At 43.8% G+C, this 57671-nt stretch carries 47 protein-coding genes and 1 riboswitch; of the genes, 39 read left to right on the forward strand and 8 right to left on the reverse strand.

The window, feature by feature from the left end:
- Positions 1 to 161: 161 nt before the first annotated feature.
- Positions 162 to 1832 carry a glutamine--tRNA ligase/YqeY domain fusion protein gene (locus CVD23_RS13820; RefSeq protein ID WP_101666344.1) on the reverse strand — a complete coding sequence of 557 codons (1671 nt, stop codon included), beginning with the start codon at positions 1830 to 1832 and terminating at the stop codon, positions 162 to 164.
- A gap of 705 nt (positions 1833 to 2537) precedes the next feature.
- On the opposite strand from CVD23_RS13820, the gene CVD23_RS13825 reads away from it, so the two are divergent.
- The 7 genes from CVD23_RS13825 to CVD23_RS13855 all read left to right on the forward strand — a co-directional run bounded on the left by CVD23_RS13825 (position 2538) and on the right by CVD23_RS13855 (position 13136).
- Positions 2538 to 3509 (forward strand): ABC transporter ATP-binding protein, encoded by a 972-nt coding sequence (locus CVD23_RS13825; RefSeq protein WP_101666345.1) that lies wholly within the window; start codon positions 2538 to 2540, stop codon positions 3507 to 3509.
- A gap of 15 nt (positions 3510 to 3524) precedes the next feature.
- Complete coding sequence (locus CVD23_RS13830) at positions 3525 to 4532, forward strand: ABC transporter ATP-binding protein (RefSeq protein WP_101666346.1); 1008 nt, start codon at positions 3525 to 3527, stop codon at positions 4530 to 4532.
- A gap of 82 nt (positions 4533 to 4614) precedes the next feature.
- Positions 4615 to 6390: a peptide-binding protein gene (locus CVD23_RS13835; protein ID WP_308314942.1), complete on the forward strand. Its 1776-nt coding sequence runs from the start codon at positions 4615 to 4617 to the stop codon at positions 6388 to 6390.
- 205 nt (positions 6391 to 6595) lie between these two features.
- Positions 6596 to 7561 (forward strand): ABC transporter permease, encoded by a 966-nt coding sequence (locus tag CVD23_RS13840; protein ID WP_101575245.1) that lies wholly within the window; start codon positions 6596 to 6598, stop codon positions 7559 to 7561.
- Between the two features lie 10 nt (positions 7562 to 7571).
- Positions 7572 to 8495: an oligopeptide ABC transporter permease gene (gene opp4C / locus CVD23_RS13845; RefSeq protein ID WP_101575246.1), complete on the forward strand. Its 924-nt coding sequence runs from the start codon at positions 7572 to 7574 to the stop codon at positions 8493 to 8495.
- A gap of 366 nt (positions 8496 to 8861) precedes the next feature.
- Positions 8862 to 10019, forward strand: coding sequence for an MFS transporter (locus CVD23_RS13850; RefSeq protein WP_245917237.1), 1158 nt, complete (start codon positions 8862 to 8864; stop codon positions 10017 to 10019).
- A gap of 396 nt (positions 10020 to 10415) precedes the next feature.
- Entirely contained in the window at positions 10416 to 13136 is a 2721-nt protein-coding gene (locus CVD23_RS13855) for a GTP-binding protein (RefSeq protein ID WP_257988478.1), read from the forward strand.
- Positions 13137 to 13180: 44 nt separating this feature from the next.
- Here CVD23_RS13855 and CVD23_RS13860 read toward each other — a convergent pair whose 3' ends face one another.
- Both CVD23_RS13860 and CVD23_RS13865 read right to left on the reverse strand, forming a co-directional pair.
- Positions 13181 to 14224, reverse strand: a complete 1044-nt coding sequence (locus CVD23_RS13860) for a ribonucleotide-diphosphate reductase subunit beta (RefSeq protein WP_101666348.1) — start codon at positions 14222 to 14224, stop codon at positions 13181 to 13183.
- Between the two features lie 18 nt (positions 14225 to 14242).
- Entirely contained in the window at positions 14243 to 16507 is a 2265-nt protein-coding gene (locus tag CVD23_RS13865) for a ribonucleoside-diphosphate reductase subunit alpha (RefSeq protein ID WP_101666349.1), read from the reverse strand.
- A gap of 129 nt (positions 16508 to 16636) precedes the next feature.
- A riboswitch (cobalamin riboswitch) is annotated at positions 16637 to 16822 on the reverse strand.
- 595 nt (positions 16823 to 17417) lie between these two features.
- Between CVD23_RS13865 and CVD23_RS13870 the strand changes: the two genes are divergently transcribed.
- From CVD23_RS13870 to CVD23_RS13885, 4 genes are all read left to right on the forward strand, one after another.
- On the forward strand, positions 17418 to 19730 hold the full coding sequence (locus CVD23_RS13870) for a glycoside hydrolase family 65 protein (RefSeq protein WP_101666350.1): 2313 nt from the start codon (positions 17418 to 17420) through the stop codon (positions 19728 to 19730).
- Positions 19723 to 20397: a beta-phosphoglucomutase gene (gene pgmB, locus CVD23_RS13875; protein WP_101666351.1), complete on the forward strand. Its 675-nt coding sequence runs from the start codon at positions 19723 to 19725 to the stop codon at positions 20395 to 20397. Before CVD23_RS13870 ends, pgmB begins: the two co-directional genes overlap by 8 nt.
- A gap of 1448 nt (positions 20398 to 21845) precedes the next feature.
- The gene (locus CVD23_RS13880) at positions 21846 to 22613 is read left to right on the forward strand and encodes a 3-hydroxyacyl-CoA dehydrogenase (RefSeq protein WP_101575252.1); all 768 of its coding nucleotides are present in this window, start codon (positions 21846 to 21848) and stop codon (positions 22611 to 22613) included.
- A 95-nt stretch (positions 22614 to 22708) separates the two neighbouring features.
- Positions 22709 to 23188, forward strand: coding sequence for a DinB family protein (locus tag CVD23_RS13885; RefSeq protein ID WP_101666352.1), 480 nt, complete (start codon positions 22709 to 22711; stop codon positions 23186 to 23188).
- Between the two features lie 38 nt (positions 23189 to 23226).
- On the opposite strand, the gene CVD23_RS22555 is transcribed toward CVD23_RS13885, so the two are convergent.
- On the reverse strand, positions 23227 to 23337 hold the full coding sequence (locus CVD23_RS22555; protein ID WP_245917230.1) for a hypothetical protein: 111 nt from the start codon (positions 23335 to 23337) through the stop codon (positions 23227 to 23229).
- 345 nt (positions 23338 to 23682) lie between these two features.
- Between CVD23_RS22555 and fdhF the strand changes: the two genes are divergently transcribed.
- The 5 genes from fdhF (at position 23683) to CVD23_RS13910 (ending at position 29688) form a co-directional block, all read left to right on the forward strand.
- Positions 23683 to 26640, forward strand: a complete 2958-nt coding sequence (gene fdhF, locus CVD23_RS13890) for a formate dehydrogenase subunit alpha (RefSeq protein WP_101666353.1) — start codon at positions 23683 to 23685, stop codon at positions 26638 to 26640.
- The gene (locus CVD23_RS13895; RefSeq protein WP_101666354.1) at positions 26633 to 27175 is read left to right on the forward strand and encodes a DUF1641 domain-containing protein; all 543 of its coding nucleotides are present in this window, start codon (positions 26633 to 26635) and stop codon (positions 27173 to 27175) included. The genes fdhF and CVD23_RS13895 overlap by 8 nt, the downstream gene beginning before the upstream one ends.
- 69 nt (positions 27176 to 27244) lie before the next feature.
- Positions 27245 to 28507: an L-lactate MFS transporter gene (locus CVD23_RS13900; RefSeq protein WP_101666355.1), complete on the forward strand. Its 1263-nt coding sequence runs from the start codon at positions 27245 to 27247 to the stop codon at positions 28505 to 28507.
- 459 nt (positions 28508 to 28966) lie between these two features.
- Entirely contained in the window at positions 28967 to 29413 is a 447-nt protein-coding gene (locus tag CVD23_RS13905; protein WP_101575257.1) for a hypothetical protein, read from the forward strand.
- Complete coding sequence (locus CVD23_RS13910) at positions 29401 to 29688, forward strand: YxcD family protein (RefSeq protein ID WP_101575258.1); 288 nt, start codon at positions 29401 to 29403, stop codon at positions 29686 to 29688. Before CVD23_RS13905 ends, CVD23_RS13910 begins: the two co-directional genes overlap by 13 nt.
- Before the next feature lie 180 nt (positions 29689 to 29868).
- Here CVD23_RS13910 and CVD23_RS13915 read toward each other — a convergent pair whose 3' ends face one another.
- Positions 29869 to 30123 carry a hypothetical protein gene (locus tag CVD23_RS13915; protein ID WP_101575259.1) on the reverse strand — a complete coding sequence of 85 codons (255 nt, stop codon included), beginning with the start codon at positions 30121 to 30123 and terminating at the stop codon, positions 29869 to 29871.
- A 406-nt stretch (positions 30124 to 30529) separates the two neighbouring features.
- Here CVD23_RS13915 and CVD23_RS13920 point away from each other — a divergent pair, with 406 nt between their 5' ends.
- The 3 genes from CVD23_RS13920 to CVD23_RS13930 are packed head-to-tail and all read left to right on the forward strand — an operon-like array spanning position 30530 to position 34446.
- Positions 30530 to 31675 (forward strand): acyl-CoA dehydrogenase family protein, encoded by a 1146-nt coding sequence (locus tag CVD23_RS13920; RefSeq protein WP_101666356.1) that lies wholly within the window; start codon positions 30530 to 30532, stop codon positions 31673 to 31675.
- Between the two features lie 34 nt (positions 31676 to 31709).
- Complete coding sequence (locus tag CVD23_RS13925) at positions 31710 to 32861, forward strand: thiolase family protein (RefSeq protein ID WP_101666357.1); 1152 nt, start codon at positions 31710 to 31712, stop codon at positions 32859 to 32861.
- Between the two features lie 16 nt (positions 32862 to 32877).
- Positions 32878 to 34446 carry a fatty acid--CoA ligase gene (locus tag CVD23_RS13930; protein WP_101666358.1) on the forward strand — a complete coding sequence of 523 codons (1569 nt, stop codon included), beginning with the start codon at positions 32878 to 32880 and terminating at the stop codon, positions 34444 to 34446.
- Positions 34447 to 34681: 235 nt separating this feature from the next.
- On the opposite strand, the gene CVD23_RS13935 is transcribed toward CVD23_RS13930, so the two are convergent.
- The gene (locus CVD23_RS13935) at positions 34682 to 35053 is read right to left on the reverse strand and encodes a DUF948 domain-containing protein (protein WP_101666359.1); all 372 of its coding nucleotides are present in this window, start codon (positions 35051 to 35053) and stop codon (positions 34682 to 34684) included.
- A 202-nt stretch (positions 35054 to 35255) separates the two neighbouring features.
- On the opposite strand from CVD23_RS13935, the gene CVD23_RS13940 reads away from it, so the two are divergent.
- From CVD23_RS13940 to cstA, 7 genes are all read left to right on the forward strand, one after another.
- A complete protein-coding gene (locus CVD23_RS13940) occupies positions 35256 to 36998 on the forward strand; it encodes an ABC transporter ATP-binding protein (protein ID WP_101666360.1) in 1743 nt (580 codons plus the stop codon).
- Positions 36979 to 38808 carry an ABC transporter ATP-binding protein gene (locus CVD23_RS13945; protein ID WP_101666361.1) on the forward strand — a complete coding sequence of 610 codons (1830 nt, stop codon included), beginning with the start codon at positions 36979 to 36981 and terminating at the stop codon, positions 38806 to 38808. The genes CVD23_RS13940 and CVD23_RS13945 overlap by 20 nt, the downstream gene beginning before the upstream one ends.
- A 289-nt stretch (positions 38809 to 39097) precedes the next feature.
- Complete coding sequence (gene modA / locus CVD23_RS13950; RefSeq protein ID WP_101666362.1) at positions 39098 to 39889, forward strand: molybdate ABC transporter substrate-binding protein; 792 nt, start codon at positions 39098 to 39100, stop codon at positions 39887 to 39889.
- Between the two features lie 138 nt (positions 39890 to 40027).
- Positions 40028 to 40378, forward strand: coding sequence for a hydrolase (locus tag CVD23_RS13955; RefSeq protein WP_101575268.1), 351 nt, complete (start codon positions 40028 to 40030; stop codon positions 40376 to 40378).
- A gap of 108 nt (positions 40379 to 40486) precedes the next feature.
- On the forward strand, positions 40487 to 42265 hold the full coding sequence (locus tag CVD23_RS13960) for a sensor histidine kinase (protein ID WP_101666363.1): 1779 nt from the start codon (positions 40487 to 40489) through the stop codon (positions 42263 to 42265).
- Positions 42240 to 42986: a LytR/AlgR family response regulator transcription factor gene (locus tag CVD23_RS13965; protein ID WP_101666364.1), complete on the forward strand. Its 747-nt coding sequence runs from the start codon at positions 42240 to 42242 to the stop codon at positions 42984 to 42986. The genes CVD23_RS13960 and CVD23_RS13965 overlap by 26 nt, the downstream gene beginning before the upstream one ends.
- 125 nt (positions 42987 to 43111) lie before the next feature.
- Positions 43112 to 44905: a carbon starvation protein CstA gene (cstA, locus tag CVD23_RS13970; protein WP_101575271.1), complete on the forward strand. Its 1794-nt coding sequence runs from the start codon at positions 43112 to 43114 to the stop codon at positions 44903 to 44905.
- Positions 44906 to 44969: 64 nt separating this feature from the next.
- Here the strand turns inward: cstA and CVD23_RS13975 are convergent, their stop codons facing one another.
- On the reverse strand, positions 44970 to 45260 hold the full coding sequence (locus CVD23_RS13975; protein ID WP_142382902.1) for a hypothetical protein: 291 nt from the start codon (positions 45258 to 45260) through the stop codon (positions 44970 to 44972).
- 26 nt (positions 45261 to 45286) lie between these two features.
- On the reverse strand, positions 45287 to 45544 hold the full coding sequence (locus CVD23_RS13980) for an alpha/beta-type small acid-soluble spore protein (RefSeq protein WP_101666365.1): 258 nt from the start codon (positions 45542 to 45544) through the stop codon (positions 45287 to 45289).
- Positions 45545 to 45755: 211 nt separating this feature from the next.
- Between CVD23_RS13980 and CVD23_RS13985 the strand changes: the two genes are divergently transcribed.
- From CVD23_RS13985 to CVD23_RS14045, 13 genes are all read left to right on the forward strand, one after another.
- The gene (locus CVD23_RS13985) at positions 45756 to 47171 is read left to right on the forward strand and encodes an alanine/glycine:cation symporter family protein (protein WP_374702643.1); all 1416 of its coding nucleotides are present in this window, start codon (positions 45756 to 45758) and stop codon (positions 47169 to 47171) included.
- Positions 47172 to 47582: 411 nt separating this feature from the next.
- Complete coding sequence (locus tag CVD23_RS13990) at positions 47583 to 48665, forward strand: hypothetical protein (protein WP_101666367.1); 1083 nt, start codon at positions 47583 to 47585, stop codon at positions 48663 to 48665.
- On the forward strand, positions 48652 to 50820 hold the full coding sequence (locus CVD23_RS13995) for a molybdopterin oxidoreductase family protein (RefSeq protein WP_101666368.1): 2169 nt from the start codon (positions 48652 to 48654) through the stop codon (positions 50818 to 50820). Before CVD23_RS13990 ends, CVD23_RS13995 begins: the two co-directional genes overlap by 14 nt.
- Positions 50821 to 51381, forward strand: a complete 561-nt coding sequence (locus CVD23_RS14000; RefSeq protein WP_101575277.1) for a 4Fe-4S dicluster domain-containing protein — start codon at positions 50821 to 50823, stop codon at positions 51379 to 51381.
- An 11-nt stretch (positions 51382 to 51392) separates the two neighbouring features.
- Positions 51393 to 51917 carry a Rieske (2Fe-2S) protein gene (locus CVD23_RS14005; RefSeq protein ID WP_101575278.1) on the forward strand — a complete coding sequence of 175 codons (525 nt, stop codon included), beginning with the start codon at positions 51393 to 51395 and terminating at the stop codon, positions 51915 to 51917.
- A complete protein-coding gene (locus CVD23_RS14010; protein ID WP_101575279.1) occupies positions 51907 to 52107 on the forward strand; it encodes a hypothetical protein in 201 nt (66 codons plus the stop codon). Before CVD23_RS14005 ends, CVD23_RS14010 begins: the two co-directional genes overlap by 11 nt.
- Positions 52107 to 52421, forward strand: a complete 315-nt coding sequence (locus CVD23_RS14015) for a hypothetical protein (RefSeq protein WP_101575280.1) — start codon at positions 52107 to 52109, stop codon at positions 52419 to 52421. Before CVD23_RS14010 ends, CVD23_RS14015 begins: the two co-directional genes overlap by 1 nt.
- Positions 52408 to 52683 (forward strand): hypothetical protein, encoded by a 276-nt coding sequence (locus CVD23_RS14020; RefSeq protein WP_101575281.1) that lies wholly within the window; start codon positions 52408 to 52410, stop codon positions 52681 to 52683. Before CVD23_RS14015 ends, CVD23_RS14020 begins: the two co-directional genes overlap by 14 nt.
- A gap of 5 nt (positions 52684 to 52688) precedes the next feature.
- Complete coding sequence (locus CVD23_RS14025) at positions 52689 to 53999, forward strand: NarK family nitrate/nitrite MFS transporter (protein WP_101575282.1); 1311 nt, start codon at positions 52689 to 52691, stop codon at positions 53997 to 53999.
- A gap of 90 nt (positions 54000 to 54089) precedes the next feature.
- Complete coding sequence (locus tag CVD23_RS14030; protein WP_101575283.1) at positions 54090 to 54737, forward strand: sensor histidine kinase; 648 nt, start codon at positions 54090 to 54092, stop codon at positions 54735 to 54737.
- Between the two features lie 173 nt (positions 54738 to 54910).
- Positions 54911 to 55564, forward strand: coding sequence for a response regulator (locus CVD23_RS14035; RefSeq protein WP_101575284.1), 654 nt, complete (start codon positions 54911 to 54913; stop codon positions 55562 to 55564).
- A 15-nt stretch (positions 55565 to 55579) separates the two neighbouring features.
- Positions 55580 to 56032, forward strand: a complete 453-nt coding sequence (locus CVD23_RS14040; RefSeq protein ID WP_101575285.1) for a GAF domain-containing protein — start codon at positions 55580 to 55582, stop codon at positions 56030 to 56032.
- Between the two features lie 18 nt (positions 56033 to 56050).
- Positions 56051 to 57394, forward strand: a complete 1344-nt coding sequence (locus CVD23_RS14045; RefSeq protein ID WP_101666369.1) for a PAS domain-containing sensor histidine kinase — start codon at positions 56051 to 56053, stop codon at positions 57392 to 57394.
- Positions 57395 to 57671: the final 277 nt, after the last annotated feature.

The following is a 57671-nucleotide window of genomic DNA, read 5'->3' on the forward strand; positions in this document are numbered from 1 at the left end:
GGAACACCCTGAAACCCGAGGACAAGAAGACAATATCTAATTCCTGTTTTCTACTCTACAAAAGATATCAATCGATTCGTTTATGCATATCAAACCACCGTATAGCGAACAGTACGACGGTGTTGTGAGAGTTAGGAGAAATTGTCACCTTCACCCAGTGATCATAGTTTAAACGAACTTTTCAACGATACGATCAAGTTGAAAACTGCTTTTGCCTCTGTTGCAAGCTTTGGATCGACATTAAAGTACCCGTGCCTGAAAAATTGGAATTTATCATGCGGCTTGACATCTTTCATGTTTGGTTCGATAAAGCCCTGCACGATCTGCAAGGAATTATCGTTCACATAATCAAGGAACGTTTTCTCTTCCATGCTATCAACATCTTCATTTTCGTTTGTATCCGCATCGAGAATCAATGGCTCATACAGCCGGAACTCCGCGGGAATGGCTTGAGTTGCGTCAACCCAGTGCAGCGTTCCTTTCACTTTTCGGCCGGTAAAGCCTGTCCCGCTTTTTGTTTCGGGATCGTACGTGCAGCGCAGCTCAATCACTTCGCCGTTCTCGTCCTTGATAACTTCCTCACATTTGATGAAGTAGGCATGCTTTAAGCGTACTTCATTGCCGGGGAAAAGACGGAAATACTTTTTCGGAGGATTTTCCATGAAGTCATCCTGCTCGATATAGATTTCTCGTGAAAAAGGGATTTGGCGCATTCCCATGTCCGGATTCTCCGGATTGATTTCGGCATCAAGCATTTCGACCTGGCCCTCAGGATAATTGGTAATGACGACTTTTAAAGGCCGTAAAATTCCCATCGTTCTTGGCGCTTTCAGTTTTAAATCTTCTCTAATAAAATGTTCAAGCATCGCAGAATCAACTATTCCAAACCCTTTTGAAACACCTGTTGCTTGAATAAACTCGCGAATCGCTTCCGGGGTATAGCCTCTTCGTCTTAAGCCGGAGAGCGTCGGCATTCTTGGATCATCCCAGCCGTCGACAAATTCTTCCTCAACGAGCTGCTTTAGCTTTCGTTTGCTCATCACCGTGTTTGTCAGGTTTAGCCGGCCGAATTCAATTTGCTGTGGCTTGTTTTCCATTTCGCACTCTTCAACGACCCAATTATAAAGCGGGCGTTGATCCTCAAATTCGGTTGTACAAAGAGAATGCGTGACGCCTTCAATAGCATCCTCAAGCGGGTGGGCAAACCCGTACATCGGATAGATACACCATTTGTCACCAGTGTTGTGGTGTGTCGCATGGGAAACCCGGTATATGACGGGATCGCGCAAATTAACGTTCGGTGAAGACATATCAATTTTTGCGCGCAGCACCTTTTTACCGTTTTCAAACTCGCCGTTGCGCATTCTTTCGAATAAATCCAAGTTCTCTTCAATCGAACGATTTCGATAAGGACTCTCTTTTCCAGGCTCTGTTAATGTGCCGCGGTATTGACGGATTTCATCGGGCGTTAAGTCATCCACATATGCTTTTCCCTTGTTAATTAACAGGACAGCCCGGTTGTACATTTCTTCGAAATAGTCTGAGGCAAAGCGCAGTTCATCCCATTCATAGCCAAGCCATTTGACATCTTCCTTAATTGAGTCAACATATTCCTGGTCTTCTTTTAATGGGTTGGTGTCATCAAAACGCAAATTGGTTTTCCCGTTAAAATCATCGGCGAGGCCAAAATTAATGACGATCGACTTCGCGTGGCCAATGTGAAGGTAACCGTTCGGCTCCGGCGGAAAACGGGTGACAACTTTGTCGCGTTTCCCTGTTTCCAAATCCTCTTGAATAATGGTCCGAATAAAGTTTGACGAGTTTTGTTCCAAACAGTATCAGCCTTTCTTTTTATGTAAGTTATCTCTTATTTTAAAGGTATCCCTTATATATTTCCATAGAACTATATACTACTCATAAAAGAGCATAAATTCAAGCGTGTTGCAGACAATACGCAAGAAAATGGAGTTGTGATCGCCTGCTTTACGAACAATAGGGGTCAAGAATAAAGAGTTATCGCAAAAAATAATTTTAATATAGTTAAACTGTGTATTTCCGACGTGGAAAAATGAAAATGCTTTCTTTAAAAATGGATGGAAGACGATCCCTTTTACAACATAATTCGCTACTTTTAAAGGTTCGTGTATATGTAAAAAGTTCGGTTTTAGCTTTTGCTTAAAAATTTCCTAATAAAACAAATTAATAGAATGCTAACAAGATTAATATGTTGCGACAGCTTACATTATCACTTTAAAGCGTTTATGCTTTTACTTGTAAAAATCGTTTATAAAGTTTTGTTTTTACATTTAAATCCGAACATTACATAATCTTTTTCATGTAAATTGCACCAGTTTAATATGTCGAAATATAGGGTAATTAACTGTTTTTTTATGATCTTAGGAACATTATCTTATTTTTTAGTTTTCTTTATATTGAAAAAATTACTTCTTAACGGTATACTGACATTCATAAAGTAATAACTAAGTGATTAGTAGAACTTTAGATAAAGAGAATTGAAGTTGAGGTGACAGACATAAATGGCTCAAAATGCATTATTAAATGTTGAGGGGTTAAAGACATATTTTGATTTGGACAAAAAGTTGATAGCCAAGGCGGTCGACGGTGTTGACTTTTCAATAAATCCCGGCGAGACAGTAGCCCTCGTTGGAGAATCAGGCAGCGGAAAAAGTATTACATCGCTGTCGATCATGAAGCTGGTCAACAAACCAGGAAAAATCAAAGAAGGAAAAATCTTATTTGGCGGCAAAGACCTTGTCAGCCTGTCCGATAAAGAAATGTCAACAGTGCGCGGCAGTGAAATCGGGATGATTTTCCAGGAGCCGATGACTGCGTTAAACCCGGTATTTACAATTGGCAACCAAATTGTCGAAACATTGGTAAGACATAAAAAATTGACAAAAAAACAAGCGTATCAAAGAGGGGTAGAACTTTTAAGGATTGTTGGCTTTCCAAGAGCGGAAGAAACGATGAAGGAATATCCGCACCAGCTGTCCGGCGGAATGAGGCAGAGGGCGATGATCGCGATCGCAATTTCGTGTGATCCAAAATTATTAATTGCGGACGAGCCGACAACTGCACTTGATGTAACAATTCAAGCCCAGATTCTCGATCTTTTGGACGAGATGAAGAAGAAGTTTAATATGGCAGTCTTGTTGATTACGCATGACCTCGGTGTGGTCGCAGAATATGCAGACCGGGTGATGGTGATGTATGGCGGGCAAATCGTCGAAGAAACGACTGTTGAAAGGCTATTTGAGGAGCCAAAGCACCCTTATACAAGCGGATTGCTTGAAAGCTTGCCAGCCCTGGATAAAGACGTTGACAGACTGGGATCCATTAAAGGCACAGTTCCACCTGCATATAACTTTCCTGTTGGCTGCCGCTTTTCCGACCGCTGTCCGCATGTGATGGACAAATGCCGGCAGGCCAACCCGGACCTTTATGCAACAGAACCGGGCCACAACGTGCGTTGCTATCTATATGAATAGAAGGGGGCTTTATACGTGTCAGTTACAGAAAAAGAGATAAAAACAGAGACAAAGCATGACTTGATCATGCAGGCTAAAAACATCAAGAAGTACTTCCCGATCAAGGGGGGGATTATAAGACAAACAGTCGGCCACGTAAAAGCGGTTGATGATGTGTCGCTTGATATTCGAAGAGGCGAAACGCTTGGAGTTGTAGGTGAATCGGGTTCGGGAAAGTCGACTCTTGGCCGGGTGCTTCTGCGTTTGCTCGATCCGACCGAAGGGCAAATCATTTTTAATAATGATGATATAACCACATTGGGGAACCGGAAGATGCGCCCTTACCGCCGGGATATGCAAATGATTTTCCAGGATCCATTTGCTTCACTAAATCCGAAAATGAGTGTCGGTGAGCTGATTGAGGAACCTTTGCTCGTTCAAACAAACAAAAGCAAAAGCGAGCGTAAAGAAATAGCAAGCAGCTTGCTTGAAAAAGTAGGGCTTCGCCCCGATGCAAGGCATAAATACCCCCATGAGTTTTCTGGAGGCCAGCGCCAGCGGATCAGTATTGCCAGGGCACTTACCCTTAATCCAAAGTTCATCATTGGTGATGAACCGGTTTCAGCACTTGACGTGTCGATTCAAGCCCAGGTTCTTAACTTAATGGCCGATCTTCAGGATGAGTTTGATCTAACATATTTGTTTATTGCCCATGATTTGAGTGTCGTTAAACATATCAGTGACCGGGTAGCGGTTATGTATCTGGGACGTATTGCTGAAATATCTCCCAAGAAAGATCTTTATGAAACTCCGCTTCATCCTTATACTCAGGCATTGCTATCGTCTGTACCGACTATCGACGTCCGCAAGCGCAGGGAGAAAATTATTTTGAAAGGGGATTTGCCAAGTCCGTCAAATCCTCCATCAGGCTGTACATTTCGGACTCGTTGTCCACATGCCCACGAACGCTGTGCAGTTGATCGTCCGGAATTAATTAATGTTGGCAACGATCATTTGGTTGCGTGCCATTTGTACGACAAATAATCCAAATCAACTGTTCTGTAAGGAGGTGGTGCTGAACGGAGAGATTGATGTTCCACCATGTAAAACCGAAAATTTAAAAGGGGTGAATATTTTGAAAGAGAAGAAACGTTGGTTACAAATGCTTGTGTTCGTTCTAGTATTAGGATTGCTTGCTGCGTGTAATGGCGGTGGAGACAAGCCTGCTTCAGACGATGGTAAAGGTGAGGAAGCAAGCGGTGAGCCGCAAAAAGGCGGTACGTTAACCGGTGCAATGGATACTCCGCCAGAGGGAGTATTTAACCCTATTTACTATACATCAGCTTATGAAGCAAATATTCTTGATTTCACACATGAAGGATTACTTACCCAGAATAAAGATTTAGAGTTTATTGAGAATCTTGCTGAGTCTTGGGAGTTTAATGATGATCAGACTGAAGTAACGTTTAAATTGCGAGAAAATGCAAAATGGCATGATGGTGAGCCATTCACTGCCGATGATGTGGTATTTACTTATAAAACCCTATCCACCCCTGGATATGCTGAAGCAGGCGGTGTACGCCAAGACTTTGCGGTCCGTTTGCTAGGCTATGAAGAATTCTCTACTGGCGCGTCCACTGAATTCCCGGGTGTTGTCGCAGTTGATGATCACACTGTTACATTCAAGTTTGCCGCACCGAACGTAACAGCCCTTAAAGATGCATCTTTCGATATTATTCCTGAACACATTTTTAAAGATGTTCCTATAGCTGACATTCCTAAACATGAAGGAACATTGGAGGCTGGCAAAGTTATTGGTACTGGTCCGTTCAAATTCACTGAAATGGTGGATGGGGAGCAATACGTTCTTGAACGAAATGAAGATTACTGGCAGGGTGCACCATACCTTGATAAAATTGTATGGCGTATTGTAGACCAGGCTGTCATTCTTGGAATGCTGGAAAATGGCGAAGTTGACTTTGTTGCTGAGCCAAATGGATTCCAGGCTGCCGACTATGAAACTGTAGATGCAATGGAAAACCTTGAAATCATTGAACAGCCTGACTTTGGATACCAGATCATGGGCTTTATGGTGAACCACCGTACACCTGAAGATGCTGCATCCGGTGCAATCAAACCTGAAAATTGGGTGCCAAACGAAAAGCTTTCCAACAAAAATGTACGTCAGGCAATCGCCTATGCAGTTAACCGTCAAGGCTTAATTGATGGATTGCTCTACGGCCAAGGCAATGTTATCAATGCACCAATTGCTACACAATTCCCGGCTTATGATGACGAAAAACCAAACCAATATAAATTTGATCCTAAAAAAGCAAAAGAAATGTTGGACAAAGAAGGATATGTTGATACGAACAATGACGGTTTCCGTGAAGATCCACAAGGAAATGAATGGGTATTAACAATGAACTATCCAACAGGAAACAAGCTTCGTGAACGTTCTGCACCAATCATTCAAGAAATGCTTCAAGATGTAGGCATCAAAGTTGATCTTCGCCAGCCAATGGAATTCCCTGTTTATGCAGAAGCGCTAGAAAAAGATAATCAGGATTGGGATATTTACCTGTTAGGCTGGAGTTTGGACAGTGGTGATCCAGACCCTAGTGGATTATGGTCTACAGACGCAGGTTATAACTATGGCCGATGGAACAATCCAGAGGCAGATCAGCTGTTACTAGATGCAATGAAAGCACCGGAAGCATTTGATGCTGAATACCGCAACAAGGTATATAGCGACTGGCAAGTAAAGTTCCAGGACGATCTGCCTGCATTAATACTTTATGCGCAAAACAGCTTGTGGGCACATAATAAGCGTCTGCAGGGTGTCGATGAATTGCCGTATAGCATGATTAATAAGCCACACTTGTGGTGGGTAACTGAATAAGAGGAAAAAGACTGACGGGAAAGAGCGTGTGGATAACGCCGCACGCTCTTTTCTTGTCAAGAAATAAAAAGTATTGCTCAAGCGCACGACTTTCCGGTAATTAAAAAGATGATCGGCTGGATGTTTGTCCTTCAAAAGAGAGTCTAATCCTTACCTGGATGGATCAAATAGTGCGCTTGTGCTGTTTAGAATGGAGGAGGAAACGTTGTACAAGTATATCATCCGACGCTTTCTTATTTTTATACCAATGCTCTTCGTCCTCACCATTGCCGTTTATGGATTAATTCAAGCCGCACCGGGAGATCCGATCGCCGGTAGACTTCTAGATCCGAATATCGATCCTGCGGCGATTGAGAAGCAAAGGGAGGCCCTTGGACTAAATGATCCCGTACATGTTCAATATTGGAACTGGGTGAAGAATGCTGCTAAAGGGGATTTTGGAGAATCGATTGCTTACAAAGGGCGTTCAGTATCTGATTTAATCAACGGCCGAATCGTCAACACACTGTATTTAGGAACATTTGCGTTGGCTCTTACGCTAATTGTCGGGATTCCGATTGGTATTTATTCTGCTCGTAAGCCATATTCATTGCTTGATTATGGCGCAACTGCATTTGGTTTTTTTGGACTAGCGGTTCCAAGCTTCTTTTTCGGCTTAGTCATCATCTACTTTTTCTCAATTCAGCTTGGCTGGTTTCCATCGCAAGGCTCAGTTTCATCTCCTGGACTTACAGGCATGGAACTGTTTGTGGACAGGCTTCACCATCTAGTCCTTCCGGGTATTACCCTTGGTTTAGCAGGAACAGCTTCATATATGCGCTATATGCGTTCAGAAGTACTTGATGTGCTTAGCAGCGATTATATTAGGACAGCTAAAGCAAAAGGAATGACAGACCGATCTGTTTTGTACAAGCATACACTCCGCAATGCTATGATTCCTATCATTACTTTATTGGGTTTTGAAATTGGTACATTGCTCAGTGGCGCCATTATTACAGAAGGGGTATTCCAATTTCCCGGTATTGGTACACTGTTTATCACATCGATCGGAAATCGTGATTATCCGGTTATCATGGCCCTTAACTTAATGTTCGGTTTCTTTATTTTATTAGGCAATTTATTGGCTGACATATTTTATAGCATTGTCGATCCAAGAATTCGCTACGACTGAGGTGAATAATATGCAACTTAATCCGCAAGATACGGTGAATACAAATCCGGAAATCCAACCGCAAGGCAAGTCGGAATATGGAAAAACGCCTTTCCAGCTTGCGCTCGCTCGTTTTATGAAAAATAAATTAGCAGTCGCCGGCGTAATCATCCTTACTTTGATTATAATTATGGTGATTCTTGCACCGTTTTTTACGGACCAGAGTCCGACTAAATCCAACTTAATGATGATTGAACGTCCGCCAAGTGCCGACCACCCACTTGGAAATGACAGCTCAGGAAGGGACAATCTTTCTCGCTTTTTATACGGCGGACGAATTTCTCTAATTGTGGGCTTTAGTGCGATGTTATTTACACTCGTAATTGGTGTAACACTAGGCTCAATCGCAGGTTATTATGGCGGAAAAATTGATGCGATCATCATGCGTGCTGCTGACATGATGCTGGTTCTTCCATTCCTTGTTATCGTATTAACGGTTGTTGCCGTTTTAGAAAAGGTAACGATCGGGCTATTTGTGACGATTATTGCGCTAACCACATGGCCCAACCTGACGAGGATTATCAGGGGAACCTATTTGTCGCTGCGAGAACAAGAGTTTATTCTCGGCGTAAAGGCAATCGGTGCCAGCGATGCCCGAATCATCTTTAAGCATTTCATCCCGAATGCGATCGGGCCAATTGTTGTAAATGCTTCATTGATGATGGCAACGATGATTATCGTTGAATCTGCACTCAGCTTTATTGGCTTTGGAATTCCACAGCCTACGCCAACATGGGGCAATATGATTTCCGAGGCGCAAAGCTTGCGTATTTTACGAAACAGCCCGGAAGCATGGATACCACCGGGACTTGCCATTTTAACAACTGTCCTTTGTATTAACTTTATCGGAGACGGTCTCCGTGATGCATTTGACCCAAAAAGTAATAGACGTTAACACCTAGACCTGCTGATGAGAAACTATCAGCAGGTTCTATTTATGTGGAGCTGTACATAAGAGGGAAAACAAACTGGCATAACATTCCGGCTTTAGATTGTGTTATCAACAAACGGAATTGGGGAAAAGTAACGTAAGGTTAAAGAACCGAAGCTAAACCGGTTCTTGTTTATATTTTAGGATCCATTTTTAAATACCTTTTTTTCACTAGGTGTGTTAATATTTAGCGGGACGAAATATAATCCTTTTAGAAGGATTAATTGTACATGGATCTTCATGATAGAAGGTTCCTTTTTCATAACAAAGGGAGGGAGATCCTTGGATCAACATAACTTAAAAGAAACGCTCTGGACTAAGTCCTTCATTATGTTAATGGCCGGTAATTTGTTTGTGTTTATGTCATTTCAAATGCTGATTCCCACTTTGCCGCCATACATTAAATCGATCGGTGCGTCGGGGCTGCAAATCGGTCTTGTCACAGCACTTTTTTCAATAGGTGCGGTCTTCAGCCGCCCGTTTATCGGGTATTTGCTCGAGTATAAGGCAAGGAAGCCGCTAGTGATAGTTGGGGCACTAGCACTTATGCTTATTACGGTGCTTTATCCGATTTCTCAAGTTGTCGTTATCTTTCTGTTGCTGCGGTTCATTCATGGACTTGCCTGGGGCTGGTCGACTACCGTAAATGGAACAGCGGCTGTTGATATTGTCCCAAACTCACGTTTAGGTGAAGGCATGGGATATTATGGCCTGTCGGTCACGATTGGAATGATTATCGCACCAAGCCTCGGTATCTATTTGTTTCAAGTCACCACTTTTGATAATTTAATTTATATTTCAGTGGCATTAGGAGTCATTGCCATTCTGCTTCTGGCCATTGCTCGCTACCGGACGCCGGAAGTTGTTGAAAAAACAGGCAAAGAGGAACTGAAATTTTCCTACTTTGGTTCGCTGATTGAAAAAACAAGCTTGTATCCTGCATTTGTAACGGTCATGATCACCTTTGGTTATGGATCGGTTGTGACATTTATCGTGATCTTTGGGGAAGAGCGCGGAATTGATCAAATCTTTCTATTTTATTTGTTCAATGCGATTATGGCATCTTTATCGAGACCATTTGCCGGTAAATGGTTTGATCGGAGGGGGCCGTTTGGACTTGTGCTGTTCTGTACGTCATTAACGTTTATCGGAATGTGGGTTCTTTCTTTCGCCCATTCGAATCTCTTCATCATCATCGCGGGAACCTTGTTTGGAGCCGGGTTTGGTTCTTTAATTCCAACGCTGCAATCATGGACATTGTCAATGACACCGCCGCACCGGCGCGGAGTGGCAAACGGAATGTTTTTTTCGGCAATGGACCTTGGGATTGGCCTGGGCGGAGTCGTGTTTGGCATACTGGCCCAATATGTTGAAACGGCTGCACTTTTCCAGATTTCCAGTTTTTTTCTCGTTATTGCCATCGTCTTTACTCTTATAGAAGCACGTAGAGGATTGATGCGCAGTCGGCGCACTGCATCTTCGCAATAACAAATAAAAAGCGATTAAGAGCGGATCTTCTCTCTAATCGCTTTTTATATTGTCAATAATGTAACAAACCGCCATCATTTTGTATTAAAAATGAAAGCTAAATGAAACTTTTTGCAATAATAACTCTGATAGAATAATAAGGATAAAGACTTATAGCATATTTACCTCTCTCTTGTCATATAGCAATTATTATACTATGGACTTGGAGGAACTTTGAGTCCGATGTCTAGTCGTCCAGCTCCAGTGCCTAGCCCTTCGAGTCGCTTCGGTCCTGCCAATGAAGTCAAAGAACGACTTCACCGTCAGGCCCTCCAGCGCTTGTCAGGGCTGTTCAAGGCACTTACGCTTTTGTTCAAGTAAGATGACTTGTAAATACGATCAGCGGAGGAACGAATTGTGGAAAAGCAATTAATCAAAAAAGAATTTTACCAAACATTTACCGATGAAAATGATGCCAGCCAGCCATCGCGTGTACTGGGTGAGCTTTACGTAAAAGAACAGCAGAAGGATGTTCCTGATTTGTCCTATATCCGTTTTGCCCAGGGGGAAGTGTACTACGCGAACTATGATTTTGAAGCTGCCATTTTTAAATGGGAAAATATCGACAATGAACTAGAGCCATGGGCAAAAAAAAATATGGCTGATGCTTATTTTGCGCTTGAAATATTATCAACAGCCGAGAGCATCTATAAATCAGTTCAAACTGATAACACCATTTTAAAAACAGAAGTTTCCCTGCAGTTATTTACCCTCTACGTACAGCAGGGCAAATTGGATAGTGCCACAAAAGTGATAAAAGAAGCGGTTGTTCTCAATCCCGATTATCCGAATATTACTGAAATCGCAAGAACTTTCTTTGAAGAGCACGGAGATGCGAGAAATGCGATTGAATTGGCAGTAAATGAGGCAATCAGGACGCAATCACTACATTGGTTTGATCTTTTAAATACCTATATTCAAGATGGTTTAACAAAAAAGATTCAACCGGACTATTTTATGGATGTTTTGATGGCACTGTACCATTCAGATAAAAAGCGTCTTGAGAAAATAGTTGTTTCATTATGGAACAGCTACAAAGGCGAGGATACCTATTTCTCCTGGATTCGCGACATGGACCGCTTTTTAGCTGAGATTGAAGTTGACCAGTCTGTCTCCTGGACAGAGCTTTCCACCCTTTATCAACAATCTTTCCTCGATTTAATGAGTGGAAAATACCTGTTAAAAAAACTGTCGGGGATTGTTCCCAATCATCTAAGCAATTGGCTGAAAATTTCCGATAACAGCCATGGTTTATACTCAGCGTCTGCCGTACTGGCATGGAGCGAGCTATTTCCTTCGACGATAAAGGTTTCAGCGGCTGAAGAGGCAGAAAACGTTATTGCAGCGTTCAGGACGCGAGGTAATGGCCATGAAGAAAGCCTGCGTCTTTTTGATACAATCACAGCATGGTCGGAACAGAATGAAGTCGAGATAGGAAATCGTATTAAATGGTTGGCGGGCGAGCTGGCTGATCTCAACACGCATCATCTCCTGATTGCCGGAAGTCCGGGAAATGGGAAGTCAGCTTTCATAAATGCGATCCTCGGTGAGAATATTTTAGAAAATGATGTTCAGGCAGCTGTTCTTTTTAAAGGTGATGAAGACAATGAAATCACTGAAATTGATGATTCCGAAATCAGGCATATACCCGAGTTAGCGGCTGCTTCTGCGGAAGGAACTGTTGTCGATTTTAAGATTTCGAGCCGCTTCTTAACTGAAAACGGGCTGTCATTGTTTAATATCCCTAACTTTAGAGGAACGCGCAGTGAAAGAAACGAGGCAGTTCAGTATCTGCATTTGGCAGACAGCCTCTTGTTTGTGCTTGATGCGGGTTCCCCTTTTACAGAGAGGGAACGTGATCTGCTTTTAAAAATTGCCGGGGAAGCACCAAATCTTCCGGTCCACTTTTTATTAAATAATATTGATTCGATTGCAGATGAACAGGAAGCGATCAAATTGGTAGATGATACTTGGACAAGAATTCATGGATATTTCCCGGAAGCAAAGCTGTTTGCTTTTTCGTCTAATTATGAAAGCACACAGCAATTAAGCGACCTTGCAGAATTTATTCAGGCAAATGCTAGTAACGTAAACACGGTGGAAAGGCGGAATTCCAATTTGTTGTTCTTGATACGGGAAACGATTACGATGCTTCTGAAAAGCAGGGTCGAAATGGAAAATGGTTTGATCGAATCGATCAAATGGAATGAGGAAATGGCGAACAAGTTAAACGGTGCGATCAATCAGCTTAGTGATGTCGAAAAAGAAAAGATTAATATTATTCAAAAATCTTACCGCGGTAGAAAACAGAAGATAAAAAATGAACTTGAAGATCAAATTCCAAAGCTTCTCCAGGGCTGTTCAGATATCATTGAAGAGGATAGTGACTTTGGCAGCCTCCATGTTAAACTGAATGATGAGATGAATAGGAGAATTCGGGAGTATCTCTCTGAAACGATGTTGCCGAAATTCAATCAGGAGCTTGAGGAATGGATTGAGTTTTCAAAGAACGAGTTTGGCGAAAGCCAGGCGTTTTTAGCCGATATGAGTGATGGCTTCAATTCGATGTTTGAAGAAGAGCGGATCAAGCTTGAGTGTGATTTCAAAGTGCTTGATGATTGGCGCCGTGATGCGGACCGGATGACGAGTGGAGTGCCTGTCGATACAGTAAATATTTTGCTTCGATTCACACCTTCCCAGTTTCTATTAAAGAGTGCGGGAAAATTGTTCGGTGCCATCCAGCAAAACAAGGTAATGCTCTATAATAAATACACACAGTTCGTAGAAAACGAAGATTATGAAGAAGCAAAAACGTTAATTATCAATAATTTTATGCAGCCATTTGAAATGTTTGAACGGACGCTTCAGCGCGATGTTACAATATTCTTCCGAAACCCGTTCCGTGTTTTGAAGCAGACCGTCGAGGAGACGCAAAGCGAAATCGTGGAAAAGCAGGCTGCACTGGACCAGATCAGAACGAATCCAGAATTGTACCGCGATCCATTAAGGATGTTCGAGGTAAGGCTGCGACAGCTAGAGTGGATGGAAATGGCGGGGAAACAGCTAAGCCATCGTTAAAAACAGAACCGCCCGGGAATGATCACGGGCGGTTCTGTTTAATTTTAAAGATCATCAAAGCCATTCGCATCTGAAGTCTTCGTATACTGGCGCGAACGCTGTTCGAAAAAATCTGTTTTGCCGAGATCAACTTCCTGATAGGCGATAATCCAGCGCATCGGATTTTTTATTGGTGCATTGGGAAAAACGAGTCGTCCATGGCCGAGTTGATTGCAGCGTTTGTTCGCCATATATTGAATGTATTGTTCAAGATCACTCATCGTAATGCCATCGATTTTATCACCAATCACTTGTCTTCCCCACTCGATTTCCAATTCTGCGGCTCTTTGAAATGTTTCGATCGCAAAATTGTCGAGATCTTCTGTTCGGTGCTGCGGATTTTCATTGAGTACTTCTTTATATATTTTTTCAAATAATCCGACATGGATTTGTTCATCACGATTGATATAGTTAATCATCGTCGAAGTAGCAACCATCTTCTGGTTACGGGCAAGGTTATAAAAAAAGGCGAAACCGGAATAAAAGAATAATCCTTCAAGGATCACATCATATATAATCGATTTCAGGAAATTCTCAACTGTCGGCTCTTGTGTAAAATTGCGATAGCCGTCCGTGATAAAATCATTTCGCTTTTGCAAGGTTGGTTCGGTTCTCCAAAATTCAAACACTTCATCCTGCTTTTTCTTTGGTACAATACTGGACAAGACGTATGAATAGGAATGGTTATGGATCACTTCCTGCTGGGCGAGCATGATCATTAACGCGTTTAGAGAAGAATCCGTTAAATAATCGGCGGCTTTGCTCGCGTAGTCGGATTGAATGCTGTCCAACAATGCCAACAAACCAATGATTTTTAAAAAAGCTTCCTTTTCAATGTCATTAAGAGCTTGAAACTGTTTAATATCTTTGCTCATATTAATCTCAAAGGGCGTCCAGAAATTCGCAAGCATTACCTTATATTTCGGATAAGCCCATGGGAAGCGGACGTCATCCCAGTTCAGAATATTTGAGCTTTGTCCATTGACGATCCCTGTTGAGCGATTGGGCGCTTCCCGATCAACGAGAGCCCTTTGCTTGATTGATTCCATATCCTTAACACTCCTTCATTAGCTATGGCAGCTTTCACATTCTTCGATAACAGCGCTTGAGGTCGAGCGCACATAATAGGTCGTTTTCAGTCCTTGTTCCCATGCAAGCATGTGCAGCTCAAGCAGTTCTTTTGCTTTAATGTCGTTGCGCACATATATGTTGAACGATATTGACTGGTCGATGTGCCACTGGCGCTTCGCGTTTTGCAGGATGCTCCATTTTTGGTCGATCAAATATACAGATTTGTAGTACCAATTAGTGTGTGGATTTAGATCTGGCGCTGTCACGGGAATCTTGTAATCTTTCTTTTCTTCTGAATACTCCTTGCGAAAAATCGGGTCAATTCCCGATGTTGAACCGGCAATGATTGCCGTTGATGAATTCGGCGCAACTGCCAGCAAATAACCGTTGCGAATACCATATTTATTGATCTCTGCTCTTAGTTCCTGCCACCTGGCTGAATGATAACCCCGCTTTTCAAAATATGCTCCGGTTTCCCAGCTTGACCCCGGGAACAAAGGATAAGCCGCCTTTTCCCTCGCAATTTCAATACTGGCTTTAATCGTCAAATAAGCGATTTCCTCATAAAGTTCATCACAATATTGGACAGCTTTATCTGTCTCCCAGGCAATTCCTTTCAATGCAAGCAAGTGATGCCAGCCAAAGGTGCCGAGCCCAATTCCCCTGTATTTTTTATTCGTCAGGTTTGCCTGCAGAACTGGAATGTCATTTAAATCAATCACGTTATCGAGCATTCTTACCTGAATGGCAATAAGCCTTTCCAAAACGCCTTCCTGAACCGCTTTCGCTAGTGAAATCGACGACAGGTTGCAGACGACAAAATCGCCAGGTTCCTTAACGGTAATGATTTTTCCATCCTCCGTTTTTTCTTCAGTTACCGTGGTCGGGCTCTGGTTTTGCGTGATTTCTGTGCATAGATTGCTGCAGTAAATCATGCCTTGATGATAGTTGCTGTTAGCCCGGTTCACTGTGTCCCGATAAAACATGTATGGAGTCCCTGTTTCAAGCTGCGAAATCATGATGGCTTTAAAAACCTCGATAGCGGGAACGGTGTGTCTTGTCAAATCCTGGTGGTTGACGCATTCGAAATATTTTTTTCTAAATGTGCCGCTGCCAGGTTCTTCATCAAAATAATCTTCAAGTGAGTAACCCATTACGGTCCGAACCTCATGTGGATCGAATAGATGCCAATCCCCGCGTTCGCGGACGAGCTCCATAAACAAGTCGGGTATACAGACGCCTGTGAATAAATCGTGGGTGCGCAGCCGTTCGTCACCATTGTTCAAGCGAGATTCAAGGAAAGAAAAAATATCCTTGTGCCAAACATCAAGGTAGACGGCAATTGCTCCCTGTCTCTGCCCAAGCTGGTCAACACTTACGGCTGTGTTGTTTAATTGTTTCATCCACGGAATCGTCCCCGAGGAAACGCCCTTGAAGCCTTTTATGTCGCTGCCGCGCGCTCTGATTTTACCTAAATAGACGCCGATGCCGCCGCCGTTTTTCGATAGATTGGCAATATCGGTGTTGGAATCATAAATCCCGCGCAGACTGTCCTCAACGGTATCAATAAAGCAGCTCGATAGCTGTCCGTAGCTTTTGCCGGCATTTGCAAGGGTCGGTGTCGCCACAGTCATCAGCAGATTGGACATCGCCCAGTATGCTTCCTTGATCAAGTCAAATCGTTTTTCTTTTGGTTCATTCATCATCAGCGTCATCGCAATGATTAAGAAACGTTCCTGGGGGAGTTCGTGAATTTCACCTGCATGGGATTTAGCCAAGTATCTTTCAGACAGGGTAACGAGGCCGATATATGTAAATAAAAGATCCTGTTCAGCATTGATAAGACCGCCTAAAGTCTTAATTTCCTGCTCTGTATAAGCTTGCATTAGTTTGCTGCTGTAAATTCCAAGCTTTGTGAGCTTTAGAATCAGGTCGTAAAAGCTTCCGTATTTTTCGCTTGAACGATAGCCCCTCGAGATAGACGCTTTTTCGTAAAGCCTTTCTAAATATATTCTTGCCGCAACATACGTCCAGTCCGGTTCACCAGCAGAAATTCGTTCTAATGCCGCCAAAATCATGTCATTGGCAAGTTTGTCCTTATGAATGTTTTGTTTTGATGACAGCAATGTTGAGATTTTTTCAGCAAATTCAGCTGCATGGAGACCCGGGTATGGCGCAGTTATTTGCTGGATAAACTGATGCACCTCCTGCAAATTTCCCGAGTCTAAATCAGAATAAGCTGTTGGCAGTTGTAAAGTCATGATTATATTTCTCCCTTCTAGTCAATAAAAAAAACCGCCCATCGGTAAAGATGAGCGGATAGAACGAAGAAGAATTCAGGTTATCGAAATGACCTTTTCCTCGCTCTATCCTCTCAACTCCCGAAGAAGATAGTACGTATAAAAAAGGCAGGTCTCCTGGCTCATGCTTCGCTTTACTTTAAGTTCCTTCCCATGAGAGCTCTCACAGTGGATACACTTATTTCATCAGCATTTACAGTTGCGGGGACAGCTCCGGACTCACACCGGATTCCCTATTATGTCGAAGCTTTCGACACCCTTTTCACTGGAAAACACAAAATATTGAACTGTTAGCGTTATAAATCACTATATATAGTGATGTAAATCACATTATAAATTGAAAAGACAAAATTCGCAAATGAATTTTCTCAATTTTTTTAAAAAATTATAAAACAGCTGTCTAAACCTACATAGAAAAAGCGATCCAGCAACTCCTGGACCGCTTTTTAGATTCAACTTGAATTTCCACATAAAAATTTATTTAAATGATATCATTTGCCGCGGTGATATTCCACTTGATGGTTTTTAACCTAAACGACGAAAGCCCTACCTCTCTAACGTCCTTACGGCTCCGAAGCCGATCCAGTGTGAATAAGTATTGCTATAAAACAAAAGTAGAACGCCTATTTTTTCATACATATCATTTCTTCAATCATTAATTCAAGAAGGGCGAATTTCTATATTATACATTATATTATCTTAATATGCAATAGTTTTTGAAAAAAACCTCTGCGAATAATGAGTCAACGTTTATAAATGGGAACTACGCAATTTTTTTCGCGCAAAAACCATGGTTGATCCGACCAGTGGAATGAAATCGTGCTATAATTAGTGCAAACGTTTGCTCAACTTGAAAAAGGGAGATAGAGCCATGAAAAGATTATTCGAAATTAATAGCTGGAAAATCATCGAAACGGAGTTGCACAAAGAAAACTTTCGTTTAGCTGAAAGCGTCATGAGTCTTGGAAACGGCCATATGGGCATGAGAGGGAACTTTGAGGAATCTTTTTCCGGTGATCACCATCAAGGCTCTTATATTGCCGGTGTTTGGTTTCCTGATAAAACCCGTGTCGGCTGGTGGAAAAACGGCTATCCTGAATATTTTGGCAAAGTGATCAACTCCACGAACTTTATTGGCATTCGCCTGTTTCTTGATGGGGAAGAGGTTGACCTCAATCAAGCGGAAATAAAAGAATATTACCGCGAGCTGGATATGCAGCATGGTGTTTTGACAAGGACATTCACGGTTGTCGATAATGGAAAAGAGACGCTGGTTGAAACGGTGAGATTTTTATCTGTTGCAGAACCGGAACTGGCTGTTATTCGCTACTCTGTAACCGCTCTCAACTATGAAGGGAGTATGAAGCTTATCCCTTACCTGGACGGTGATGTTCGCAATGAAGACGCCAATTATGATGAGGACTTTTGGATAGAGATAAGTAAGGATGTGCAAGATTTCCAGGGCCATCTCGTTATGAAAACAAAAGACAATCCTTTTGGAACTCCAACATTCCAGGTTGCAGTCGCCATGAAGCTGGCAGTCCAGGGGGAAATGACAAAACTGGTTGCCAATATGGACACGGAATACGTGGATAATGTGATCGAGGCAAGAGCTGCACAAGGAAAAACGATCCATGTTTATAAGTATGTAGCGGTTACTACTGATAGAGACCATGAAGCTGCAAACTTAGTTCACAAAGGTCAAATGATTTTGGAACACTCTTATCAAAAGGGGTTTGACGGATTGCTTGAAGAGCATCGGCAGGAATGGTTAAAGAGATGGAGCCGGGCAGATGTTGAAATTTCCGGTGATGACGAGGCCCAGCAAGGAATCCGTTTTAATTTGTTCCAGCTATTTTCAACCTATTACGGAGAGGATTCCCGTTTAAATATTGGTCCAAAAGGTTTCACTGGTGAAAAATACGGCGGGGCAACTTATTGGGATACTGAAGCTTATGCTATTCCGCTTTATTTGTCCACGGCAGACGCCAGTGTCGCTCGTAATCTCTGTATCTATCGCCATAACCAGCTTGATGGTGCCTATCGCAATGCCCGGAAGCAGGGCATTAAAGGCGCTTTGTATCCGATGGTGACCTTCAATGGCATTGAATGCCATAACGAATGGGAGATCACATTTGAAGAAATACATCGCAACGGTGCGATTGCTTACGCCATTTACAATTATGTTAATTATACAGGTGACCGCGAATATCTTCAGGAATTCGGAGTGGACGTCCTGATTGGTATCGCACGCTTTTGGGCCGATCGGGTTCATTTTAATAAAAAGAAACAGCTTTATATGATTCATGGTGTTACCGGACCAAACGAATACGAGAATAACATAAACAATAACTGGTATACGAACCGGATTGCGATGTGGATGCTTAGCTACGCTCTTGAAGTGATCGATTTTTTACGGAAAAATAGCCATCTGGCAAAGCTGCAGGAGTTGAACATTAGCGAGACAGAAATGCTCGAATGGCAGCACATCGCAGCGAACATGTACCTTCCGTATGATGAAGAGCTTGATGTGTTTGTGCAGCATGATACTTTTTTAGATAAGGACTTAATGACCGTAGATCAGCTAGAGCCTAGCGATAGGCCGATTAATCAGAACTGGTCCTGGGACAAAATTCTGCGCAGCTGCTTTATTAAACAGGCGGATGTTCTGCAAGGGCTTTATTTTCTTAACCATGAGTTTTCGAATGAAGAGAAACGGCGCAATTTCGAATTTTACGAGCCGATGACCGTCCATGAATCCTCCTTATCTCCAAGTATCCATGCTGTGTTGGCGGCTGAACTTGGAATGGAGAAAAAAGCTTACGAAATGTACAATCGTACCGCCCGCCTTGATCTCGATAATTATAATAACGATACGGAAGACGGCCTTCATATTACAAGCATGACGGGCTCGTGGCTGGCGATTGTTCAAGGCTTTGCCGGGATGAGGACGGCGAATGAAACATTGTCATTTGCCCCATTCATTCCGAACGAGTGGGACCGCTACAGCTTTAACATTATCTATCGAAGCCATGAAATCAAAGTAGAAGTAACAAAAGACGAAGTGATTATTTCACAGCGGGGCTCAGAGCTGCGGCTGTCGCTCTATAGCGAACCGAAAACAATTTTCGCCAATGGGAAGCTTAATGTACCGCTTAACGGCAAAGGAGGTCGCCATGAATAAATCGCTTGAAGCTGTTATTTTCGATCTTGATGGAGTCATTACCGATACCGCAGAGTACCATTACTTGGCCTGGAAAGCGCTCGCCGATCAGCTTGGAATTCCGTTCTCGCGCCAGTTCAACGAAGAATTGAAAGGGATTTCCCGCATGGATTCGCTTGAAAAAATTCTTACTCACGGCGGGAAACAAGCCCGATTTTCAAGCGAGGAAAAAGATCAACTGGCTGCTAAAAAAAACGAGCATTATTTAAAGTTGATTAACAGGATTACACCTGCGGATTTGTTGCCGGGGATCTGGCAATTTGTTGCCGATATCAACGCGGCAGGCGTAAAGCTCGGAATTGCGTCAGCCAGCAAAAATGCGATGACCGTCCTTGAAGCTCTCGGTATCAGGGAACAATTTGATATCATTGTCGATTCAAGAACAATACGTAACGGAAAACCCGATCCGGAAATCTTTATAACTGCTGCAAAACTGCTGGAAGCCGAACCATCCGCCTGTATTGGAATTGAAGATGCAACAGCAGGCGTGGAAGCAATAAAAGCGGCGGGAATGTTTGCCGTTGCGATCGGTCCTAAGGAACAGTTTAAGAAAGCTGATCTTGTCTATAATGACACTTCTGAACTATCATTTACAGAAGTGGCGAAAAGATATCGATTGAAAGAATAGCGCACGAAACCACCTGGAGCTAATATTCCAGGTGGTTGTTTTATATGGTTGACTCGTTTCGCTTTATTGGCCTTTGCCCAGTCCGAACGGGACCCGTGTTCAGACAGGCTATTGCTTTTTTGTCCATGCCCAGTCCGAATGAGACCCGTGTTCAGACAGGCTTACGCTTTTTTGGCCGTGCTCTGTCCGAATGAGACCCGCGTTCAGACAGGCTTACGCTTTTTTGGCCGTGCTCTGTCCGAATGAGACCCGCGTTCAGACAGGCTTTTGCTTTTTTGTCCTCGCCAAGTCCGAATGAGACCCGTGTTCAGACAGGCTATTGCTTTTTTGTCCTCGCCAAGTCCGAATGAGACCCGTGTTCAGACAGGCTATTGCTTTATTGTCCATGCTCAGTCCGAACGAGACCCGTGTTCAGACAGGCTATTGCTTTATTGTCCTCGCCAAGTCCGAACGAGACCCGTGTTCAGACAGGCTTTTGCTTTTTTGGCCGTGCTCTGTCCGAACGAAACCCGTGTTCAGACAGGCTATTGCTTTATTGTCCTCGCCAAGTCCGAATGAGACCCGTGTTCAGACAGGCTATTGCTTTATTGTCCATGCCCAATCCGAATGAGACCCGTGTTCAGACAGGCTATTGCTTTATTGTCCATGCTCAGTCCGAACGAGAACCGTGTTCAGACAGGCTTACGCTTATTTGTCCATGCCCAGTCCGAACGAAACCCGTGTTCAGACAGGCTATTGCTTTATTGTCCTCGCCAAGTCCGAATGAGCCCCGTGTTCAGACAGGCTTTTGCTTTTTTGGCCGTGCTCAGTCCGAACGAGCCCCGTGTTCAGACAGGCTATTGCTTTTTTGTCCATGCCCAGTCCGAACGAGACCCGTGTTCAGACAGGCTTTTGCTTTATTGTCCATGCCCAGTCCGAACGAGACCCGTGTTCAGACAGGCTATTGCTTTATTGTCCATGCTCAGTCCGAACGAGACCCGTGTTCAGATAGGCTTACACTTATTTGTCTATGCCAAGTCCGAACGAGACCCGCGTTCAGACAGGCTTACGCTTTTTTGGCCGTGCTCTGTCCGAATGAGACCCGCGTTCAGACAGGCTTTTGCTTTTTTGTCCATGCTCAGTCCGAATGAGACCCGTGTTCAGACAGGCTATTGCTTTTTTGTCCATGCCCAGTCCGAATGAGACCCGTGTTCAGACAGGCTTTTGCTTTTTTGGCCGTGCTCAGTCCGAACGAAACCTGTGTGTTTAGACAGGCTTTCACTTTTTAATTCTTGCCCAGTCGGAATCAACCCGCAAACCCTGACCGAGTGACACATCAAGCAAAAAAAATAATTGAGAATTATGATAACTTTTGCAAAAATTATCTGAATAATTGAAAATATAGGAGTAATGATATCACCGGGGAAATTCTTAGCTAAAAAGAAAGTATTGATGAGGAGTGGAACGGGATGGAGATCAAGGAAACGATTGCGGTTGTATCGGGCGGCGCATCAGGACTGGGGGAAGCCACTGTTCGAAACATCGTTCAAAAAGGAGGTAAGGCTTTAATACTTGATCTTTCTGAAGAACGGGGGAAGCGCCTTGAGTCGGAGTTGGGAAAGCGGGTCCTTTTTGTCAAAACCGATGTCACGAATGAACAGAACATTGCTTCTGCCTTGCAGCAAGGCATTTCTGTCTTTGGATCTATAAACACCGTCATTAATTGTGCAGGGATCGCAACCGGCGAAAAAATACTTGGCCGACAAGGAGTCCATCGGCTCGATACATTTTCGCGGGTAATCTCAATCAATCTGGTGGGAAGCTTCAACGTTATCAGGCTTGCGGCCGAAAAAATGGTCAATAATGAACAAAACAAAGCGGGTGAAAGAGGAGTAATCATCAATACTGCTTCAGTAGCCGCCTTCGAAGGGCAAATTGGCCAGGCGGCGTACAGTGCCTCAAAAGGCGGAATTGTCGCGATGACCTTACCGATTGCCAGAGAGCTGGCCGCCTTTGGAATTCGCGTTATGGCGATTGCTCCTGGCTTATTTCATACACCTATGTTCGATACTCTTCCAGAGCAAGCACGGTTATCACTTGGTAAAATAGTGCCGTTTCCTTCCAGGCTTGGCGAGCCGCATGAATACGCCATGCTGGTCGAAAGCATTCTGGAAAATCCAATGCTGAACGGAGAAACGATTCGCCTTGACGGCGGCATCCGTATGCAGCCCAAATAAAAGGCGATGTAACCAAGGGATAGTGCTTTTAAAAGAGGATTTGCGTTGTTCTGAAAAGCGGTTAGAAAGCAAATTAAAGAAGGAGTGATCAGATTATGCTTACATTGTTTCGCTATAACTGGCAAGTGAGGGATGAGTGGTTTGACTGGTGCGAGCAGTTGCCGCAAGAAGAATACATAAAGCAGCGCACAGGGGGAGCTGGCAGTTTTCATGAGACGCTCCTTCACATTATTGATGTAGAATATAGCTGGATTCGAGCGCTCGAGGCGAAATCGGATATCGAGATTGATTTTAAGTGTTTTGAATCACTTCAAAGAGTAAGAGAGCTATCGGAACGCTATCATCCTGAGATTTTCGCATTTTTACAAAAGTGGACGAGTGACATGGAGAACTTGCGATGTTCTGCACCATGGCTGGACGACAAGTTTACACGCGGAGAGGTTTTGCGCCATATTATCGCCCATGAAATCCACCATGTCGGCCAGCTGTCTGTTTGGGCAAGAGATCTGGATTTGCGACCGGTTTCAGCTAATCTGATTGGCAGAGGCCTGATGGAAAAACCTGTGAACGATTGATACCGAAAGCAGCCGGACTCCGGCTGCTTTTGCTGTAACTATCTTGGGGAAGGTGAAGATCCTTTTGTTTTGCGGCTATTTATGATTTTCTTAACAATTGGATAAATGACAGGCGCCCATTTAATGGCGGTTTTAATTAATCTTTTCATGAAGGTCTACCTCCTAGTTTATTATTACTTATATTCCCGCGTTTCGACCGGAACAAACATAGAAGAATTCGGCAGAAAACGGCACTACAAAAGTGCTAGCATTCTTCAGAATGGCTGAATCGCCAATCCAGCGCTAGCCAACACCTCGAATCTTCAGAGTTTCCTCTTCTTGTATCTATTTCATTTGAAACCAACCGTCTTTTATTACTGTCCGAACTATTTTTAAAGTTATCAGCATCTTCACCATGTCTGATTTTATTAGGTTTGATCATAAAAACGTTAGGGTAGTGGAAATCTGAGTAACTCTTTTTTTGAAAGATTAGTAGAGAGAAAGGATGAGGCAATGTGTCAGACACCATTAATGTGAAAATCAACGGTGCAGACGTAACAACAAAAGCAGAGCAGACCGTTCTGCAATTCCTGTCCGACAGCTCTATTGAGATTCCCAGTGTTTGTTATCATCCGAGTCTCGGACCGATTGAAACGTGCGATACATGCATTGTTGAAGTAAATGGTGAATTAGTTAGGTCCTGTTCCACTGTAATGAGCGATGGCGATGTGATTGATACCGTTTCCCCGGAGGTGCGCGAAGCACAGGTGATCGGTATGGACAGGATTTTAGTCAACCATGAGCTTTATTGTACAGTCTGTGATTATAACAACGGGGGATGTGAAGTACATAACACCGTTAAAGAAATGAAAATCAACCACCAGAGCATACCTTTTGATCAAAAGCCATACCAGGTCGACCAATCCCATCCATTTTACCGATATGATCCAGATCAATGTATCTTGTGCGGACGCTGTGTTGAAGCCTGTCAGGATGTTCAGGTTACTGAAACGTTGACAATTGATTGGGAGCGAAAGCGTCCCCGTGTCATTTGGGACAATGATGTGCCAATTAATGAATCATCCTGTGTGTCATGCGGGCATTGTTCAACGGTTTGCCCATGCAATGCGATGATGGAAAAAGGTATGGTTGGTGAAGCCGGGTATATGACAGGCCTTGATAAGGATACGTTGCGCCCGATGATCGAAATCACGAAGAATATTGAAACTGGTTACGGCTCGATCCTCGCGGTTTCCGACATGGAAGCGGCGATGCGGGAAGAACGGATTAAGAAAACGAAAACTGTTTGCACGTATTGCGGGGTGGGCTGCAGCTTTGACGTTTGGACAAAGGGGAGGAAAATTCTCAAGGTTGAACCGCAGGTAGAAGCACCAGCGAACGGAATCTCCACCTGTGTTAAAGGGAAATTTGGGTGGGATTACGTTAACAGTGAAGAAAGGCTTACAAAGCCGCTGATCAGGGAGGGTGATTCTTTTCGCGAAGCAGAGTGGGAGGAAGCTTTAAGCTTAATCGCCCGTAAATTCACGGAAATGAAGGAACAAGACGGCCCTGACGCGCTGGGCTTTATCAGTTCATCCAAATGTACAAATGAAGAGTCCTACTTAATGCAGAAGCTTGCAAGGGGAGTTATTGGGACCAATAATATTGATAACTGTTCAAGATATTGCCAAACGCCGGCAACGATGGGGTTGTTCCGAACAGTCGGCTATGGGGGTGACTCTGGCTCAATTAAGGATATTGAAATGTCTGAGCTTGTACTAATTATCGGTTCGAATACGTCGGAATCCCATCCCGTTTTATCAACAAGAGTAAAAAGCTCCCATAAGTTAAAGGGACAAAAGCTGATCGTTGCAGATTTACGCAAGCATGAAATGGCTGATCGTGCTGACTTATTTGTCCATCCAGGCGCCGGTACTGATATTGTTTGGCTGTCAGCTGTTACAAAGTATATTATCGACCAGGGCTGGGCTGATGAAGATTTTATAAGATTGAAAGTCAATGGTATGGAAGAGTATAGGAAGAACCTTGAAGTTTATACTCTGGAATACGCAGAAGACATTACGGGAATCTCAAAAGAAAACTTGATTGAGATAGCCGAGATGATCCATAACGCGAATAGTGTATGCGCGCTTTGGGCGATGGGTGTTACCCAGCATCTTGGCGGAAGTGATACAAGTACGGCTATTTCAAACTTGTTGTTAGTGACTGGCAACTACGGCCGTCCCGGTACCGGTTCATACCCGCTGCGCGGACATAACAATGTTCAGGGCGCAAGCGATTTTGGCAGTATGCCGGACCGTTTCCCATCATATGAAAAAGTAACCGATAAAGAGGTTCGTGAAAAATATGAGCGAGGATGGGGCGTAAAGTTGCCAGCACACCCTGGCCTCAACAACCATGAAATGGTCGCCGGCATCCATGCAGGCACACTTAAAGCGTTATATGTGAAGGGGGAAGAGATGGGCATTGTTGATTCGAACATCAATTATGTTCATGAAGCTTATCAAAAGCTCGATTTCTTTGTAGTCCAGGATATTTTCTTATCGCGCACTGCCGAGTTTGCCGATGTCGTTCTTCCGGCAAGCCCCAGCCTTGAAAAGGACGGGACTTTTACAAATACTGAACGGCGGATCCAGCGGCTGTACCAGGTTTTTGACCCACTTGGAGATTCCAAACCGGACTGGCAAATCGTTATGGACATTGCCAATTCACTAGGGGCTGGCTGGAAATATGAACATCCAAGCGAAATCATGGCCGAAGCAGCCCAGCTTGCACCGCTATTTGCCGGTGTCAGCTACGAACGTCTTCAAGGTTATAATAGCTTGCAATGGCCGGTTGCTGAAGACGGAACGGATACGCCGGTCCTATTTCTTGATGGATTTCCGTTCCCTGATGGGAAAGCACAGCTTTTTTCGGTCAATTGGTCGAAGCCGCTTGATTTTGGTGAAGAGTATGACTTGCATGTCAATAATGGCCGATTGCTTGAACATTTTCATGAAGGCAATATGACATATAAATCAGCGGGAATTTCGGAAAAAACACCGCGCGTGTTTTTGGAGATTTCTCCTGAATTAGCTGCGGAAAGAGGCTTGAAGGATGGCACGCTCGTCCGCCTGTCGTCGCCATATGGAAATGTAAAAGTACAATGCCATATTACCGACAGGGTTAGGGGAAAAGAAGTTTACCTTCCTATGAATGATGCAGGCGAAGCAGCTATCAACCTATTAACGAGCAGCTACGGGGATAAGGATACAGATACTCCTGCGTACAAAGAAGTACAAGCCAAGCTTGAAATATTAAAAGAAGAGGGTATTAATCCGCTGCCAAAAATCAATCACAGGTATGGAAATCCGCAGCCGCAAATCGGTGTCCAAGTTCAAAAGAAATGGGCCCGCAGCGATTATATTTTCCCGGGCGAACTTGTGAAAAAGGAGCGGAAGCAGCATGGCTAAAGCGATCAAAAAAATCCATCGCATTGAAGTAAATGAACAAGAGAAGCGTAAGAAGGATCTTCGTGAGGTTGAAGATGCGCTGATCGACAACAAGGAGGCGATCCTTCAGTCGCTTCAAGTCCTACACCACATGCATGAAAGGGGGATTCTTTCTGTCTTAAACGGCCTTTTAGGGCAGGGAGACAGGGTCCTGAATATTCTTGTAAAAGCAGCCGACAAGCCTGAAAACACCAATGCCATCAAAAACCTGCTGTTAATGGTCGGAACTCTCGGGATGATTAACGTCCAACAGCTGGAGCCGTTTTTATTAAAAGTTGATGCCGGGATCGCCAGAGTAGCGAAACATGCAAACACAGAAGAAAAAACAAGTTATTTTGACCTTGTTGGAGCATTGAAGGACCCGGAAATCAACCGGGCTGTTACACTATTGCTTAACTTTCTGAAGGGTATGGGCCAGGATACGGAGGAGCTCGAGCGCAATACTGACGGTGCTTCGCCAGCCCAGCAGCAAAAATATGGAGAAACCCTTGAGTGATATGCGGATTTAGGGATAGCTATTTGGCGTCTGCCCTCTGATTTTTTTAAAAAGGAGATGGAAGGAACAATGGCGAAAACGAAAAACCGCTGGCTTATCGCCGCAGCGGCGGTCGGCATTCACATTTCAATCGGTTCGGTGTACTCCTGGAGCGTCTTCACAAATCCACTTCGTGATCAGCATGGCTGGGGATTGAGCGAGATTTCATTGACATTCAGTATTGCTATTTTGTTCCTCGGCCTGTCTGCGGCCTTTATGGGTCATTTTGTCGAAAGGCATGGCCCGCGTAAATCAGGAATGATTTCGTCAATTTGCTTTGGGGTGGGTTTAATTGGTGCCGGATTTGCAGAAAGCATTGAATCTCTTTATCTCTTATACTTTTTTTACGGGGTTCTCGGCGGAATTGGGCTTGGAATTGGTTATATTACCCCGGTATCTTCACTGGTAAAATGGTTTCCTGACCGTCGCGGCCTTGCAACTGGACTTGCCATTATGGGTTTCGGGTTTGCCTCGTTAATCGCCAGTCCGATTATTGCGGACCTGATTACGAATATCGGGATTGCCAACACCTTTTATGTTCTTGGGGCCGTATATTTTGTCGTGATGATTTCCTCGTCCCTGTACCTCGCTCCACCGCCACCAGGATGGCTGCCTGAGGGAATGGCGGAAGAGGAAACGAACGAACAAAGAGAGGGAGACCTTTCCCAACTGACAGCCAACGAAGCCGTAAAAACAGTTCGTTTTTGGGCGCTTTGGGCGATGCTGTTTATCAATGTTACATGCGGGATTGCGATAATCTCTGTCGCCTCGCCGATGGCACAGGACATTGCCGGTTTAAGTGCGGCTGGCGCGGCGACAATGGTTGGAATTATGGGCTTGTTTAACGGATTCGGCCGAATCGGCTGGGCGTCCATTTCAGACTATATCGGCCGTCCAAATGTTTATACAGCCTTTTTTGCGATTCAAACAGTGGCGTTCCTGCTGCTTCCGACGACGACAAACGCCCTATTGTTCCAACTGCTGATTTTTCTCATCCTGACCTGTTATGGCGGTGGCTTTGCTTCGATTCCTGCTTATATCGGCGACTTATTTGGAACAAAGCAGCTCGGCGCGATTCATGGCTATATCCTGACCGCCTGGGCGGCAGCTGGACTCGTCGGGCCGATCCTCGTCTCCTGGATCCGGGAAACGACCAACAGCTACACACTAACTCTCTATATTTTTGTGGCCGCTTTTATCGCAGCTCTCGCAATTTCACTGCTGATTCGGGTCAATATTAAAAAAGTTAGGGAGAGAAAGGGGCAGAGCCAGGGGAAATTGGTGAGCCAGTAGATGATAGGATAATGGAGCCTGGGTTTGTGTGATCCAGGTTTTTTTGATGACAACTTTTTGACCATGTATGAGTGGAATTTGATTCACGAGCGGACCCACACATAATGGCAGAATATATAGAATACTTTGTCATGCCCCGAACTCTTCAATCGTGTGAAGGCGCATCCCAGTGATAAGGGGGAGATGAATTTCGGTTACGCGTATGCCTAAAGGCTTTTCTTTTGGCTCTTTTAAGCACATGTAGTATAATTAATCTTAGTTGTGCACTTTTGCAAGTGTTGATGGACATTGATCATTCACTATTTGGGCGGGCTTTAAACAAAGTGGTCATTCTGTCGATGTGCTTGAGAGCATAAAACTATCGGTAATCAAATATTAATTAAGCAAAAAAATGAAACATTTTTTGCTTTGCATCGTAAATAGATTCATACTCAGTATAATAATGGAGGAATTCATAATATGAAAAAAATATTAGCTGCTTTACTTTCGATAGCAATTATCTTCGCGCCTGTCGGAAACTCTGTGTTCCAAGATCATTCCACAACTGTGGAAGCGAAATCGTATAAATCAGGCAAAAGAAGCTTTAACAATAATTCGAACACGACAAACAACAATTCATTTTTCCAAAATAAAAAGTCGGACACTTCGACAACAAAAAAATCTGCGGCCACTACCAATACTAAAGGTGGATTTATGTCAGGCGGACTAATGAAAGGGCTTATGTTAGGCGGACTGGCCGGATTATTGTTTGGCAGCCTATTTGCCAACATGGGAATGCTAGGTTCTATCCTTGGTTTAATGATTAATGTTCTGGCAATTGTCGTTCTTATTTCTGTCATTCGTAGAATTTTCGCCTTCTTTACGAATAAAAAGAGATCACAGGAAACAAATCAGTGGAGAAGTTAATCCTTTCAGAGCAAGAGATTATAAATGCTATTTGCGTTTATGTCTCCCGCAAAAAACAAGTAAAGCCTGAAGAAGTTGAAGTAGAACTTATGTATGATGATGATTATGGGTTTTCTGCGGAAGCATTTGTTGACGGCCGGAAACAAGTACTCGTTGCTGCAAACTTAATTGAGGCTCTCCGATTATGGCTTGATGAATTTTTGAACCGCGATCCTTATGCCGGCATCAAGCTGGTGCTTGATGATGAAGAAGGAATTATTGCACAGATCGCATAAAAACAGACTTGTCCATATGAATAAATAAAAATTTTATCTTTGAACAAAACTTGAGGATGATTAATAAGGCTTTAGGAAAGAGCTGGTTTGAGGACTAGCTCTTTTTTTCATCAAAAAACCTCTAACGAATGAATCATTAGAGGTTTATGCGGGTGCACTATATATATAAAGAACGCTCATTTAGAATTCAATGTGTGCAAAATCCTCATAATCAACATCGTGAGGAATTTCATTTTCAACCATAAGATCACGAAGTGCAGTCATGGTAACAGATACGTCCATATCTAAAAACTCTTCACCATCTGCATCAAGTTTAACATAGGGGACATTTCGAACAACATATTCGGTCTGATCGATACGCCAAATGATGTCCTTTTTTAACATAGTTGGTTCACTTCTCACCTTGAGAACGACCTCCTTGTCTATAGTAATCATTTGCTTTCACCCCTTCTACGTGTAATTTTTAACTCTTATACGGAATTTTATACCCTATTTCATATATATTCAATCTTTATCAATTATTAATCGCTGATTATTTCAGCATCCCGTGGGATGGACCACAAGACCACGACAAGAGTGAAAAAACAACGTCTTATATAAAGGAGATTTGGTAAAGTGTGACGAAGAAGGATATACGCATTGTTTTGTAAACGCAACAGCGATAATTGATCCAGAATAAACTGTCAGTTAAAATAGCAACCTGAATTCCCGCAAATATATCCCCAAATTAGTACTGTAGATCATTCATACAAACGGATACAGAAGACTATTTATGTATCAGACTATGATAAAAATAACGCCAAAAAGAAAACGCTTACAAACAAAATGAAGGAGGTCAACCATGCCCCATCTGTATTTAACCGGAGACCATGAGATTTTTCGCAGGTCATTAAGAAAATTTTTAGAAAAAGAAGCCTATCCGAATTATCAAAAGTGGGAAGAGGACAGGATGATTCCGCGCGAGTTTTGGAGGAAGATGGGGGAGCAGGGCTTTTTGTGTCCTGATCTCGATGAAAAATACGGAGGCAGCGGTGTTGATTGGGGTTTTTCGGCCGTCATTAATGAAGAGCTGGAGCGGGTCGGGTCCGGACTTGTCGGGATTGGGCTGCACAGTGATATTGTAGTCCCTTATCTCAATACATATGGGACCGAAGAACAGAAGCAACGCTGGCTTCCGTGCTGTGCGCGTGGCGAGTTGATAACGGCAATTGCCATGACGGAGCCCGGCACAGGTTCCGATCTCGCCAATATTCAAACAACGGCTAGAAGTGACGGGGACGACTATATCTTAAACGGCCAAAAAACATTTATTACGAATGGGATTCATGGCGATTTAATCCTGGTTGCCTGTAAAACGGACCCGAAGGCGGTTCCGAAACATAAAGGAGTCAGTTTAATCGTTGTTGAAAGGGACTCTCCTGGATTTACAAGAGGCAGAAAGCTGGACAAAATTGGGTTGCACTGCCAGGATACTGCCGAATTAATTTTCGAGGATTGCCGTGTTCCAAAAAACAATCTGATTGGTGAAGAAGGAAATGGTTTTCTTTACTTAATGGAAAAGCTTCAACAGGAGCGGCTGATCGTTGCGATTGCAGCGCAGACGGCGGCAGAAGTGATGCTGAAACTGACAATCGATTATGTAAAAAGCCGCCAAGCTTTTGGGAAACCGATTAGCGCATTACAAAACACGCAATTTAAAATTGCCGAGATGGCAACAGAAATCGAAATGGGTCGAGTCTTCCTTGATCAGTTAATCGCGGAACACATAGGGGGTCAGGATATCGTCACGAAAGTTTCGATGGCGAAATGGAAATTGACGGACTCGGCCAAAAAAATTGCCGCCGAATGCATGCAGCTCCACGGCGGTTATGGCTATATGGAAGAATACGAGATTGCAAGACGTTACCGGGATATCCCGGTCGCAAGCATTTATGCTGGTACGAATGAGATCATGAAGACGATCATTGCCAAGAACCTTGGCCTCTGAAAGTTATAACATTAACCCAGAAAGGACAGATATCATGCGAGAAGCAGTCATAGTAGAGTGTGTACGAACACCTGTCGGGAGAAGAAATGGCGCATTAAAGGATATCCGGCCCGATGATTTGGCCGCGTTAACATTGAAAGAGCTCGTCAATAGAGCGGGGATTGCTCCGGCTCTCATTGAAGACGTGATCTTAGGATGTGTGACCCAATCCGGGGAACAAGCCGGCGATATTGCAAGGGTTGCTTCATTAATTGCCGGTTTCCCGATTGAAGTTCCTGGTACAACGATCGACCGCCAGTGCGGATCGAGCCAGCAGGCGGTCCATTTTGCTGCCCAGGCGATTTTGGCTGGTGATATGGATGTGGTCATTGCAGGAGGAGTCGAGAGCATGTCCCGGGTTCCGATTGGCACGAACTATCAAGGAGCTCCTTTTAGTGAAAAACTAAAGAGCCAGCATGAAATCATTCATCAAGGCCTATCTGCTGAGAGAATCGCGGAAAAGTACGGTTTTACGAGGGAGGAACTAGATCAATTCTCGCTGGAAAGCCACCAAAAAGCGTTAAAAGCACAGGCGGAGGGTCATTTTCAAAAAGAAACGTTCCCGATTGAAGTGATTTTACCTGATGGAAGCACTTCCATCTTTAGGGAAGATTCAGGACCAAGAAAAGAAACATCTTTGTCTGCACTGGCAGGACTGAAGCCAGCATTTACGGAAAATGGTGTCATTCACGCTGGTAATTCCAGTCAAATCAGTGATGGGGCTGCTGCACTGCTAATTATGTCCCGGGAAAAAGCAGAGGAGCTCGGTTTGAAACCGCGTTTTCGGATTCATACCCGCGTTGTTGTTGGATCAGATCCAACTCTTATGCTGACAGGCCCGATCCCGGCAACCGAAAAAGTACTGCAAAAAGCGGGACTAACGCTTGATGATATTGATGTGTTTGAGGTGAATGAAGCATTTGCGCCAGTTCCGATGGCATGGCTGAAAGAGACAGGCGCCGATCCACAAAAGCTTAATCCCAATGGCGGGGCGATCGCCCTGGGCCATCCGCTTGGCGGCAGCGGAGCGCGTCTTATGGTAACGATGCTGCACGAGCTCGAACGGACAGGCGGACGCTACGGCTTACAAACAATGTGTGAAGGACACGGAATGGCAAACGCGACGATTATTGAACGGCTTAACTAATTTTGGAGGGATGAATATGTCAACAACGGTTGGGAAAATCTTTGATTTGACGGTAAAAAAATATCCTCATAAAGAAGCCATCTATGATGTTCGAAAAAATCTCCGCTATACGTACCAGCAATGGAGCAAGAAAGTGAACCAGCTTGCAAACGCTCTTTTAAATGAAGGTGTGAAAAAAGGCGATCGCGTTTCAACTTTTCTGTTTAATACAGAAGAACTGGCAACTGCTTTTTTTGCCTGCGCTAAAATTGGTGCCATCTTCAATCCGATTAACTTTCGGCTAACAGCAGAAGAGGTGGATTATATTATGAGAGACGCCGAGCCGACGGTCGTTTTGTTTGAACAAGCGTTAGCAGACGTTGTGGCCGCGATTGAAGAACGTTTTTCAACGGTTTCCTTCTGGTTTATTGATGAAGAAACGCCCGATTATGCTGCAAGCTATCATGAAAAAGTGAGTTCCGCTGCAGACACAGACGTTGATAGCAAAGTTCATGAAGATGATTTATATGCGATTATGTACACAAGTGGAACGACCGGCAGGCCTAAGGGTGTACTGCACCGCCACCGCGATATGGTTGAACAAAGCCTGATTGTAATCGGCTCGACAAAATTGGAGAAACAGGATAATGGGCTGGTAACGGCGCCAATGTTCCATTGTGCTGAGCTTCATTGCGCATTCCTGCCCCGTGTTCATGTGGGTGCCAGAAACATCATTCTTCATCATTTCGAGCCAAACAAAGTGCTGCAATTAATAGACCAGGAAAAAGTGACGAAGTTTTTTGCGGCTCCAACGATGTGGAATATGCTTCTCCAGGAAGATTTAAGCCAATATGATATAACGAGCTTAACACTCGGTTTATATGGAGCAGCGCCAATGGCTCCCGCACTCGTCCATGCCTGCCATGACCAACTCAGGATCAAGCTCGTCCAGGCATATGGAATGACCGAGATGGGCCCGGCGATTACCTTTCTGTCGGCAGAGGATCAGCTCATGAAAGCTGGTTCTGCCGGCCAGGCCTGCCTGAATCATGATATCCGGATAGTCAGGCCTAATGAAACCGGGCCTTCTAATCCTGATGACGTTGTTCCAGCAGGCGAAACAGGTGAAATCATTGTCCAGGGACCGTGTATGATGAGCGGATATTTTCGCCGTGATGAAGCATCCGAAAAAGCGATCTATAAAGGATGGTACCATTCAGGAGATATCGGCTATCTTGATGAAGATGGCTATCTGTGGGTAAAAGACAGGGTTGACGATATGATCATCAGTGGCGGCGAAAATATTTATCCGCGCGAGGTAGAGGACCTTTTATACGAGCACGCAGGGATTCTTGATGTGGCCGTTGTCGGGCAGCCGGATGACCGCTGGGGCGAAACCGTTACAGCTTTCGTCGTCAAAAAAGATGCGCTAATCACGGAGACTGAGCTTGATGAATGGTGCAAGAGAAGTAAAAAGCTCGCCAATTACAAGCGACCCCGCAAGTATGTATTCTGTGAAGCACTGCCACGGAATGCGAGCGGGAAAATCCAGAAATTTACGTTGAGAAAGCAGCTTGAAGAGCTTTTCAGCAACGGAAAGTCATAAACTCCGTCCGTATAAGATAGTAATATCTGATATATCCGCGAAAATGGTTGGTATATCCGCGAAAATTTGCATATATCCGCGAAAATGGTTGGTATATCCGCGAAAATTTTGATATATCCGCGAAAATGGTTGGTATATCCGCGAAAATTTGCATATATCCGCGAAAATGTGGTATATCCGAAAATGCTGGTATATCCGCGAAAATGTTGGAGCAAGCGAGGGGAGCCCCTCGCTTTTAATATTGTGACTTAAACGATCTTTTCCGAATCTCCCATTTTAAAAGCTGTTCGCGGTCTTTCCGCTGAAGATGGGCAATCGGCTTTATTTTAACCAATTTTTTAAAGGACTGTGTTGTTTCTTTAACGGCTTTAATGGCAGAATTGACAGCTGCCTTTTTCTGCTGAATATCGGCGATAAGTTGCTGCTGGTTTGCTGTGAGTTCATCTTTTTCTGTTCTTATGTTTTCCGTTTGTTGCTGAACGCGCGTCGCTGATTGCGAAAGATTGTTGATCGCCGGTTTTGCTTCTTTTAACGTTGTGAAGGCAGAGTACCCTAAATAGATGAGCGAGCCGACAACTAAAGCGATGCTTAAGTAGACAATGATCATTTAGAAACCTCTCCTTTCTTTATTAGCATCAACCGTTTTTTTATTTTTACCCTGAAATGAACGAAACTAACAATTAAAATCACCTTGTTGTTAAATTGTTTAAAAATTCCGCGAAAAAAGCTATTATGAACAATATAGATTTTATCTTTAGGTTTCCGAAAGATTTGCATAGCACAGTGGACAATCGTTTGGAGGGTAACACATGTTTAAGATGTGGGCTTTTTTAAAACCATACCGGATTCCGGTAGCTATCGCTTTGCTTTTAATGCTGACAGAGCTTGCGGTTGAACTTGTACAGCCGCTGCTAATCGCAAAAATCATCGATGAGGGCATTTTGCGCGAAAATCTCCCGGTTGTGATGTTTTGGGGAGCTGTGATGGTCGCGTTTTCGATCATTGCTTTTGCAGCGGGTGTGACGAACTCATTCTATGCTTCCCATGTCAGCCAAAGCTTTGGATACGATGTGAGAGAAAGCTTATTCAACAAGGTACAATCGTTTTCGTTTGCCAACTTTAACAGGTTTCCTGCCGCTTCGCTTGTTACGAGAATGACAAATGATGTCACGCAAATCCAAAACACGGTTTTCATGAGCTTACGGATCGCGCTTCGAGCCCCATTGCTTGTCATTGGGGGCGTCATGATGGCCTTTGCAGTAAATGTGAAACTTGCCCTTATTTTAGCAACAGCACTGCCAATTTTATTTGTGTTTCTTTTATGGCTAATGAAAAAAGGCAGATCCTTGTTTAAATCTGTGCAGTCAAAGCTCGATGGTGTTAATAATGTGATGCGTGAAAATTTGGTCGGGATGCGGCTTATTAAAGCTTTTTTGAGAAGGGGGCATGAAGGGAACCGATTTAAGAAGGCGAATCAGGACTTGATGGAATGGACGGTTTCTGCTTTGAGGATGATGGAAATGGCAATCCCGATCCTTCTTTTTGTGATGAATTTAAGTATCATCGCGGTTCTTTGGTTTGGTACGGTTGATGTCAGTACAGGTAAGATGCAAGTCGGTGAGGTGGTAGCCATTGTAAATTATGCAACGAGGATCACTGGAGCTTTTTCGATGTTTTCCTGGATTATGATGGCATTTTCGAGGGCGCAGGCTTCCGCGGAGCGAATGTCCGAAGTGCTCGAAACCGAAATCGATCTATATGATTCTGAACACCTTGACCCTTCCATAATAGTCGAGGAAGGGAAGCTAAAGTTTGACCATGTGTCGTTTCAGTATCCGGAGAGCTGCATTCCTATATTGGACGATGTTTCGTTTAGAGTCAAAAAGGGCGAGACGGTCGCCATTCTTGGTGCGACAGGAGCAGGCAAATCGTCTTTGTTCCAGTTAATCCCTCGGCTTTATGATGTCACGAGCGGGGCGATTTATATTGATGATCACGATATTACAATGATGAAGCTTGATCATTTGCGCAGGAAGATTGGCTTTGTTCCGCAGGAAGCGCTGCTATTTACTGGTACGGTGAAGGACAATATTGCCTGGGGAAAAGAAGATGCGACGATCAAGGAAATCATTGAAGCAGCGAAAAGTGCGCAAATTCATGAAACAATCAATAAACTGCCGAAAAAATATGACACAATTGTTGGCCAAAAGGGGGTAAACCTGTCAGGGGGACAAAAACAGCGGATCGCGATTGCCCGGGCCCTGGTGAGGAAGCCGCGGATTTTGCTGCTTGATGATAGTACTAGTGCATTGGATCTTGTAACAGAAGCAAAGCTGCTTGAGGCGATAAAGAAGTATCCTTGTACAACCCTTATTATTACGCAAAAAATTAGTACGGCGATGGAAGCCGACTACATCATCCTTTTAGAGGAGGGCAAACTGCTTGAAAAAGGAAGCCATGCTTCATTATTAAAGCATTCATCTCTTTACCGGAGCATTTTTCAATCCCAGTATGGAGAGGAGACGTTGCAGCATGTTCAAGGAGTTAACTAAACCTTTCCAATACAAACGTGTTCCGGTTCTGGCTCGGGAAGAAATATCCAAAAAAAAGAAAGTAATAGCGAAAAATGGGTTTGCTACAGTTAAGAGGATTTGGCAGTATTTTGCCACGTATAAAAGGTTATTTATATTTGTGCTTTTCATGGTTGTGGCCAGCTCGGCTTTGGGACTGCTGGGACCTTTCTTGATCGGGATGACGATTGACGAATACGTAGTCTCAGGTGACAGCAGTAATTTAATATTGCGATTAATTGAATTAGCGGTTGTCTATCTTCTTTATTCTGCTTCGATTTGGTTTCAAAACTTCTGGATGATCGGAATTGCCCAAAATACAGTATTTACGATGCGCACCCAGTTGTTTAGCCATCTTCATAAGCTGCCGATCCCCTTTTTCGATAAGCGCCAGCACGGAGAACTGATGAGCCGTGTCACCAATGATATTGAAAATGTCAGTACGACCTTAAACAGCTCGGTTATTCAAATTTTTTCGAGTGTACTGACGTTGACAGGCACGGTAACTGTAATGCTCTGGCTCAGCCCACTGCTGACACTTGTTACATTAATCATCGTACCGTTGATGATTATGGGCATGAAATGGATAACAAACCGAACCGGAAAGTTGTTTAAAGAGCAGCAGCATAATCTCGGCAATCTGAACGGATTTATTGAAGAAACGATTTCCGGGCAGCGAATTGTGAAAACTTTTTCGCAGGAAAAGAAGGCGATTTCCGAGTTCCGTACCAAGAATGCGAAGCTAAAAGAAGCGGGCTTTTGGGCGCAGACGTATTCAGGATTTATTCCAAAGCTGATGAACTTCTTAAATAATTTCAGCTTTGCTATTATTGCAGGTATTGGCGGGCTCCTCGCACTAAGGGGTATTGTCACAATCGGGGTAATAGTTATTTTTGCCGAATATGCCCGGCAATTTACCCGTCCGCTTAATGATTTGGCCAACCAGTTTAACACAATGCTGTCGGCAGTAGCCGGGGCAGAGCGTGTCTTTGCTATTTTAGACGAGAAAGAAGAGATGCAGGACGAACGTTTTGCAGCCGACCTGCCAGCTGTTAAAGGGGAAGTGGAGTTCCGGAACGTATCATTTTCTTATGAAAAGGAAGATACCACAGTAACAGATATTGATTTTTATGCTGCTCAGGGGCAAACAGTTGCCTTTGTTGGACCCACAGGTGCCGGCAAAACGACCTTGATAAACCTGCTCTCCCGCTTTTATGACCCGGACAGCGGCAAAATACTGATAGATGGCCACGATATTACTTCAATAAAACGGGAAAGCCTGCGGCGGCATATGGCTTTCGTTCTTCAAGATTCGTTTTTATTCGAGGGCACTATTAAGGAAAATATTCGCTATGGGAGACTCGATGCCAGCGACAGCGAAGTTGAAGAAGCAGCAAGAAAAGCAAATGCTCATTCTTTTATTATGATGCTTCCTAAACGGTATGATACAGTACTCACCCAAGATGGAGAAGGGATCAGCCAGGGCCAGAAACAGCTGCTGTCGATTGCGAGGGCGATTTTAGCCAACCCGTCACTTCTCTTATTGGATGAAGCGACAAGCAGTATTGATACGGTGACGGAAGTGAAAATTCAGGAAGCGCTGCAGAGGCTGATGGAGGGAAGAACAAGCTTCGTCATTGCCCATCGCCTCAACACAATTCAAAAAGCCGATCAAATCATTGTACTGGAAGAGGGCAGAATCACTGAAAAAGGCAGCCACCACGAACTCCTTAAACGACAAGGCTTTTATCACAACCTGTATTTTGGCCAGCTCCGGGATGGTGCAATGTAACAAGTTGCCGATATAGCGGCCGAAGTTGATGATAAATTCGAAAAGTTGGCGATAAAGCGGTTGAGGTTGATGATATATTTGACAAGTTAACGATAAAACGGCTGAGGTTGATGATATATGCGAAAAGTTGACGATAAAGCGGCCGAGGTTGATGATAAATTCGAAAAGTTGACGATAAACTGGCTGGAATATGGATTTCACCTCTTTGATAAATAAGGTAATATAAAAGTGCAAGATTTGGCTGGTTACATTCTACGTTTGTCACAAAGATAAGAAGGCATGGGGAACAATGAGAAAATTAATAAAGCTTTATATGATTTTCATCGCGATTGTGATCGCAGGCTGTTCCCAATCGGAACAACCGGACAACCAGGAGAAAAGAACGGAGCTTACGATTTCTGCGGCTGCGAGCATGAAGGATGCTTTGACAGAAATTAAGACAGCTTATGAAAAAGAGCACTCCGGTGTCGAACTGTATTTTAATTTTGGCGGAACTGGAATGCTCCAGCAGCAAATTTCCCAGGGTGCGCCAGTTGATTTATTTTTATCGGCCGCTGAAGACAAATTTGCTTTACTCGTTGAACAAGGCTTCATTGAAGAACGGTATAGCACCGACCTCGTCGGGAATGAATTAGTCCTTGTCCAGTCCAAAAACCGAAAAGAAAATCTGACAGGATTTGCAGATCTTGCCGATGATGCGGTTGAACGGATTTCAATTGGAACACCTGAAAGTGTTCCGGCGGGGAAATACGCCCGGGAACTTTTGGAGTATGCCGAGTTGTGGGAACCAGTCCAGACAAAACTGATTTTCGCCAAAGATGTTCGCCAGGTTCTCACGTATGTTGAAACAGGCAACGTCGATGCGGGCATCGTTTATAAAACGGACGCGCTTGTATCGGATAAAGTAAAGATCGCCGCTATTGCTGGCGCGGAAACCCACTCCCCGATCGTATATCAATTAGGCGTCATCCGAGGATCTGATAACCGCGACGGAGCGATTAAATTTTATGAATTTTTACAAGCGAAAAAAGCGGTTGATATCCTTGAAAAATATGGTTTTAATTCATTGGCAGACAAATAGGACAGATTGCAAAACTATTTTTGCGCGGTGCTTTTTAAGTGTGCATTCGCGCTACACAGAAAAAGCAAGCAATGAAACGATTAAAACATGCGGAGAGGTGGTAAAGCATACATATAAACGACCCGAGGAGATGAAAGGATGGATTTAAATAAAAAGACTTATTATGTCAATATTGAAAATGGCGAGCTTTTGCAAAATGCCACTGAGCCTGAAGCAGAGTGGAATTTTAAAATTTTTGCAACAGACGAAGAAGCAGCGCGGCTGCAAGAACTTTTTAGCGAAAACTATAATGCTGATTTAAAGACGTACGCCCGGGCTCATGTTCCTTACCTCGAATATCACAAAGCTTCACAAAATGAAGAATATGATGCAACGATTGAACAAGCGTATGCGATGATTTATGAGCTTGGCGATGAAAAAGCAAAGCGCCATATCGAAGGCATGGGAATATTAAATGGAGAAGATGATGAGTTAGGTAAAGCACCATAATAATGGAGCGTTGGGTAGTTAATTCGTTTGCGAATTGGCTGTCCTTTTTTATTGCAGAATAGACTATCGTGTATAATAACATTATACAGACTGGCAGGGGGGATAAAGTTGATTGAGCTATTGCCCTTAATGGTTGAACGGGTCGGAATTCTGGTTATTGTCGCATTTTTACTATCAAGGATGAAGTCGTTCAGGCAAATTATCCATAATGAACCAAGCATCTCAGGTAAAGTTATTTTAATTGCCATTTTTGGAACATTTGGAATCATTAGCAATTATACCGGTGTCGAAATCGAAAGCGGGGCCGTTTCTTCCCATGTATGGCAAGCAGATGTTGACATCGACAGTGCAATTGCAAATACAAGGATCATGGGCGTTGTTATTGGCGGTTTGCTTGGCGGGCCGGTTGTCGGATTGGGAGTTGGTTTAATTGCGGGACTTCACCGCTTGACGCTTGGGGGGTTTACGGCAGTAGCATGTTCGGTTTCAACGATTTTTGCCGGCTATGTAACCGGTCTGCTTAGTAAGCGGTACAGAATCCAAAAAAATCGCGCCCCATGGGGAGCCGTTTCAATTGGGATCCTCATGGAATGTATCCAAATGGGAATTATCCTCGCCGTCGCCAAGCCGTTTGACGCAGCTGTCCACTTAGTTGAAATTATCGCTTTTCCGATGATAGCAGTTAATGGATTCGGGACGTTACTGTTCATTTTAATCATTCAAACAATTCTTTCGGAGGAAGAAAGAACAAGAGCGTTGCAAACGAATAAGGCACTTTATATTGCTCAGCAAACGCTTCCATTTTTCCGGCAGGGATTAAACATGCATTCGAGCCGAAAAGCAGCGGAAATTATCCTGGGCGAAACGAAAGCGGATGCCATCGCGATTACGAACGAACATCAAGTTTTGGCCCACGTTGGAGCCGGGTCCGACCATCACAATCCGATGGAAATGCTGGCGACTGAATTGACGAGGAAAGTATTGGAGCAAGGGCGTATTATCAAGGCCACCGCACGCAGCGAAATTCGCTGCATGAAAGAGGATTGCCCGTTGCAGGCAGCTCTTGTGTTGCCGTTAATCGCCAATAGCAGGACAGTCGGGACATTAAAGCTTTATTTCCTGAATCCGGCCAGGATGGACAAGGTTGAACAGGAACTGGCAGAAGGCTTGAGCAAACTTTTTTCCACCCAACTGGAGCTGGCGGAAGCGGAGATGCAAAGGCGGCTCTTAAAGGACGCTGAAATTAAAGCGCTTCATGCCCAGGTTCATCCGCATTTTTTATTTAACTCGATCAATACAATCTCAAGTTTAATTCGCTCGGATAAAGACAAGGCAAGAGAGCTTTTACTAAAGCTTGGTGTGTTCTTTCGCAGCAATCTGCAGGGAGCCCGGCAGATGTTGATCCCGCTGGAAAAGGAACTCGAGCATGTTGAAGCGTATCTTGCTTTGGAACAAGCCCGGTTCCCGGACAAGTATTCTGTTTATATGGATATAGAACCGCTGCTGAAAACAGTGCTGATCCCTCCCTTCACATTGCAGCCGTTGGTTGAGAATGCAATTCGCCATTCTGTTTCAAAAACGCAAAAAGCGGAAATCACTGTGCGGGCTTATGCAAAGGGTGGGAAAATGGTCGTCGTTACCGAAGATAACGGAAAAGGCATCCCCGCCTCGATGCTTAAGCATTTAGGAAATGATACGGTCAGGTCTGAAGAAGGAACGGGAACAGCATTGTGGAATATCAAAAACCGGATCCAGGAAATCTATGGGGCGGAAGGAAACTTCCTGATTGAGAGTGAACAAGGAAAAGGTACGAAGGTTTTTATCACCATGCCTTTGGAGCAAAGCAAATGGAGTGAGGAGTATGTTAAAGGCCTTTATAGTGGATGATGAGCCGTTAGCCAGGGATGAGCTGGCTTATCTCCTGTTACGGACGAAAAAAGTAGAAATAGTCGGTGCTGCAGATAGTATTGAAACAGCCCTCAAGCAGCTTTCCGATTTCGAAATTGACGTTCTGTTTCTCGATATTGAATTGGGAGAAAACAGCGGTATCGACCTGGCTAAACAGCTGGTTGAACTTGAGCAAAGACCCGAAATTGTTTTCGCAACAGCTTACGATGAATTTGCCTTAAAAGCATTTGAACTGGAGGCAGCAGACTATATTTTAAAGCCTTTTGATGAAAGCCGTGTCGGCCAAACCGTTGAAAAAATCTCAAAGCTCCTCGCCAGGAAAAAAGCAATCAAGTCGGCAGAACCCGAGCAAAAGCCGCCATTTTTGGAACGGACCGGCAAATTGGCGATTACCGCCGAGGAACGGATTGTTTTAATCAATATTGAAAGTATCCTTTATATAAGTACGGCAGAGGGAAGAACCATGATCGCTACGGATAAGCAAAAATATTATGCTGCAGAACCACTTGTAACCTTTGAGCGAAGGCTGCAGGGTACGCCAATTGTGCGTGTCCATCGCGCCTTTCTTGTCAATCTGAAGGCGATTCTTGAAATACAGCCATGGTTTCATTCAACGTATAATTTAATGATGCCGGATGGAGAGAAAGTCCCTGTCAGCAGGACCTATACAAAAGAATTGAAACAGTTGCTGGGTTTTTAGTCCTGCTGCATTTCAGTCCGCAAATTTTGCACCTCACTCGTGAATTCGTGCATTCTATTTTGAAAAATCATGACTGGCGCTTTCATCATATAAAATAGACTCAACGCGAAAGGGGGAAGACTAAAATGAATGCGGTTACAATCGTTATTGCATCCATGTGTATTTTAATGATTGCTTATCGGCTATACGGCACTTTTATGACAGTTAAAGTTTTAAAATTAAATGATGCCAAGCCAACACCTGCGCACGAACTAAATGATGGGAAAGACTATGTACCAACTAATAAATGGGTCAGCTTTGGCCACCACTTTGCTGCGATTGCAGCAGCCGGTCCGCTCGTCGGCCCAATCCTGGCAGCCCAATTCGGTTATCTTCCGGGCTTGCTTTGGCTGTTGATCGGTGCTGTTATCGGGGGAGCGGTGCATGATGCAGTCGTGTTATTTGCTTCCATGCGCAAAAAAGGAAAGTCGCTGTCAGAGGTAGCGAAGGAAGAATTGGGACCTGTTGCCGGATTTTGTACAGGACTGGCCATGCTGTTTATCATTACGATTACAATGGCCGGATTGTCAATGGTTGTTCTCCATGCATTGGAACAAAATCCTTGGGGAACATTTGCAGTCGGGATTACGATTCCGATCGCAATGGGCGTCGGTATTTATTATAAGAAAACCGGAAATCTAAAATTGGCATCAACAGTCGGCTTTATTCTATTAATGATCGGAGTATTCATCGGTCCTTCGATTCAAGGTACTGCACTTGGGGATCTATTAACACTTGATACAAAAACATTGGCTATTATTTTACCTATTTATGCGTTCTTTGCTGCTGCACTTCCGGTCTGGCTTCTGCTCGCACCGCGTGATTATTTAAGCAGCTTTATGAAAATCGGTGTATTTATCGCACTGATTATCGGGGTATTCGTGATTAATCCTGCGATTGAATTTCCGGCTATAACTGAATTTATCGGTGGAGGTGGCCCGATCCTTGCTGGTCCGGTCTGGCCATTCATTTCGATTACAATCGCCTGCGGTGCGATTTCAGGCTTCCATGCCTTTGTAGGGTCGGGGACAACCCCGAAAATGCTTGATCGCTGGAGCGATATTAAAGTTGTCGGTTTCGGTGCGATGCTAGTGGAATGTTTGGTGGGGATCATGGCTTTAATCGCGGCAACTGCGCTGCAGCCTGCTGACTACTTTGCGATTAATTCAACACCTGAAGTGTTTAGAACTTTGGGTATGGATGTAGTAAACTTGCCACAGCTAAGCCAGGAAATCGGCCTTGATTTGGAAGGACGTACCGGGGGTGCGGTTACGCTTGCTGTCGGGATGGCGTACATTTTTACGGGTATTCCATGGTTCGCAAACTTAGCTTCGTACTTTTTCCAATTCGTTATCATGTTTGAAGCCGTCTTTATCTTGACCGCGATTGATGCGGGTACGCGCGTGGCCCGTTACCTGATTCAGGATTTCTTCGGGGAATTTTACAAACCATTGAAAAAAGTTGATTGGCTGCCGGGATCGATTTTTGCGAGCGCGCTTGCCTGCTTCATGTGGGGTTATCTCCTTTATTCTGGAGATATCGGTTCAGTCTGGGCGTTGTTCGGAGTATCGAACCAGTTGATGGCTTCAATTGGGTTAATTATCGGTGCGACAGTTATCCTGAAAATTGCCGATAAACGAAGATACATGCTAACATGCCTTGTCCCGCTTGCTTACTTGTTTGTGACAGTAAACTATGCAGGATACTGGATGATCCAAAATGTATACCTCAATCCAGCTGCAGCTGGATACAACGTCCTGAATGGAATTTTATCAATTATCATGCTAGTTCTCGGAATGATTATCATGATTACTGCGATTAGAAAGTGGATCTCGATGTGGAATTCACCACGAGTTGAATTGGAAGCCATGTCAGCATAATAAAAGAACTGTTAAAAGCGAGGCGGTGCCTCGCTTTTATTATGGGCAAGCTTCATTTTCCATATCAAATAGAAATACTAACATCCCCATCTTCGGAAATTTCAATCGTGCTGTAGCTACGAAAGGCATCAGGATTTATTTCGTCGGAAATTTCGTCTGAAATATTTTCTAAATACTCGTTATATAATCCAGGCTCCTTGATAACGTGATAAAAATAAACTTTTTTTCCTTCGATTGTATTGGTTTCCCTGAGCACAAAACGTTCCCCGTATTTTTGGGTAAACCAGTGGTGAGCACCTTCATGATCACTAAAGTCGGGCAATTGCTCAGCTAATTGTTCTATATTAAATTCCACTCCCATGCTCCTTTCATCCATCACACTTATTGTTTGGGCTTTCCCAAGCTCTGCTTGGCCATATTAATCATTTCCCGAACCATATTGCCTCCAAGAGGGCCGCCTACTTTGCCGGCCTGTTCAGAAGTTAATTTGCCATTATAGCCTTTGCGCAAAGGAATGCCTTGTTCAGCAGCTACTTCATATTTAGCATCCTCAGGGTTTGCAGTTCCGGCTACCCTGGCTTTTAACTGATCCAACCCTGCTCTTGCTTCGGGAATCAGAATCTTATTTCTTCTTGCCAATTTGCATCACTCCTTTGCAGATAGTTTCTCCTAATCGCTTTAAAAATGATTAAGGTAAAAATTGTACCTGATGAATACGGAGATAAAGATTGTTTTACATTGTCTCTTATCCTATAATTCTAAATAGGTTAAAAATTCAGAATTGTAAAAAGGAGGAACATTTTTGGAGAGTTTCGTTAATGCTTTAAACGGAATACTGTGGAGTACACCGATGGTTTACGTTTGTCTTGGTGTAGGTCTTTTGTTTTCGATTTTAACCCGGTTTTTGCAGGTAAGGCATATTAAGGATATGGTTGTGCTGATGTTTAAAGGAAAAAGTTCGGATGCGGGTGTATCGTCATTCCAGGCCTTATCTATAGCTCTAGCCGGCCGCGTCGGAACAGGGAATATTGCAGGAACAGCCACAGCGATCGCAATGGGTGGTCCGGGAGCCGTGTTTTGGATGTGGTTAATGGCATTTCTCGGAGCAGGTACCGCTTTCGTCGAGTCCACTTTGGCACAGATTTATAAAGTAAAGCGAGATGGTCAATACCGTGGGGGACCTTCTTATTATATTGAAAAAGGGATTGGACAAAAATGGTTTGCTGTGTTGTTTTCGATTTCAACCATTCTGGCAATGGCAATATTAATGCCGGGTATTCAAGCAAATTCGATTGCATTGGGAGTGGAAAACGCATTTGGCATCAGCCCGGCGATAACAGGCATCTTTTTGGTTCTTTTACTGGGTTTAATTATTATTGGCGGGGTGAAGAGGATTGCCACATTTGCCCAGTACGTTGTTCCTTTTATGGCAATTGGCTATATTCTCGTATCATTAATTATCATTGCTTTTAATATTTCTGAAATACCAGCTGTTTTTTCGCTTATTTTTAAAAGTGCTTTTGCGGTTGATTCAGTTTTTGGCGGAATGATTGGGATGGCAATCATTTGGGGCGTGAAGCGCGGGATTTATTCAAACGAGGCTGGCCAGGGAACCGGGGCTCATGCGGCCGGTGCTGCAGAAGTATCCCATCCTGTCAAACAGGGATTGGTACAGGCGTTTTCCGTCTATATTGACACTTTGTTTGTTTGTTCCGCGACAGCTTTCATGATTTTGTTTACAGGATCATTCAACACGGAAAATCCCGAAGGAGGATTCCTTGTCAACAATTTACCGGGAGTTGAGGCCGGTCCTGAATTCACGCAGGCTGCGGTTGAAACTGTTCTTCCTGGTTTCGGTGCCGGATTTGTGGCGGTTTCTTTATTCTTCTTTGCTTTTACAACGATCGTTGCTTACTATTATATTTCCGAAACAAATATCGCTTACTTGGTGCGCGGTAAGGGGAATAATGCAGCAATGTTCTTCCTGAAAATCGTCTTGATGGCGTCAACCTTCTATGGATCTGTTCAAACAGCCACATTGGCATGGGCAATGGGGGATGTTGGTTTAGGGCTAATGGTTGTTACGAATTTAATCGCCATTTTGATTTTGGCGAAGCCGGCACTCATTGCCTTAAAGGATTATGAAGCCCAGAAAAAGCAGGGGCTCGATCCAGTGTTCAACTCGAAAAAATTGGGCATCAAAAATGCGGAGTTTTGGGAAACTGAATATAAATTTGATGGCGAGGATAATGAGCAAGCCTCATAGATAATGAAATAAAAAAACGCACAGGGTTTTTAAATCCCAGTGCGTTTTTTTTATCGGCAAAAAAGGTTGGATAAGGGGTTTCGCTTAATTAATCGGACTTTCCGCTTAATTACGAATTTATCCGCGAGATTATCGCTCCGACACGCTTAATTACTGGCTCGTTTCGCTTAATTCCAGCCAATTACCGCTTAATTAATTTTACACGGCCTTTTTGAAGCCTTGATAAAGACAAAGCCTGCTGTATCCGAACAGGCTTTTTTGTATTTGTGGCGGAATTTTGTCTGGAATAAGGGTTTATAGGGGGATTTTCTCCTCAGGATAGGGGAGTTCCCCGATACGGAAAACTTTGCGTGATTTTTACAATTAGAGTATCAAAAGTGATTCTAATTTTCGCAATAAGGAGGAACGAAGATGCAGGCAAAAGCTTTAACAAAAGATAAATCGGGACATCCGGTCGGTAACGCATTTGCGTCCCATTTTGCCAAATCGATGTTTTTAGCTGTAAGTGCAATTGTCTTACTATCTTTTATCGGAACGAGAATGTTTACTCATATTGATTTAAATCTTTACGGATATATGGTTGGAACAATCGTATTCATCGGGGGATTCTTTTATCGGTTTATCGCCTGGGGAGAGCGGCCGCCTACAAAAATTTTCATTAAAAAGGGAATAAAGCTGCTGTTTCGAAAGTCGACCCCGAAAACTTCTGTAGAACATCTTGCTACGTACCGGTTTATTTGGAACCGCGGGGTTTACCGCTGGACTCAGCATATGCTGATCGGCTGGGGCTGCGTCCTTGCTTGCCTGGTCACTTTCCCGCTCGTGTTTGGCGGAATGTATTTCACCATGCCGGAGAACGGTTATTACACGGTTGTCGCCATGGGCTTGGATGTAATGACGGTTAAAGCGGATGGGGTAATAGCCTGGCTTTCCTACAACGCATTGAATATTTCAGCGATCATGGTCATCACGGGAGTATGCATGGCGCTCTACCGCCGCTTAAAGAATATGCAGGCAAGAGCGGAACAAACCTTCCTGTACGATTTCCTGCCGCTGTATATGCTGCTTTTAATAAGTGTCACAGGCTTGGCGCTTACTTTTATGAACGTATTTTTACACGGCTGGGGGCAGCCGGTCATGTCCTTGATTCACCAATATTCAGTGATTGTTACATTGATTTATCTTCCGTTCGGGAAGCTCGCTCATATTCCGTTCCGGCCGTTAAGTGTTTTTGCCCGGAACTACCGGGAGCATTATGCCGAGCAGTCGATGAAAGAATGCAAGGTTTGTGGTGACGGATTCGTATCAACTGAACAATCTAATGATGTTATTTCTGTGCTAGGTATAAATGAAATGAGTTTTCAACAAAAAGAAGGCTTCCATCTCGCAGAGCTTTGCCTTCCATGCCGGAGAAAATACCGGATTGCTCAATTTTCAGGAATAGCCACCCACGAGATAAAAGTTAAGGAGGCCAACCAGAATGCAAAGGGATAAATTCTTCAGAGACATAGAAAATGTGAAGCATCCAAATGAAACACTTGTCCCAACACATTGCAGCTATTGCGCCATGCAGTGCGGAATGAACCTGCGTGTAGATACAACAACGAATAAAATTATCGGGGTTGAACCTCGCTACGACTGGCCTGTAACTTTAGGGAAAATGTGTCCGAAAGGGGTTACCGCGTATCAGCAAGTCAATCATCCAGACCGTATCCTCAAGCCGCTAATCCGCGATGACGCTTCTTTAAAAGGAACAAAACAAGGTTTCCGTGAAGCGACCTGGGATGAGGCGTACGATCTGGTCGTCAAAAAGTTTAAAGAGCTTCAGCAAAATTACGGAAAAGATAGCGTTTCCGTTTACGGCGGCGTTTCCATGACAAATGAAAAGTGTTATTTAACAGGAAAATTTGCCCGCGTAGCACTCCAAACGAGATATATCGATTATAATGGACGTTTTTGTATGGCAAGTGCGGCGGGTGGCTTAAATTGTTCATTGGGTATTGATAGAGGCTCGACAGTTCCCTGGACAGATGTTCATGAAACAGATTGTCTATTCCTTGCCGGCAGCAACACAGCGGAGTGCCATCCAACTTCGATGTTCCGTATTTGGAATGTACAGGAGCGGGGCGGTTACCTGATTATTGCGGACCCGCGCGAAACGCCGATTGCCAGAAGAGCGGATGTTCATCTAGACCTTAGACCGGGTACAGATTTGGCTCTGGCGAACGGAATCTTAAATCTACTTATCCAAAACGGCCATGTTGATGAACAATTTGTGAACAATCATACAAACGGCTTTGAAGAAATGAAGCAAGTAGTTAAAGAATTTACTCCAGAATATACAAGCCAAATCACTGGAGTGGCTCCTGAAAAAATCATCCGCGCTGCCGAACTGTACGGAAAAGCACCGAATGCCATCGTCATGTTTGCAAGAGGAATCGAGCAGCAAATTAAAGGAGTAGAAAACGTTTCTGCTTATATCAATATGGCACTTGTTACTGGTAAAATTGGCCGCCCGAAATCCGGAGTTGCCACAATCACAGGACAAGGAAACGGGCAGGGCGGACGTGAACACGGACAAAAAGCTGATGCACTACCAGGCTATCGTAAAATTACCAATCCGCAGCACGTAAAGGAAGTTTCAGCGGTCTGGGGCATTGAACCGGAAGAAATGCCGAAACCGGGAGTTTCTGCATATGAAATGTTTGAGCTGATGGAACAGAAAACAATTAGGGCACTTTATCTTCTTTGCTCGAACCCTGCTGTATCTGCACCTAACCTTAATTATGTAAGGAAGCAAATGAAAAATCTTGATTTCATGGTATGTGTTGACTTTTATCTTTCTGAATCGGCTGAATTCGCTGATGTCATCCTTCCAACGACAACCTGGGCTGAAGATGAAGGAACGACCACGAATGTAGAAGGCCGTATCATCAAAATCAACAAAGCTCAAATGCCATTAGGCGAATCAAAGCCTGACTGGCAAATTCAAGTAGAACTCGCTGAGCGCATGGGACGCGGAAAATACTTTTCACATTTAAAAACTGCCAGGGACGTTTTTGATGAACTGCGCTTAGCATCCAAAGGCGGAACTGCTGATTATTACGGAGTAACCTGGGAAAAGATCGAGAAGCAAAATGGCGTGTTCTGGCCATGTAAAGATGAAAATGATCCTGGAACACCTCACCTGTTTCTTGATAAAAAATTCTATCATGCTGATGGCAAAGCGAAAATAATGGCATTGCCTTATAGGCCGCCAGCAGAGGAACCGGATCAGGAGTACCCGCTGCGCTTAACAACGGGCCGCGTTGTTTATCACTATTTATCCGGTAACCAGACAAGAAGAATCCGATTCTTGCGCGATATGTCTCCTGAACCTTTTGTTGAGGTTCACCCGGAGACTGCCGCTAAATATAACATCAATCATGAAGAAAAGGTACGCCTGTTCACTCGCCGGGGTGAAAGCTTCTATAAAGTAAAAATAACAGAGGCTATTCGTAAAGATACGGTATTTGTCCCATATCACTGGGGTCATGACCAATCGATTAATCTCCTAACGATTCCGGCTCTGGATCCGACGTCGCGGATGCCTGAATTTAAAGCGTGCGCTGCCCAGATCGAAAAATCGGAACTAAAGAAGGTGCAATAAATGAAAAAGAGGCTTTATATCGAACTGGAAAACTGCATAGGATGCCGTTCCTGTCTGGCAGCGTGTACACAGTGCGGGGGACATGAAGAACGGAACCGAAACTATGTGTATGATGTGAATCCGCTTGTTGACAGACAGACGATGCCTCTGATGTGCCTTCATTGTGTCAATCCGGCATGCGCAAGGAGTTGTCCGGCGCAAGCGATCCAGATTCATGAAACAGGTGCGGTGTTGTCGGCGCTTGTCGAAAAATGCATCGGCTGCCAGAACTGTACGATTGCCTGTCCTTATGGCATCCCGAAATTCGACACGGAACAAAATTTAATGTACAAATGCGACTTATGTATCGACCGGTCGAAGGACGGTATTCCGCCTATGTGTGCAAGTGTATGTCCAACCAATACGCTGCAATGGCTGACAGAGGAAGAAATCGAAAATAAGCAAAAGCAATATAATCTCGACAATGATAAATGGGTTACAAGCATGCCTTATCTCGAAAGCGAAACAAATGTCAAAGTAAACCTCCCTGGTATCCTTCAGGGAACAACAAAGCTGTATTAGGAGGGATGGTTATGACGGAGAAAAACAATAAAATCCCCTTTAATGAAGATAATTACACCCACAATATTCATCGCAACAATGAACGCAAGCTTGATAGGCGGGGTTTTATGAAAACATTGGTCGGGGCAGCCGGAGTATTTGCGGTCTCGTCCCTGCCATGGGGAGCTGTTGCCGCTAAAGAACTGATGGGTCTAGGTGAAAAGGAGTATCCTCAGCAAAAAATTACGGAAGTTAAATCGCTCGCTATCGGGGATGCAGTCGATTTCAAGTTTCCTGGTGAACATGATGATGCAATTCTGATCAGGCTCTCAGACGAGAAATATGTTGCTTACCAAAATGCCTGTACCCACCTTCGTTGTCCAGTGTTCTGGGTGAAAGAAGAAGGCGAAATGGTCTGTCCTTGCCATCATGGAAAATTTGATGTCCAGACAGGTGCTCCAACAGCAGGCCCGCCCCGCCGACCGCTGCCGGAAATACAAGTAAAAGTAGAAGACGGGGCAATTTACGCAATAAGGGTGAAACGTTATGAAACATAGTTATCTCATGTTTGGTATTCTGTGTGCGATCTTAATGTTAAATATTATTTTTACCCAGTACATGGTACATCAGTATTTTTTTGAAAACTATCGGACTGCGATCGTTTTCGGGGCATTGAACATCATCTTGTTTCCGGTTGCGATTCTGGTATACAAGAAAGATCAAAAAGCGCAAAGGCGTGAAAGCTGATGAACAACGAAACGTATTTGGACTTTTGTTTTATCAGGGAAGAACTGGGGGGCTTTGCTTCCGATATCGATGAGCTTCTTAAGCAGATTTTCACCGGAGCTTGCCTCAATTGGTATTTGGAAGAAAAAATTACAGATGGTACAGAAATTGTCATTGCAGAAGTTAAAGGGATGAGCCGCTGGCGTTCAGAGGACGAAGTGCAGCAATTCCTTGAAGACAATGCCGGCGAACGATTTTGGAATTACTTGCAGGGATATAAAATGTACATTTATCCTGCAACAATGAGAGGGTGCAGCAGCTGTGCAACACATTAATCTGGAGGAATTAAGACGATTTGTTTCGGTTCCCGTAGCTGTGGGCATCCAGGATGATCAGGGCGATGAAAAAGCTCCTTTTATCCGTAAAACAATCCAAAAAATCGAAATCTGTCCTGACGAGACCCACTTGCGAATTTATTTTGACAGCTTTCATTTCTTTGCTGTCCCGTTAACAGCTAATGTTATCCAAACAGAGCAGGAGTGGTCGGCATTTGATCGGGAAAGTGGACTTTATTATTTATTAAAGAAGGGTGTGTAAATCACATGGCAAAAGATAAACGGATTACGTATTGGAATCCAGAGGATGAATCGTTTTGGCAATCTGAAGGCAAGAAACATGCGAGCAGGAACTTATGGATTTCGGTTCCTTCACTAATGCTGGCCTTTATCGTTTGGCAAATCTGGTCGGTGGTTGCAGTGCGCTTGAATGATATTGGATTTGTATTTACCGATGAACAACTGTTTACGTTGGCGGCGATTCCAGGGCTTGTCGGGGCGACTTTAAGATTCTTTTACACGTTTGCCGTCGGGAAGTTCGGCGGCCGAAACTGGACTGTCATTTCAACGGCAGTTCTCGTGATTCCGGCAATCGGGATTGGAATGGCCGTACAAAATCCGGAAACACCGTATTCAGTCATGCTTTTGCTTGCCGCTCTTTGTGGTCTTGGCGGTGGCAGCTTCTCATCTTCATTGGCGAACATCAGCTTCTTTTTTCCGAAAAAGGAAAAAGGGACGGCACTTGGAATTAACGGCGGTTTAGGAAATATGGGGGTTTCGGTCGTCCAATTTGTAACTCCGCTTATTATCGCAGCAGGAACATTTGCGATGGTAGGAGATGGCCAGGTAATCGCAAATGGCCAAACGATCTGGCTGCAGAACGCTGCATTTATTTGGGTGATCCCGATTGTGATTATGACCGTAGCAGCATATTTTGGAATGGATAACTTGCCTAACGCCACTCAATCTGTAGCAGATCAATTTATCATCGTAAAAAGAAAGCACACTTGGATTATGACATGGCTTTATGTAGCAACTTTTGGATCTTTCATCGGTTACGCTGCCGCATTTCCGTTATTACTAAAATCGCAATTTCCAGAGCATATTTCGCTCGCTTTCCTGGGAGCCTTTCTGGCAGCGGCAGCCCGCCCTATTGGAGGATGGATCTCTGATAAGCTCGGCGGTGCACTTGTTACATCATGGGTATTCGTTTTTATGACAGCCGGTGCATTGGGAGTGATCTATTTTACAAACGCAAAACAATTCGCAGGATTTTTAATGTCGTTTCTCATCTTGTTTATCGCGTCGGGAATTGGATCAGGATCAACTTTTCAGATGATTCCAGCTATATTCCCTGTTAAAGAAGCTGCGCCGGTTCTCGGTTTTACAGCAGCCTTTGCAGCATACGGTTCGTTTTTTATCCCGCAATTGTTTGGATGGAGTGTTAACACAACTGGGACTCCGGTAACAGCATTGTATTTCTTTATCGGATTTTACGTGATATCTTTTGGGCTAAACTGGTATTACTATCAAAGAAAAAATGCAACAAAGAAAACGCAAATTGCACCAGCATCTTAACAATCACAAGCCGGTCCCGAGCTAAAACACAGGGGCCGGCAATTCCCTTACAAATTTTAAGGTCCCAGTCAAGGCGGAAGGAGAAGCGAAATGGCGATTTCACCAGCACAAAATATAAGTTCTTATATTATTCAATCCCAGGAAGAAGAAATTAAGAGAATAGCTTTTGAACTTCATGAGGGCGTTGGCCAAACATTATATAGTCTTTATACCGGCTTGCAATTTCTTGAAAGTGGTGTGGAACAGCCTGCCGCTAAAAGTTATTTAAGAGATATGGCTTTAGTGCTCGAAAAAACAATTCAGGAAGTAAGGCTGCTTTCGGTTGAGCTTCACCCCCCGACCTTAACAACATTAGGTTTGCTTCCCGCTATCAAAAGCTATATAAAGCTGTACACTTCTACCTTCGGAATCGAAGTTAAGCTTGAAAACAAAGGTGCTGAGAAGCCAATTGCTGAACATAACAGTATTGCCCTCTTTCGCGTGTGCCAGGAAGCGCTGGGGAATATTGCTAAATATGCAGATACATCGAATGCAAGGCTTTCATTTATTTGGGAACCAGTTTCATTAAAAATTGAAATCAGCGACGCTGGCAAAGGATTCGATGTCAAGAAAGCAATCAATCAATCATCAGGACTGGCAGCCATGCATGAGCGAATGATACTAGCGGGCGGACAATGTCATATTTCCTCGGCAATCGGGAAGGGAACAACGATTCGAATTTCCTTGCCTTTAACTTAACGATAATTTTCACTATATTGACATTGTATAGCATGAATAATGATTATGAGCCGTTTCCAGAAAGCATGACTTGAAAAAAGTGATGCTTTTTCATACGCGTATTTTTCATGAAAAGGAAAAAAGGCATGTTAAAATAGGAGTAACAAAATAAATAAAAAAGGGGGGAAAGTCTCTTGTTAAAAATTTTGCTCGTTGATGATCATGCGGTCGTAAGAATGGGATTGAGTATGCTTTTAAACAACCATCCAGATATGCATGTGGTTGGGGAAGCTTCCGAAGGAAATGAAGGGATCAAAAAGGCCCTCCAGCTTAAACCGGATGTTGTTATTATGGATTTAAGCATGCCTCATGGAAAAGACGGGCTTTCCGCAACGACTGAACTGAAGAAACAAATGCCCGATATCGCCATCTTAATTTTAACGATGCATGACGACGAAGAGTATCTATTTAGAGCGATCCAGGCAGGTGCCTCAGGCTGTATTTTAAAAAGTGCTCCCCACGAAGAGCTGCTTGCTGCGATTGAATCAGTGGCGAAGGGGGAGGCCTATCTCCATCCGTCGGCTACAAAGAGGCTGATGGAAGAGTATTTAGGCAATATGAAGCAGGGAAATGCTGATACGTATAGTCTGCTTTCCGACCGGGAGAGGGAAGTTTTAACGTTAATCGCCAAAGGATTCTCCAATAAAGAAATCGCTGAAAAATTGGTTATCAGTGTAAAAACGGTGGAAACGCACAAAGGCAATTTAATGGAGAAGCTCCAAATGAAGACAAGGCCCGAATTAGTGGCTTACGCTTTAAAAAAGGGGTTACTCGGATATGGGATGTAAAGGAAACGAAAAAATATGACAGAATTAAATAAGTGTCAGCCGGTCGTTCAAGCATGTGATGAAATACTCAAGCAAACAGCCTGCGACTTTGTTGGTATAGCCCTGCAAAGTGACAGCGGGCCGGAAGTCAGGTGGCATTATGCCGCCGGAAACCGTAATGATAAATATAAAAGGATTACGCTGCGGTATGGAAAGGGAATTGCGGGCAGGGTTATTGCAACAGGAAGCCCGATGATGATTGAAGATTTCCCTAACGATATTCAGGGGAAGGCTCTCGAGTATCCGATCTTGCTGGCTGAGAGCCTCGTCACATCTTTTGGTGTCCCGCTCAACATTAATGGAAAACCAAAGGGCGTACTGTTGATTGGCAGAAGAACAAAACAACCCTTCACCGATCTAGAGATGCAGCAAACATTTGAGAATGCCCGCGATTTAGAAGAAATCTTAAATCGCTTAATGAATCTTTGAGCAGGGGGATATTTATGAATGGACAGGTATAGCGAACAGGAAAAGAATAATCGAAATATGCCTCGTTCCAATGAAGAAACGATTTTAGTAAATGCTTCTGGGACCATTTCTTTTCTTAGCAATAGTGCTTGCGAACGCTTCGGTTATCAGGAGCGTGAAGCAGCCGGTTTAAAAATTGATGAACTTTTTACGGAAATCAGCATTAAGGATATAGAGGACGGGATGATTATCCCTCTATACGGAAAGGACAAGAATAGAAGGACGTTTCCTGTCTTTATCAAGATTAATACTTTTCAACTGAATGGTGAAGCATACTTCCTGATCGTGTTCCAAGATGCTAAAGATAAGTCAAAGCTTAGACGGGAAATACGCGAGCCATTAAACGAGCTGGTTGATTTAAAGTTTGCCCTTGATGAATCAACGATTGTTGCTTTTACAGATGAGAATGGAATTATTAAATATGTTAATGAAAAGTTTTGCAAGGTTTCAAAGTACTCTTCTGAAGAGGTAGTTGGCAAAACTCACCGTATCATCAATTCAGGCTATCATCGAAAGGAATTTTTTACAGAAATGTGGCAAACCATTTCTGCGGGCCAGGTCTGGAAGGGAGAAATAAAAAATCGGGCCAAGGATGGAACGGCATATTGGGTCGATACAACAATTGTCCCTTTTCTGAATGAAGAAGGAAAGCCGTATCAATATTTAGCGATCCGCCATGAAATAACCGCGCGAAAACGGGTTGAAGAAGAGCTGCAAAGAATGATGCTGAAGATGATGGATGTCCAGGAAGAAGAACGCAAGCGCCTTTCACGTGACCTTCACGATGGACTTGGCCAAAACCTCTACAGCCACTTGATCACGATCAACCGGATGCAGGCGGACTTGAACCACCCACTGCTTGAGCAAATGCAGCAAGAAGCATTAGAATTGATTGCAGAGGTACGGGAGATTTCCTGGGAGCTGCGCCCTTCAGTTCTCGACGATCTCGGGCTTGTTCCGGCAATCCGCTCCTTCTTATCCAGGTTTTCCGATTACTATAAAATCGATGTCTCCTTCGAATGTGTCCTGCACGAACGGCTTGAAACAGGGAAAGAGCTTGCGATTTACAGGATTATACAGGAAGCACTGACGAATATCCGTAAATATGCGGAAACAGAGGAAGCATCCGTGACAATGAGGGAGACCGACAACTTTGTAAGAGTGCTGATTGAGGATTTTGGAAAAGGTTTTGAATCTGAAAAGATTCCCCGCGGTGTCGGCCTGTTCAGCATGGAGGAGAGAGCTCGTGCCGTCGGGGGCTCGCTTCGAATCAATTCGGCCCCGAAACAAGGGACAAAGATTATTTTGGATGTGCCAATTTAACGAGGTAGTTTCAATTGTAATGTGGAATCCCGTCTTTTTGACGGGGTCTTTTTTTGGGGAAGGAATGGAGAAATGTTTGAAACATGAATATTTACAATCTCAATTAAAATATACTGCTGTTCAGCAAACTCAGCTTAAAAAATTGCAAGTTAAAATTTTAGTAAAAATATTGACTGGAATATTGATGTGGATTATGATGGAACTGAAGGCGCTTCCAGAAATGAATCCGGTACATTAAGAGAACTGACCAACAGTGTAATATAAGCTATATCCAAAC

The sequence above is a fragment of the Bacillus sp. V33-4 genome (assembly GCF_002860225.1).
Taxonomy (GTDB): Bacteria; Bacillota; Bacilli; order Bacillales; family Cytobacillaceae; genus Bacillus_BJ; species Bacillus_BJ canaveralius.

Bases quoted from the DNA above. Each gene is read 5' to 3' on its own strand.
- CVD23_RS13825 (WP_101666345.1), top strand. From the start codon at position 2,538: ATGGCTCAAAATGCATTATTAAATGTTGAGGGGTTAAAGACATATTTT.
- opp4C (WP_101575246.1), top strand. From the start codon at position 7,572: ATGCAACTTAATCCGCAAGATACGGTGAATACAAATCCGGAAATCCAA.
- CVD23_RS13850 (WP_245917237.1), top strand. From the start codon at position 8,862: ATGTTAATGGCCGGTAATTTGTTTGTGTTTATGTCATTTCAAATGCTG.
- CVD23_RS13860 (WP_101666348.1), bottom strand. From the start codon at position 14,224: ATGGAATCAATCAAGCAAAGGGCTCTCGTTGATCGGGAAGCGCCCAAT.
- CVD23_RS13865 (WP_101666349.1), bottom strand. From the start codon at position 16,507: ATGACTTTACAACTGCCAACAGCTTATTCTGATTTAGACTCGGGAAAT.
- CVD23_RS13870 (WP_101666350.1), top strand. From the start codon at position 17,418: ATGAAAAGATTATTCGAAATTAATAGCTGGAAAATCATCGAAACGGAG.
- pgmB (WP_101666351.1), top strand. From the start codon at position 19,723: ATGAATAAATCGCTTGAAGCTGTTATTTTCGATCTTGATGGAGTCATT.
- CVD23_RS13880 (WP_101575252.1), top strand. From the start codon at position 21,846: ATGGAGATCAAGGAAACGATTGCGGTTGTATCGGGCGGCGCATCAGGA.
- CVD23_RS13885 (WP_101666352.1), top strand. From the start codon at position 22,709: ATGCTTACATTGTTTCGCTATAACTGGCAAGTGAGGGATGAGTGGTTT.
- CVD23_RS22555 (WP_245917230.1), bottom strand. From the start codon at position 23,337: ATGAAAAGATTAATTAAAACCGCCATTAAATGGGCGCCTGTCATTTAT.
- CVD23_RS13895 (WP_101666354.1), top strand. From the start codon at position 26,633: ATGGCTAAAGCGATCAAAAAAATCCATCGCATTGAAGTAAATGAACAA.
- CVD23_RS13900 (WP_101666355.1), top strand. From the start codon at position 27,245: ATGGCGAAAACGAAAAACCGCTGGCTTATCGCCGCAGCGGCGGTCGGC.
- CVD23_RS13905 (WP_101575257.1), top strand. From the start codon at position 28,967: ATGAAAAAAATATTAGCTGCTTTACTTTCGATAGCAATTATCTTCGCG.
- CVD23_RS13915 (WP_101575259.1), bottom strand. From the start codon at position 30,123: ATGATTACTATAGACAAGGAGGTCGTTCTCAAGGTGAGAAGTGAACCA.
- CVD23_RS13920 (WP_101666356.1), top strand. From the start codon at position 30,530: ATGCCCCATCTGTATTTAACCGGAGACCATGAGATTTTTCGCAGGTCA.
- CVD23_RS13925 (WP_101666357.1), top strand. From the start codon at position 31,710: ATGCGAGAAGCAGTCATAGTAGAGTGTGTACGAACACCTGTCGGGAGA.
- CVD23_RS13930 (WP_101666358.1), top strand. From the start codon at position 32,878: ATGTCAACAACGGTTGGGAAAATCTTTGATTTGACGGTAAAAAAATAT.
- CVD23_RS13935 (WP_101666359.1), bottom strand. From the start codon at position 35,053: ATGATCATTGTCTACTTAAGCATCGCTTTAGTTGTCGGCTCGCTCATC.
- CVD23_RS13940 (WP_101666360.1), top strand. From the start codon at position 35,256: ATGTTTAAGATGTGGGCTTTTTTAAAACCATACCGGATTCCGGTAGCT.
- CVD23_RS13945 (WP_101666361.1), top strand. From the start codon at position 36,979: ATGTTCAAGGAGTTAACTAAACCTTTCCAATACAAACGTGTTCCGGTT.
- modA (WP_101666362.1), top strand. From the start codon at position 39,098: ATGAGAAAATTAATAAAGCTTTATATGATTTTCATCGCGATTGTGATC.
- CVD23_RS13955 (WP_101575268.1), top strand. From the start codon at position 40,028: ATGGATTTAAATAAAAAGACTTATTATGTCAATATTGAAAATGGCGAG.
- CVD23_RS13965 (WP_101666364.1), top strand. From the start codon at position 42,240: ATGTTAAAGGCCTTTATAGTGGATGATGAGCCGTTAGCCAGGGATGAG.
- cstA (WP_101575271.1), top strand. From the start codon at position 43,112: ATGAATGCGGTTACAATCGTTATTGCATCCATGTGTATTTTAATGATT.
- CVD23_RS13985 (WP_374702643.1), top strand. From the start codon at position 45,756: ATGGTTTACGTTTGTCTTGGTGTAGGTCTTTTGTTTTCGATTTTAACC.
- CVD23_RS13990 (WP_101666367.1), top strand. From the start codon at position 47,583: ATGCAGGCAAAAGCTTTAACAAAAGATAAATCGGGACATCCGGTCGGT.
- CVD23_RS13995 (WP_101666368.1), top strand. From the start codon at position 48,652: ATGCAAAGGGATAAATTCTTCAGAGACATAGAAAATGTGAAGCATCCA.
- CVD23_RS14000 (WP_101575277.1), top strand. From the start codon at position 50,821: ATGAAAAAGAGGCTTTATATCGAACTGGAAAACTGCATAGGATGCCGT.
- CVD23_RS14005 (WP_101575278.1), top strand. From the start codon at position 51,393: ATGACGGAGAAAAACAATAAAATCCCCTTTAATGAAGATAATTACACC.
- CVD23_RS14010 (WP_101575279.1), top strand. From the start codon at position 51,907: ATGAAACATAGTTATCTCATGTTTGGTATTCTGTGTGCGATCTTAATG.
- CVD23_RS14015 (WP_101575280.1), top strand. From the start codon at position 52,107: ATGAACAACGAAACGTATTTGGACTTTTGTTTTATCAGGGAAGAACTG.
- CVD23_RS14025 (WP_101575282.1), top strand. From the start codon at position 52,689: ATGGCAAAAGATAAACGGATTACGTATTGGAATCCAGAGGATGAATCG.
- CVD23_RS14030 (WP_101575283.1), top strand. From the start codon at position 54,090: ATGGCGATTTCACCAGCACAAAATATAAGTTCTTATATTATTCAATCC.
- CVD23_RS14040 (WP_101575285.1), top strand. From the start codon at position 55,580: ATGACAGAATTAAATAAGTGTCAGCCGGTCGTTCAAGCATGTGATGAA.
- CVD23_RS14045 (WP_101666369.1), top strand. From the start codon at position 56,051: ATGGACAGGTATAGCGAACAGGAAAAGAATAATCGAAATATGCCTCGT.